The 46,130-nt window shown below is 45.9% G+C and carries 45 protein-coding genes (2 of these 45 cut by a window edge); 32 read left to right on the forward strand and 13 right to left on the reverse strand.

The window, feature by feature from the left end; all coding sequences use genetic code 11:
• The 4 genes from syd to HYN51_RS03240 form a co-directional block, all read left to right on the forward strand.
• A protein-coding gene (gene syd / locus HYN51_RS03225) for a SecY-interacting protein (RefSeq protein WP_108901524.1) crosses the window boundary here: on the forward strand, positions 1-134 show its 3' end. It extends 424 nt beyond the left edge of the window; only the last 134 of its 558 coding nucleotides appear in the window; the start codon falls outside the window, past its left edge; it ends in the stop codon at positions 132-134.
• 812 nt (positions 135-946) lie between these two features.
• On the forward strand, positions 947-1,276 hold the full coding sequence (locus tag HYN51_RS03230; protein WP_108901525.1) for a YqcC family protein: 330 nt from the start codon (positions 947-949) through the stop codon (positions 1,274-1,276).
• A complete protein-coding gene (gene truC / locus HYN51_RS03235) occupies positions 1,276-2,055 on the forward strand; it encodes a tRNA pseudouridine(65) synthase TruC (protein ID WP_108901526.1) in 780 nt (259 codons plus the stop codon). Before HYN51_RS03230 ends, truC begins: the two co-directional genes overlap by 1 nt.
• 25 nt (positions 2,056-2,080) lie before the next feature.
• Positions 2,081-2,530 (forward strand): flavodoxin, encoded by a 450-nt coding sequence (locus tag HYN51_RS03240; protein ID WP_108901527.1) that lies wholly within the window; start codon positions 2,081-2,083, stop codon positions 2,528-2,530.
• 116 nt (positions 2,531-2,646) lie between these two features.
• Here the strand turns inward: HYN51_RS03240 and HYN51_RS03245 are convergent, their stop codons facing one another.
• Positions 2,647-3,048: a DUF3461 family protein gene (locus HYN51_RS03245; protein WP_108901528.1), complete on the reverse strand. Its 402-nt coding sequence runs from the start codon at positions 3,046-3,048 to the stop codon at positions 2,647-2,649.
• Between the two features lie 192 nt (positions 3,049-3,240).
• Between HYN51_RS03245 and HYN51_RS03250 the strand changes: the two genes are divergently transcribed.
• On the forward strand, positions 3,241-3,810 hold the full coding sequence (locus tag HYN51_RS03250; RefSeq protein WP_108901529.1) for an SMI1/KNR4 family protein: 570 nt from the start codon (positions 3,241-3,243) through the stop codon (positions 3,808-3,810).
• 70 nt (positions 3,811-3,880) lie between these two features.
• On the opposite strand, the gene dapD is transcribed toward HYN51_RS03250, so the two are convergent.
• The 3 genes from dapD to map form a co-directional block, all read right to left on the reverse strand.
• Positions 3,881-4,705, reverse strand: coding sequence for a 2,3,4,5-tetrahydropyridine-2,6-dicarboxylate N-succinyltransferase (gene dapD / locus HYN51_RS03255; RefSeq protein ID WP_108901530.1), 825 nt, complete (start codon positions 4,703-4,705; stop codon positions 3,881-3,883).
• 33 nt (positions 4,706-4,738) lie between these two features.
• On the reverse strand, positions 4,739-7,414 hold the full coding sequence (glnD, locus tag HYN51_RS03260) for a bifunctional uridylyltransferase/uridylyl-removing protein GlnD (protein ID WP_108901531.1): 2,676 nt from the start codon (positions 7,412-7,414) through the stop codon (positions 4,739-4,741).
• Positions 7,415-7,819: 405 nt separating this feature from the next.
• Positions 7,820-8,614, reverse strand: a complete 795-nt coding sequence (map, locus tag HYN51_RS03265) for a type I methionyl aminopeptidase (protein WP_108901532.1) — start codon at positions 8,612-8,614, stop codon at positions 7,820-7,822.
• Between the two features lie 427 nt (positions 8,615-9,041).
• Here map and HYN51_RS03270 point away from each other — a divergent pair, with 427 nt between their 5' ends.
• The 19 genes from HYN51_RS03270 (at position 9,042) to accA (ending at position 31,178) form a co-directional block, all read left to right on the forward strand.
• Positions 9,042-9,965 (forward strand): aspartate carbamoyltransferase catalytic subunit, encoded by a 924-nt coding sequence (locus HYN51_RS03270; protein ID WP_108901533.1) that lies wholly within the window; start codon positions 9,042-9,044, stop codon positions 9,963-9,965.
• Complete coding sequence (locus HYN51_RS03275; RefSeq protein WP_108901534.1) at positions 9,965-11,266, forward strand: dihydroorotase; 1,302 nt, start codon at positions 9,965-9,967, stop codon at positions 11,264-11,266. Before HYN51_RS03270 ends, HYN51_RS03275 begins: the two co-directional genes overlap by 1 nt.
• Before the next feature lie 330 nt (positions 11,267-11,596).
• Positions 11,597-12,322 carry a 30S ribosomal protein S2 gene (rpsB, locus tag HYN51_RS03280; RefSeq protein WP_108901535.1) on the forward strand — a complete coding sequence of 242 codons (726 nt, stop codon included), beginning with the start codon at positions 11,597-11,599 and terminating at the stop codon, positions 12,320-12,322.
• A 133-nt stretch (positions 12,323-12,455) separates the two neighbouring features.
• Positions 12,456-13,310, forward strand: a complete 855-nt coding sequence (gene tsf, locus HYN51_RS03285; protein WP_108901536.1) for a translation elongation factor Ts — start codon at positions 12,456-12,458, stop codon at positions 13,308-13,310.
• Positions 13,311-13,405: 95 nt separating this feature from the next.
• Complete coding sequence (pyrH, locus tag HYN51_RS03290) at positions 13,406-14,140, forward strand: UMP kinase (RefSeq protein ID WP_108901537.1); 735 nt, start codon at positions 13,406-13,408, stop codon at positions 14,138-14,140.
• 145 nt (positions 14,141-14,285) lie between these two features.
• Positions 14,286-14,843, forward strand: a complete 558-nt coding sequence (gene frr / locus HYN51_RS03295) for a ribosome recycling factor (protein WP_108901538.1) — start codon at positions 14,286-14,288, stop codon at positions 14,841-14,843.
• A gap of 200 nt (positions 14,844-15,043) precedes the next feature.
• Positions 15,044-16,240: a 1-deoxy-D-xylulose-5-phosphate reductoisomerase gene (gene ispC / locus HYN51_RS03300; RefSeq protein WP_108901539.1), complete on the forward strand. Its 1,197-nt coding sequence runs from the start codon at positions 15,044-15,046 to the stop codon at positions 16,238-16,240.
• 206 nt (positions 16,241-16,446) lie between these two features.
• Positions 16,447-17,205, forward strand: coding sequence for a (2E,6E)-farnesyl-diphosphate-specific ditrans,polycis-undecaprenyl-diphosphate synthase (gene ispU, locus HYN51_RS03310; protein ID WP_108901541.1), 759 nt, complete (start codon positions 16,447-16,449; stop codon positions 17,203-17,205).
• Between the two features lie 9 nt (positions 17,206-17,214).
• Positions 17,215-18,072, forward strand: coding sequence for a phosphatidate cytidylyltransferase (gene cdsA, locus HYN51_RS03315; RefSeq protein ID WP_108901542.1), 858 nt, complete (start codon positions 17,215-17,217; stop codon positions 18,070-18,072).
• An 18-nt stretch (positions 18,073-18,090) separates the two neighbouring features.
• Entirely contained in the window at positions 18,091-19,449 is a 1,359-nt protein-coding gene (gene rseP, locus HYN51_RS03320; protein WP_108901543.1) for a sigma E protease regulator RseP, read from the forward strand.
• Between the two features lie 31 nt (positions 19,450-19,480).
• Positions 19,481-21,889 (forward strand): outer membrane protein assembly factor BamA, encoded by a 2,409-nt coding sequence (gene bamA / locus HYN51_RS03325; RefSeq protein WP_108901544.1) that lies wholly within the window; start codon positions 19,481-19,483, stop codon positions 21,887-21,889.
• Between the two features lie 67 nt (positions 21,890-21,956).
• Positions 21,957-22,442: an OmpH family outer membrane protein gene (locus HYN51_RS03330; RefSeq protein ID WP_192878444.1), complete on the forward strand. Its 486-nt coding sequence runs from the start codon at positions 21,957-21,959 to the stop codon at positions 22,440-22,442.
• Positions 22,443-22,445: 3 nt separating this feature from the next.
• Complete coding sequence (gene lpxD / locus HYN51_RS03335; protein ID WP_108901545.1) at positions 22,446-23,471, forward strand: UDP-3-O-(3-hydroxymyristoyl)glucosamine N-acyltransferase; 1,026 nt, start codon at positions 22,446-22,448, stop codon at positions 23,469-23,471.
• 130 nt (positions 23,472-23,601) lie between these two features.
• Positions 23,602-24,066, forward strand: a complete 465-nt coding sequence (fabZ, locus tag HYN51_RS03340) for a 3-hydroxyacyl-ACP dehydratase FabZ (protein ID WP_179038269.1) — start codon at positions 23,602-23,604, stop codon at positions 24,064-24,066.
• 4 nt (positions 24,067-24,070) lie between these two features.
• The gene (gene lpxA, locus HYN51_RS03345) at positions 24,071-24,859 is read left to right on the forward strand and encodes an acyl-ACP--UDP-N-acetylglucosamine O-acyltransferase (protein WP_108901546.1); all 789 of its coding nucleotides are present in this window, start codon (positions 24,071-24,073) and stop codon (positions 24,857-24,859) included.
• A gap of 3 nt (positions 24,860-24,862) precedes the next feature.
• Positions 24,863-26,044 (forward strand): lipid-A-disaccharide synthase, encoded by a 1,182-nt coding sequence (lpxB, locus tag HYN51_RS03350; protein WP_108901547.1) that lies wholly within the window; start codon positions 24,863-24,865, stop codon positions 26,042-26,044.
• A gap of 20 nt (positions 26,045-26,064) precedes the next feature.
• Positions 26,065-26,661: a ribonuclease HII gene (gene rnhB / locus HYN51_RS03355; protein WP_108902141.1), complete on the forward strand. Its 597-nt coding sequence runs from the start codon at positions 26,065-26,067 to the stop codon at positions 26,659-26,661.
• 62 nt (positions 26,662-26,723) lie between these two features.
• Positions 26,724-30,206 (forward strand): DNA polymerase III subunit alpha, encoded by a 3,483-nt coding sequence (gene dnaE / locus HYN51_RS03360; protein ID WP_108901548.1) that lies wholly within the window; start codon positions 26,724-26,726, stop codon positions 30,204-30,206.
• 12 nt (positions 30,207-30,218) lie between these two features.
• Positions 30,219-31,178 carry an acetyl-CoA carboxylase carboxyl transferase subunit alpha gene (gene accA, locus HYN51_RS03365; RefSeq protein ID WP_108901549.1) on the forward strand — a complete coding sequence of 320 codons (960 nt, stop codon included), beginning with the start codon at positions 30,219-30,221 and terminating at the stop codon, positions 31,176-31,178.
• 133 nt (positions 31,179-31,311) lie between these two features.
• Here the strand turns inward: accA and HYN51_RS03370 are convergent, their stop codons facing one another.
• Positions 31,312-32,856, reverse strand: a complete 1,545-nt coding sequence (locus tag HYN51_RS03370) for an L-lactate permease (protein WP_108901550.1) — start codon at positions 32,854-32,856, stop codon at positions 31,312-31,314.
• 178 nt (positions 32,857-33,034) lie between these two features.
• Here HYN51_RS03370 and HYN51_RS03375 point away from each other — a divergent pair, with 178 nt between their 5' ends.
• The 3 genes from HYN51_RS03375 (at position 33,035) to HYN51_RS03385 (ending at position 35,216) form a co-directional block, all read left to right on the forward strand.
• Entirely contained in the window at positions 33,035-33,430 is a 396-nt protein-coding gene (locus HYN51_RS03375) for a VOC family protein (protein WP_108901551.1), read from the forward strand.
• Between the two features lie 63 nt (positions 33,431-33,493).
• The gene (tilS, locus tag HYN51_RS03380) at positions 33,494-34,831 is read left to right on the forward strand and encodes a tRNA lysidine(34) synthetase TilS (RefSeq protein ID WP_108901552.1); all 1,338 of its coding nucleotides are present in this window, start codon (positions 33,494-33,496) and stop codon (positions 34,829-34,831) included.
• A gap of 67 nt (positions 34,832-34,898) precedes the next feature.
• Entirely contained in the window at positions 34,899-35,216 is a 318-nt protein-coding gene (locus tag HYN51_RS03385; protein WP_108901553.1) for a c-type cytochrome, read from the forward strand.
• 56 nt (positions 35,217-35,272) lie between these two features.
• On the opposite strand, the gene rof is transcribed toward HYN51_RS03385, so the two are convergent.
• Together rof and HYN51_RS03395 are read right to left on the reverse strand one after the other, a co-directional pair.
• Positions 35,273-35,539 carry a Rho-binding antiterminator gene (gene rof / locus HYN51_RS03390; protein WP_230514010.1) on the reverse strand — a complete coding sequence of 89 codons (267 nt, stop codon included), beginning with the start codon at positions 35,537-35,539 and terminating at the stop codon, positions 35,273-35,275.
• The gene (locus tag HYN51_RS03395; protein ID WP_108901554.1) at positions 35,526-35,726 is read right to left on the reverse strand and encodes a YaeP family protein; all 201 of its coding nucleotides are present in this window, start codon (positions 35,724-35,726) and stop codon (positions 35,526-35,528) included. The genes rof and HYN51_RS03395 overlap by 14 nt, the downstream gene beginning before the upstream one ends.
• A gap of 344 nt (positions 35,727-36,070) precedes the next feature.
• On the opposite strand from HYN51_RS03395, the gene HYN51_RS03400 reads away from it, so the two are divergent.
• Both HYN51_RS03400 and arfB read left to right on the forward strand, forming a co-directional pair.
• Entirely contained in the window at positions 36,071-36,619 is a 549-nt protein-coding gene (locus HYN51_RS03400) for a YaeQ family protein (RefSeq protein WP_108901555.1), read from the forward strand.
• Between the two features lie 3 nt (positions 36,620-36,622).
• Positions 36,623-37,039 (forward strand): alternative ribosome rescue aminoacyl-tRNA hydrolase ArfB, encoded by a 417-nt coding sequence (gene arfB, locus HYN51_RS03405; RefSeq protein WP_108901556.1) that lies wholly within the window; start codon positions 36,623-36,625, stop codon positions 37,037-37,039.
• A gap of 48 nt (positions 37,040-37,087) precedes the next feature.
• On the opposite strand, the gene proS is transcribed toward arfB, so the two are convergent.
• From proS to rcsF, 3 genes are all read right to left on the reverse strand, one after another.
• Positions 37,088-38,812, reverse strand: coding sequence for a proline--tRNA ligase (proS, locus tag HYN51_RS03410; protein ID WP_108901557.1), 1,725 nt, complete (start codon positions 38,810-38,812; stop codon positions 37,088-37,090).
• Positions 38,813-38,974: 162 nt separating this feature from the next.
• A complete protein-coding gene (gene tsaA, locus HYN51_RS03415; RefSeq protein ID WP_108901558.1) occupies positions 38,975-39,682 on the reverse strand; it encodes a tRNA (N6-threonylcarbamoyladenosine(37)-N6)-methyltransferase TrmO in 708 nt (235 codons plus the stop codon).
• Positions 39,683-40,024 (reverse strand): Rcs stress response system protein RcsF, encoded by a 342-nt coding sequence (gene rcsF, locus HYN51_RS03420; RefSeq protein WP_108901559.1) that lies wholly within the window; start codon positions 40,022-40,024, stop codon positions 39,683-39,685.
• Positions 40,025-40,175: 151 nt separating this feature from the next.
• Here rcsF and HYN51_RS03425 point away from each other — a divergent pair, with 151 nt between their 5' ends.
• The 3 genes from HYN51_RS03425 to HYN51_RS03435 all read left to right on the forward strand — a co-directional run bounded on the left by HYN51_RS03425 (position 40,176) and on the right by HYN51_RS03435 (position 43,993).
• A complete protein-coding gene (locus tag HYN51_RS03425) occupies positions 40,176-41,204 on the forward strand; it encodes a LacI family DNA-binding transcriptional regulator (protein WP_108901560.1) in 1,029 nt (342 codons plus the stop codon).
• Positions 41,205-41,318: 114 nt separating this feature from the next.
• Positions 41,319-42,782 carry a Na+/H+ antiporter NhaC gene (gene nhaC, locus HYN51_RS03430; protein WP_108901561.1) on the forward strand — a complete coding sequence of 488 codons (1,464 nt, stop codon included), beginning with the start codon at positions 41,319-41,321 and terminating at the stop codon, positions 42,780-42,782.
• Positions 42,779-43,993: a MalY/PatB family protein gene (locus HYN51_RS03435; protein WP_108901562.1), complete on the forward strand. Its 1,215-nt coding sequence runs from the start codon at positions 42,779-42,781 to the stop codon at positions 43,991-43,993. Before nhaC ends, HYN51_RS03435 begins: the two co-directional genes overlap by 4 nt.
• A 72-nt stretch (positions 43,994-44,065) precedes the next feature.
• On the opposite strand, the gene HYN51_RS03440 is transcribed toward HYN51_RS03435, so the two are convergent.
• The 3 genes in view from HYN51_RS03440 to metN are tightly spaced (at most 60 nt apart) and all read right to left on the reverse strand, a layout consistent with a single transcriptional unit that may run on beyond the window.
• Positions 44,066-44,881, reverse strand: coding sequence for a MetQ/NlpA family lipoprotein (locus HYN51_RS03440; protein ID WP_108901563.1), 816 nt, complete (start codon positions 44,879-44,881; stop codon positions 44,066-44,068).
• A gap of 60 nt (positions 44,882-44,941) precedes the next feature.
• Positions 44,942-45,595: a methionine ABC transporter permease MetI gene (locus HYN51_RS03445; protein ID WP_108901564.1), complete on the reverse strand. Its 654-nt coding sequence runs from the start codon at positions 45,593-45,595 to the stop codon at positions 44,942-44,944.
• A protein-coding gene (gene metN, locus HYN51_RS03450; protein WP_108901565.1) for a methionine ABC transporter ATP-binding protein MetN crosses the window boundary here: on the reverse strand, positions 45,588-46,130 show its 3' portion. It continues 489 nt past the right edge of the window; only the last 543 of its 1,032 coding nucleotides appear in the window; the start codon falls outside the window, past its right edge; the stop codon is at positions 45,588-45,590. Before metN ends, HYN51_RS03445 begins: the two co-directional genes overlap by 8 nt.

Here is a 46,130-nt window from a genome sequence, read left to right on the forward strand (position 1 = left end):
AAATGGTTTCTTTATGTAATCTGTCTGGTGAAGTGTTTCTTGAACATTTTGGCACCGCCAAGCGGGAAACGCTGGCGGAGTCATTAACGGTATTTTTGCAAAAACTTGAGCCTTTGGTGAGTTTTCATAAGTAAATGGGATGCATGTCTTACAATCGAAGCGCGCATCCTTGTGAGATATATCCTACAAGCCTTGTGAGACATATCGTCAATTTTTAAAAATTATCATTTTTAATATTATTAAATATCATTAAGTTAAACTATGATTGGGTTGCTTGCAAGGTGTCTTACAGAATGTAAGTCTCACAGGGTATATTGTGAGACGGAGGAAATTAAGCGATTCTATGTCCATCGGAAGGAAGCTTAGGAATAAGGACTGTATCAGGATGATGCAGCTTTAGGATAAAGCGAGTGGATTTGCTCAGGAAGAGCTTAGGATATCATCAGGAAGATGAAGGATAGTTCAGGATCGAACTAACGGACAATTTCAGGATGAAAATTAATTCTACCAGGAATGTAGAAAGTCAGGAAGACAATCAAGGATTGGCGCTATCAGGACGGTAGCACAGGAAAGTTTAAGGATAAAACTAGCGGACACCTCCAGGATGGAGAATGAGTACCTACCGGAGTGTAGGGGGTCAGGACGACTAGCAAGGAAGAGCATCAGGATGATGCAGGATGACGAGACAAGGACGAAAGTAGGACGTTGCAAAGGATAGCAAGGTTAGGATAACCGATAGGACAATTATTCAAGGATTGAGCAGGGAAGCAATGCGCATAGCCGGATAAGCTATATAAAGCACTAAGGCCCACTGTAGATTACAGTGGGCCTTTCTTCTTTTTGTCATTCAATATTTGGTTTTTTACCCACCATTCTCAAAGTGATATGATGAACATCTTTTTTAGGCTTTTAGACGGGCCTATCGTGTCAATTTCAAGAGAAAATAATGAGTTTAGATAATCAGGTTCGGCAATTGCTGGGAGAAATCGAGCAGTTGATGCAGGAACAGGCATTATGGCGTTCCTGTGCGCCTGAGCTTAGCGCATTTGAGAGTAGTGAACCTTTTTGTATTGATAGCATGTCGCCTGAAGAGTGGCTGCAGTGGGTCTTTATTCCCCGTATGAGAGCGCTGGTCGAAGGGGGGCACCCATTACCCACTCGTATCGCAATGGCCCCTTATTTTGAAGAGGCGTTCAGCCAACGTGCTGAAAATCATCAATCTCTTATTGATGCCCTTCATCGTATCGATCAACTGCTAAATAAAGAAACCTCCTAATGCTGGATATTTTGTATCAAGATGAACATTTGATCGCGGTAAATAAACCTTCTGGATGGTTAGTTCATCGTAGTTGGTTGGATAGACATGAAAAAGTAGTGGTGATGCAAACGGTGCGTGACCAGATTGGTCAGCATGTTTTTACCGTACATCGCCTTGACCGCCCAACGTCGGGAGTGTTGTTGATGGCGCTCTCCAGTGAGGTGGCTCGTCAAATGTCCCAACAGTTTGAACATCATCAGATTAATAAGGTCTATCACGCGGTGGTTCGGGGACACGTTCATGAAGCGGATACTATTGATTATCCTTTAGTGGAACAGCTGGATAAGATCGCCGATAAGTTTGCCAAACAGGATAAAGACGCTCAGCCTGCCATCAGCCATTATCGGGGGCTCTCACAGGTTGAGGTGCCTATTGCCGTTGGGCCTTATGATACCGCGCGTTATAGTCTGGTAGAGTTGACGCCTCAAACGGGTCGTAAGCATCAGCTTCGTCGCCATATGAAACATATTTTCCATCCGATTATTGGCGATAGCGCCTATGGTGATTTACGCCATAATCGTGCGGTAGTCGAACATTTTGGCTGTCAGGGGCTGATGTTACATGCCAGTCATTTAGCGCTTCAACATCCGGTTACTCATCAGCCATTACTTATTTCTGCCCCTTGGGATTCTCGCTGGCAAAACTTAATGACAGAATTTGGATGGAGCTCGCAATGCCCTGAATATAATGGGGTTGAAATTAATTTGGCAATAACTCAGGATAGCTTGGTCAGATAACCCGTTAAAACAGAGAGAAGAAGCGATGGCAAAAATAGGAATTTTTGTTGGTACCGTATACGGTAATGCTCAAATGGTTGCTGAAGAAGCTCAAACCCTGTTACAAGAACAAGGGCACGATGTAGCCGTGTTTGATGAAGGGACGCTGGATGAGTGGCAAAACTATGAGCAAGGGCATGTGCTGGTAGTGACATCAACCACCGGGCAGGGCGATTTGCCAGACTCCATCGAGCCGCTATTTTATGATATTAAAGATTCTTTAGGTCATCAGCCAGGGCTGCGCTATGGCGTAATTGCACTGGGAGACAGCAGCTATGAAAATTTCTGTGGAGCGGGTAAAAAGTTTGATGCACTGCTGCAGGAGCAAGGGGCGACTCGGCTTGGTGATATATTGATTATTGATGCAACCGAAGTTTCTGAACCAGAGGTGTTTGCTGCCGACTGGATTAAACACTGGGGCAGTTTGGCTGGGTAGTTGTTTTTTGCTACAGCCATAGCGTTGCCATAGTAAGAATCCACCTTAGGTAACCGGTGGATTTTTACTTTCTGTTATACCGCGTCAGGATTGAGGATTATCTTGTCAGACGGCGTTTACTTACCGTTCTCTTTTTCCGTTAGTTTTTCCAGATCGGCCTCGATTTCAGCAATCTTATGGGTAACAACCTGTTCGAGATGGCGCAGGTCGGAAAGAATCTTTTTCTTTAAGTCGACCTCAATGCGTTCTCCATGACAAATCTTATCTAGTTCTTCAATAACATGACGAAGATTAGGGCTGATTTCATGGACTTCTTTATAGGATTTTTCTGCACCCGGGTTAGCTAAAACGGTTTTGCGCTGGCGTGGATATTTGAATTTGACGCTCTTGGCAAAAAATTCACCTTTTTCCTTACGAAAATAGATTTTTAAAATATCGTTACTGGCTTCCTGACGCAGACTATAGCGATCGATCTGTTTAGGATTGGTAATGCCGAGACTGGTGAGATTATCGTACATAAGAAAACCTTCCTGATTTATTTTTATGACGGTGTAATAATTATTATAGCAGGGGATATCAATCACTACCCTAATGTTTAAAAAGGAATAAACAGACGGATGAAGTGACGTAAACTCGCGATGTGATAAAAACGGGTATTTGAATATTAATCGTGAAGGGACATTAAACTGGGGGAGGGCTGGTGTGAACTTATGAATATTTCACAGATGACATGGCTGATTAAACGTCTGAAAAAGCGCGGCGTTACTTTTGTTGAAGGTTTAAGCGATGAAGAGCTTGCTGATATTCAGCTCGAGTTTCAGGTCACTTTTCCTCCAGACTTGAAACAGTTTCTTCAGACGGCATTGCCTGTTTCTGACCTGTTCGTAAATTGGCGCGCAGGCCTGCATTCAGCCCAAGAAAAACAACAGATAGAACAACGTATCAATTGGCCGTTGGAAGGGATGTTGTTTGATGTAGAAAACAATAGCTATTGGGAACACTCATGGGGTGAGAGACCCGAGAGTGTTGAGGCGATACAGGTTATCGTCAGCCAACATTTCCACTCTTATCCAAAACTTATTCCAATCTATTCTCATCGCTATATTCCGGCCACGCCCGATGAAACTGGGAATCCAATATTTTCTGTTTATCAGACGGATATCATCTATTACGGTTATGACTTGGCGAGCTATTTTGCACATGAATTTAGCTTTTCATTGCCAGAGCATTTCGAAACGTCAGCAGAGCCAAAATATATCGAGTTTTGGGGTGATTTTTAGGTTGGATTATTCAGCATGAAAACGCGGACATCGTCCGCGTTTTAAATTTGATTCAGGTCAGCGAGAATGATTAATCAATGGTTCGCAGTAACTCATTAATTCCCACTTTACCACGGGTCTTAGCATCGACTTTTTTCACGATAACCGCACAGTACAGGCTGTATTTGCCATCTTTAGACGGCAGGTTGCCTGAAACCACGACAGAGCCAGCCGGAACTCGTCCGTAATGGACTTCGCCGGTTTCGCGATCGTAAATGCGTGTGCTTTGGCCGATGTAAACCCCCATAGAGATCACCGAACCTTCTTCAACGATTACGCCTTCTACGACTTCAGAACGGGCACCGATAAAGCAATTATCTTCGATAATGGTTGGGTTCGCTTGCAGTGGCTCAAGCACACCACCGATACCCACGCCGCCGGATAGGTGAACATTTTTACCGATTTGAGCACAGGAACCGACGGTTGCCCAAGTATCAACCATGGAGCCTTCATCAACATAAGCACCAATGTTGACATAGGATGGCATCAACACGGTGTTACGGGCGATAAAAGCCCCTTGGCGAACGCTGGCTGGTGGAACCACTCGGAAACCTTCCCGCTGAAAACGTGCTGCATCATAGTCGGCGAATTTCATTGGAACTTTATCAAAATAGCGGGTTTCTGCGCCATCCATGACGACATTTTCGTTAATACGGAACGAAAGCAGAACCGCTTTTTTCAGCCACTGATGTGTGACCCACTCACCGTTGATTTTTTCGGCAACGCGTAATTCACCGCTGTCTAATTTAGCAATAGTTTGCTTAACAGCTTCACGAAGAACGGTATCTGCATTCGCCGGAGTAATTTCAGCACGGCGCTCAAAGGCGGTTTCTATAACGGTTTTTAACTGCTGCATCTCTTTTCCTGATGTCGTGTATTTGAGGGAATATTATTGGAGGCCATATTTATCCGTTGGATTCAGGGTTTCTGTCAACCTTTGTTTCAAAAGTTCGCAAATTTCAGAAGATAACGCTGTTCGTTCACTGTTTGTGAGAATGAACAAGTCTTCAACCCGTTCGCCAATAGTGGAGATGCGCGCGCTGTGCAGCGATAGACCTAAATCAGCAAAAACCTCCCCCACTCTGGCTAACAGCCCCGGCTGGTCTAGGGCGACCAGCTCCATATAGGTACGGCGTTCGCTATGGCCTCGTAAGAAAGTCACGTGAGTAGCTACATTAAAGTGGCGAAGTTTAGAAGATAGCATACGTGGACGCGGGCGTTCATACACAGGCTGTGTCAGTGCGTGTTCCAATCCTTCACGAATAGCCTGATGGCGATCGGGTGTTAGAGGCTTGCCGTTAGGTTCCAGAACGATAAAGCTGTCCATTGCCATTTCATCGCGGTTAGTAAAAATTTGGGCATCGTGAACACTCAGGTTTTTTCTGTCCAACTCACCGACGGTTACTGCAAACAAATAGGGGCGGTCGTGGCTATAAATAAAGATTTCGGTTCCCCCCCGGTTAGGACTCGGGCTGATAAGCACCAACGGTTTATCAGATTTATGATTGACCAGATGGCGAGCATGCCAAGCTAACTGACTCGGTGTATGGCGTAGAAAATAGTCGGCCCGGCATCGGCTCCAGAGATTATGCAGTGCCGCTTCATCTATATTATCCCGTCGCAATAGCGCCAGCGCCTGAGCTCGATGGTGTCGAACGCGTTCTCTTAAGTCTGGTCGATATTGCATGCCGCGGCGTAGTTGCTTCTCTGTGGCGAAATAGAGCTCACGTAACAGGCTCTGCTTCCAGCTGTTCCACAAGGGTTCGTTAGTGGCACAGATATCAGCTACGGTCAGGCAGATCAGATAGTGTAATCGCGTTTCCGTCTGTATTTCGGCAGCAAATTGCTGAATGACTTCCGGGTCTTGTATGTCGCGGCGCTGAGCGGTAACTGACATTAGCAGATGCTGTTTAACCAACCAACTGACTAAATCAATTTCGTTAGAGTTGAGATCGTGTAATGCAGCAAAATCTTTAGCGTCTTCCGCACCGAGAGTGGAATGGTCACCGCCACGGCCTTTAGCAATGTCGTGAAACAGTGCCGCCATCAGTAATAACGATTGTTTTGGTAAACGGGGAAAAAGCTCAACGCAGAGAGGGTGAGCCTGACGCGTCTCTTCATCGGCGAAACTTTCCAGCTTTAACAACACCCGAATAGTATGTTCATCAACGGTATAGACATGGAACAGGTCAAACTGCATCTGACCAACAATTTTCCCCCACTGTGGCATATAGGCCGCCAGTACGCTGTGATGATGCATTGGCACAATCGCTCGTTTTACGGCACCGGGGTGGCGTAAAATAGCCATAAATAACTGACGAGCGGCGGGTAACTCGCACAGCGGCTGCTTCAGATGGCGACGAGCATAGCGAAGATGGCGCAGGGTGGTTGAGTAAATGCCTTTAATATCAGGATTGCTCACCAGTCGGTAGAATAGCCCCAGAATAGTTTCCGGTTGCTCAATAAACAAATTAGGATCCCGTAAATCAATCAACTGACCGCGTAGCTGAAAACGTTCATCCAGAATTTGCGGTTTGTCGGTATGGTCAACGGCTAAGATCGCCTCATTAAACAGCTGTAAAAGCATATGATTAAGCTCTGCAATCCGTCGGGTAACGCGATAATAATCTTTCATCATACGTTCTATCGGCTGGTTACGTTCTCCCTGATACCCTAGCAGGGTAGCAACACTGAGTTGTCGATCGAATAACAGACGGTTGTCATAGCGCGGCAGGATCAAATGTAGGGCAAAACGAATGCGCCATAAGAAAGCTTGGCACTCTTCCAGTTCGGTACACTCTGCTGGGGTTAAAAAGCCAAAACTCACCATTTCATCCAGAGAAGTCGCACCAAAATGGCGGCGAGCTACCCACAGCAAAGTGTGAATATCCCGTAAACCTCCGGGGCTGGCTTTAATATCGGGTTCGAGATTATAGCTGGTACCGTGATAGCGCAGATGGCGTTCTTCCTGCTCCTGACACTTAGCGTGAAAGAAGGTATCCGATGGCCAGATCTCCTGTCCGAAAATATGCTTTTGTAATGAGAGAAACAGCGCCACATCACCACAAATTAATCGTGACTCAATCAGATTGGTGGCTACGGTCAGATCGGCAATGCTCTCTTCCAGACACTGTTCCAGCGTACGTACGCTATGGCCCACCTCCAGCTTTAAATCCCACAGCAACGTAATGATTTCACCAACTCGCTGGGATTGCTCTTCGTCTAATGGTTGGTCACTGAGAATTAAAATATCAATATCAGAAAGAGGATGTAGTTCGCTACGGCCATATCCCCCGACAGCAATTAACGCTAACCCACTGCGGTTCGCCAACCCTTTGGCCGTTGGTTTAATGAAACCATGAAACAACCAGAGCCGTTGCAGTAAGTGGTCTATATAGTCAGAACGAACTTTAAGCAATTCATCAACCGCGACGTTTGCTTCAAAAGCGTGCTTCAACCAAGCTTGAAAACGTTCTAACTCTTGCTTCAGATTGGGTAACGTCAATTCACTGTTACTTAAACAGGAAGGATCGCAGGGTTTTTTCAGCAAAACGTGCTCAAACATAGTGACAATAACCTTCTGATAGCGGAGTTAATCACAAAATAATCAATCGTTGCCACGGCGGACAACTCACTACTACTTAAGCTACCTGTAAACCCTAAAATTCGCCAGATGAAAGCGTAGAAAACACAATTATTGAGATAGGAGAATGAAAATAACTAACATTTGGTTAATTATTTTATTCTTTGACGGAATCAAGCTGAGGGAGAGACCACCCTAAGCGGGCTAGGCCCGAAGCACTCTGAGACGGGGTAATGAAGGTCTTCCGACCGAGTATTAAATTGATATGGGTGGAGATTTTTTACGGCTGAAATACCCTCAGAGTTAATTTAAAAAACGTCATCAATAGGCCATAACAAAAATGGCCAACTCGCGTCAGCCATTCAAAAAACAACAACTAAAAAACAGTTAGGCTTCTGGCGTCAAAATCGCCTCAATCGTGTCATCCTTGCGCAGGGTCAGAATTTCACAACCGGTATCAGTAACGGCAATCATATGCTCATACTGTGCAGATAAACTACGATCTTTAGTTTTTACCGTCCAGCCATCGTTCATAGTCCGAATACGGAAATCACCGGCGTTAACCATAGGTTCCACGGTAAAGGTCATGCCTGTCTGTAACACTACGCCGCCGTCATCCGCATCATAATGCAGTACCTGAGGCTCTTCATGAAACCCTTCACCAATGCCATGACCACAGTACTCTCTGACTACCGAGAAGCCTTGACTCTCAACATGTTGTTGAATCGCTTTACCCAAGGTACGCAGGCGAATGCCAGGTTTAACCATTTTTAAAGCCAGATATAAACTTTCCTGAGTTACACGGCACAGGCGTTCACCCAAAATGGTTGGTTTACCAACAAAATACATTTTGGAAGTATCACCATGGAAACCCTCTTTAATTACCGTCACGTCAATATTGACGATATCGCCATCTTTCAGCTTTTTGTCATCGCTGGGAATGCCGTGACACACCACTTCATTGACGGAAATACAGACTGATTTCGGAAAACCGTGATAACCAAGGCAGGCTGAAACAGCGTGCTGAGTGTTGGTAATATAGTCATGGCAAATACGATCCAGTTCGCTGGTTGTTACGCCAGGCTTAACGTACTGCTCAATCATTTCCAATACTTCGGCGGCTAGATGACCAGCCACACGCATTTTTGCAATGTCTTCAGGGGTTTTGATAGATATAGCCATAAAATTGTCCACTAATGATAGGAGTCAGCACGTAACAAAGCGCACAGGACGCAGGGTTAACTGACAACGATAATCAATTCACGATCTGAATATGGTATCAGTCCTGCAAAAGAGAACCAAATTTATCGTATCAATAACCCTTCGATAATAAGGGGTAATGTGTGTTGAAAAATAATAAATGAATGACACTCGCTAATATATATTGACTGGGTCTATATGTCTGGTAAATTAAGAAGGTTTAAGCGTTATCTTTTATCTTTTAGTGGGCGGTAAAAGATTTTTTGAAATCACTTAAAGTAAATTGGGCAAAGCAGGATGAGAGTACACATAGCGAAAAAGGTTGATATCAACCCCTAATCAGATACTGACAAGTATTAGATTAGGGGTTTTTTTTGATTCAAATTTCAACAGAGGAGCGAAAAACATAATGCGAGGCCAACATATTTTAGGGTTGGAACACATGTCGGTTGCTGATATCGAACGTGTGTTGAATACCGCGGATGAAATGAAAAAGGTAACGAAGCAAGACATCAAAAAGTTGTCTACTTTGCGCGGAAAAGCAATCGTTAACGTCTTCTTTGAAAATAGTACTAGAACACGCTCATCCTTTGAGTTAGCCGGCAAATATCTGGGTGCCGATGTCATTAATATTGCCGCTTCAACCTCCAGCGTCGCAAAGGGCGAAAGCCTGAGAGATACTCTGTTAACCGTTCAGGCGATGGGTGTTGATGCCATTGTCATGCGTCATAGCGCGGAAGGGGCAGCTCAATATGCGACACGTTATGTTAAGGCTGTCGTAATTAACGCCGGTGATGGAGCTCATGAACACCCAACTCAGGGGCTGTTGGATTTACTCACCATTCGCCAGCATCATGGCTCAATAGCGGGTAAAAAAGTGGCTATTGTAGGCGATATTTTGCATAGCCGAGTAGCGCGCTCAAATATCTGGGGTTTACTGAAGATGGGCGCGAAAGTTCATCTTGGTGGGCCAAAGACCTTAATTCCTAAAGAAATGTTGGAGATGGGCGTCACCATTCACCACCGTGTAGAAGATGCTATTGCAGATGCAGATGTAGTGAACGTGTTGCGTATTCAGTTAGAACGCCAAAAGAAGGGGTTATTTCCAACGCCGCGTGAATATGCCCGCATTTTTGGTATTAACGACGAACGTCTGAAGTTGGCAAACGAGAATGTATTAGTGATGCACCCGGGTCCAATGAATCGTGGTTTGGAAATTTCACCGGATGTGGCTTACGGTCGCTTCTCGGCCATTGAAGAGCAGGTGAATAACGGTGTGGCAGTCCGAATGGCAGTTCTATCTTTAACTTTAGCGGATGGGGTACAAGCATAATGGCACAGTGGTTAATTAAAAATGGTCACCTGATCGATCCTGCTAATGGTTTAGATGATGTGATGGATATTCGCATTGCGAATGGAAAAGTGGCTGCGGTTGGAAAATCACTGGGTGCCGAAATGGGCGATGACGTGATTGATGCGAGCGGACTGGTTGTCAGCCCCGGTTTTATTGATATTCACTGCCACCTGCGTGAACCAGGGCAAGAGGCAAAAGAAGACCTGTTAACCGGTACGGCATCGGCTGCGGCTGGTGGATTTACCACGATTCTGACCATGGCCAATACTCGCCCAGTTATCGATCAGGCGATTATTGTCGCCGGTATGAAATATAAAATTCAGACTGATGCCTTAGTGCGGGTAGAAATTACCGGTGCGGTGACGAAAGGTTTGGAGGGTAAAGAGCTGTCAGAAATTGGTGACATGGCTCAGGCTGGAGCCAGAGCGTTCTCTGATGACGGTTACTATGTCAATGATGGTCGCCTGATGCGTGCTGCTCTGGAATACGCCAGCATGTTTAATCTGCCCGTGATTTCCCATTCAGAAGATTGCTGTTTGGTAGCGGATGGCGTTATGCATGAGGGTTGTGTTTCTGCCAAGCTGGGCCTGAAAGGTCGTCCTGCGGAAGCGGAAAATATCGCAGTATCTCGTGAAATCATGCTGGCTGAAATGACCGGCGGACATGTACATATTGCCCATGTGAGTAGTAAAGGTGCGGTAGATTTAATTCGTGAAGCTAAAGCCAAGGGGATCAAAGTTACCGCCGAAGTGACTCCGCACCACCTGTGTTTGGTGGATAAAACGATTGAATCTTTCGATTCAGCTTTCAAAGTTAATCCACCGTTGCGTACTAATGAACACATAGTGGCATTAATTGAAGGCCTGAAGGATGGTACTTTAGACGCCATTGCCACCGATCATGCTCCACACGCTTATGAAGAGAAAGACTGCGAGTTTAATGAAGCACCTTGTGGATTCGCCGGATTTGAAACCGCATTTAGCGTGTTGCACAGTTGTCTGGTTAAAACCGAGCAATGGAACTTGCAGGCACTGATTCAGAAAATGACGGCAGGCCCAGCGGCAGCGTTCGATTGGAAAGATCGCGGTCACTTGAGCGTTGGAGGCTTGGCAGATCTGGTGCTTATCGATCCGAAAAAAGAGTGGATTGTTGACCCACACGCGATGTTGACCCGAGGTAAATCTTGTCCGTTTACCGGTATGGAGATGGTTGGTCAGGTAGTCCGTACCATGGTAGATGGTAAGTGGGTGTATCAGGATGGGAAAATCATCCGTAACTAAACTAGACTTAAGGTGAACAGTAGCACTTCACGCTGAGTCAACATGTGTGAGGTGTTACTATTTTTCTTCCACCCATAGTTTTTTCGCTATGACTAATAGTAAGTAGTGGCATTAATTGCCACTTTTATGGTATAAAGCGCGCCGGAAATCCGTACTATTAACATCACTCTGTTGTGTTCTTAGGCAATGAGATATCCACTAACATTAATCAACGTTATAACACACACGTATCGACACATACGGCGGGGTGCTCCGGAATATCATTGTTCAGGGGTCGGCGTTATGGGATACGTGGAGGCATAACCCCAAACTTTACTCATAGAGGTAATAATGGCAACTGTATCAATGCGCGATATGCTTAAGGCTGGCGTACACTTTGGTCACCAGACTCGTTACTGGAACCCGAAAATGAAACCTTTCATCTTCGGTGCTCGTAACAAAGTTCATATCATCAACCTTGAAAAAACTGTACCAATGTTTAATGAAGCTCTGGCTGAGTTAGGCAAGATCGCGTCTCACAAAGGCAAAATCCTGTTTGTTGGTACTAAACGCGCTGCATCCGAGCCAGTAAAAGAAGCTGCAAAGAGCTGCAACCAATTCTACGTTAACCACCGTTGGTTAGGTGGCATGCTGACTAACTGGAAAACCGTTCGTCAGTCAATCAAACGTTTGAAAGAATTAGAAGTCCAGGCACAAGATGGTACTTTCGATAAGCTGACCAAGAAAGAAGCGCTGATGCGTACTCGTGAAATGGAAAAGCTTGAGAACAGCCTGGGTGGTATCAAAGACATGGGCGGCCTGCCTGATGCAATTTTCGTTATCGATGCCGATCACGAACACATTGCTATCAAAGAAGCAAACAATCTGGGTATCCCTGTATTTGCTGTTGTTGATACTAACTCTGATCCGGACGGTGTTAACTTCGTTATCCCTGGTAACGATGATGCTATCCGTGCAGTACAACTGTACCTTGGCGCTGTTGCTGCAACCGTACGTGAAGGTCGTTCAGACCAAGGCGCTCAGGTTGTAGAAGAAAGCTTCATCGAAGCAGAGTAATAAGGTGTGCTCCATTAGAGAGCCCTTATTAACCAGGTATTAGATATGTTGGTTAGGGGGCCTTTGCAGGCTCCCTTTTTGCTTGTTTATACAACAAAGAACATCCGACAAAGAATAACCGAGGATAAAGAGAATGGCTGAAATTACCGCAGCTCTAGTAAAAGAACTTCGCGATCGTACCGCTGCCGGTATGATGGAATGTAAGAAAGCGCTGGTTGAAGCAAATGGCGATATCGAACTGGCTATCGACAACATGCGTAAATCAGGACAGGCTAAAGCGGCTAAGAAAGCTGGTCGTGTAGCTGCTGAAGGCGTTATCCTGACTAAAATTGCTGCTGATGCTAAAGTTGGCGTCATCATGGAAGTTAACTGTGAAACTGACTTCGTTGCTAAAGATGCTGGTTTCCTGGCTTTTGCTAACGCAACAGTTGATGCAGCGCTGGCTGAAAACATCGATGATGTTGAAGTATTAAAAGCAAAATTTGAAGAACAGCGTACTGCGCTGGTAGCGAAGATTGGTGAGAACATCAATATTCGTCGTATTATGTTGGTTAAAGGCGACAGACTGGGTGCTTACATGCACGGTGCTCGTATCGGTGTTCTGGTTTCTGCAACCGGTACTACTGATGATGAGCTGGTTAAGCATGTTGCTATGCACATTGCTGCAAGCAAGCCTGAATTCGTTTCTCCAGACGATGTACCTGCTGAAGTGGTGACTCGTGAGCACGAAATCCAGATCGACATTGCTATGCAATCTGGAAAACCTCGCGAAATCGCTGAGAAAATGGTTGAAGGTCGTATGCGTAAGTTCACCGGTGAGATCTCTCTGACTGGTCAGGCTTTCGTTATGGATCCAAGCAAAACCGTTGGCGATCTGCTGAAAGAGAATAAAGCTGGCGTTGTACAGTTTACCCGCTTCGAAGTGGGTGAAGGTATCGAGAAAGTAGAAGTAGACTTTGCAGCAGAAGTTGCTGCGATGACTAAGTAAACTTAGCTTGATGTATAAAGGCGGATCGATCACCATGTCGGTCCGTTTTTTTAGAATAAACAGACCATTATAACAGCCGACCAGGAAATGAGACTATGGCGACTAACGCGAAACCCGTATATCAAAGAATCCTACTTAAATTAAGTGGCGAAGCCTTACAGGGCTCCGAAGGTTTTGGCATTGATGCCAGTGTGTTAGACCGCATGGCACAAGAAATTAAAGAGCTGGTTGAGCTGGGCATTCAGGTTGGTGTGGTTATTGGTGGCGGCAATCTATTTCGCGGAGCAGGCTTGGCAAAGGCCGGTATGAACCGTGTAGTAGGCGACCACATGGGAATGTTAGCTACCGTAATGAACGGACTGGCTATGCGTGATGCGCTACATCGTGCCTATGTGAACGCTCGTCTGATGTCAGCTATTCCACTTAACGGCGTCTGTGACGACTATAGCTGGGCGGAAGCTATCAGCCTGTTGCGTCATGGTCGCGTGGTGATTTTCTCTGCGGGTACGGGTAATCCATTCTTTACTACCGATTCTGCTGCTTGTTTACGCGGCATCGAAATTGAAGCGGATGTCGTATTGAAGGCGACCAAAGTTGATGGTGTGTTCTCTGACGATCCGGTGAAAAACCCAGAGGCAACGCTGTATGAAACCCTGACCTATCAGGATGTATTAGAGCGTGAACTGAAAGTGATGGACTTAGCCGCATTTACACTGGCTCGTGACCATAATCTACCGATCCGCGTATTTAATATGAATAAGCCTGGAGCCTTGCGTCGTGTAGTCATGGGCGAAGCTGAAGGGACTTTAATTACCAAACCGGCTGAATAATTCAGCGCGGTGGTCAAATAAAAGCTTATAGTATGCTTCTCTTCAGGCTGAAGATGAGTGTTAAAGCAAAGTGGCAAATTTCTTAATTCGCGGGCTGTGCATAAGGCGTGGCCCACCATATTACTAGCATTAAAAGGTTAGCAACGTGATTAACGATATTAGACAAGATGCTCAGGTACGCATGGAAAAGTGCCTGGAAATGTTTAAAACACATATCAGCAAAGTTCGTACTGGCCGTGCTCATCCAAGCATACTTGATGGTATTCAAGTTGACTACTATGGTTCAGCAACCCCTTTACGTCAGTTAGCCAACGTAGTGGTTGAAGACTCACGTACTTTAGCGATTACGCTATTTGACCGTAGCTTAGGCCCGGCGGTTGAAAAGGCGATTATGTCAGCTGATTTAGGCTTAAACCCCTCTTCTGCGGGTACGGTTATTCGTGTTCCTCTTCCTCCGTTAACCGAAGAACGCCGTAAAGATTTAACTAAAGTCGTTCGTAACGAAGCGGAACAAGGTCGAGTTTCTATCCGTAACGTTCGCCGTGATGCTAACGATAAAGTTAAAGTGCTGCTGAAAGATAAAGAGATCAGCGAAGATGATGAGCGTAGATCACAGGATGATATCCAAAAACTGACCGATGTTTATATCAAGAAAGTAGATGAAGCATTAGCAGAGAAAGAAGCGGAACTGATGGCGTTCTGATTCTGTTTTGAACGATGGCCCGGTGGCTGTTATCAGCACCGGGCTTTTTTTTTACAAAACGAGAGATGACGTGCCTCACCTGACTAAGTTAATTAGTGATCTCTTCTCTATGAAAAGAGTAATATGTGCAGCATTCAATTTCGGCAGGGGTATTTTTGCCGAAATACCAGCGTATTTGTCAGTGATAATGAATTAGCCTAATGAAAAAAATAACTATTCTAGGATCGACGGGTTCCATTGGTCACAGTACTTTATCGGTGGTCCGGGAAAATCCACATTTATTCAGTGTGTTTGCATTAGTAGCCGGTAGCAATGTTGAAAAGATGGCGCAGCAGTGTCGGGAGTTTATGCCCCGTTATGCTTCAATGGCAGATGAAATTTCAGCACAACACTTACGTACCATCCTGAAATCTGAAGGGGTGATGACCGAAGTGGTTAGCGGTACTCGGGCTGCTTGCGAATTGGCTGAAGATACCGAAGTTGATCAAGTGATGGCGGCGATTGTGGGCGCCGTTGGCCTATTACCGACATTGGCTGCGATAAGAGCGGGCAAGCAGGTGCTCTTGGCAAATAAAGAATCGCTGGTCACTTGTGGTCGCCTGTTTATGGATGTCGTTGCACAGTCTGGTGCGCAACTCTTACCAATCGATAGTGAGCACAATGCTATTTTTCAGAGCATGCCGGAAGTTATTCAACGAGATCTCGGTTGTGCTTCACTGGAAGAACACGGAATTACCCGTATCGTTTTAACCGGCTCTGGCGGGCCTTTCAGAAGTACGCCTGTGGAACAGTTAAGACATATGACGCCGGATCAGGCCTGCGCTCATCCTAATTGGTCGATGGGACGCAAGATTTCTGTCGATTCAGCAACTATGATGAATAAGGGGCTGGAATACATCGAAGCACGTTGGTTATTTAATGCGTTGCCAGAGCAAATGGAAGTGTTGATTCATCCTCAATCGGTTATTCACTCAATGGTGCGTTATCATGATGGTAGTGTGATTGCACAATTGGGAACGCCAGATATGCGTACGCCAATTGCTCATGCGATGGCTTATCCAAACAGAGTGACATCCGGCGTTAACCATTTGGATTTTTGTAGCATTGGTGCTTTGACCTTTGAACAGCCCGATTTTGACCGCTATCCTTGCCTGAAGTTGGCTATTGAAGCCAGCCATGTCGGTCAGGCAGCAACCACAACGTTGAATGCTGCCAATGAGTGTAGCGTTGGTGCATTTTTACAGGGTAAAATTGCGTTTACGGATATTGCCGCGATTAATCATCAAGTGATGGCGTCGTTGGTTCATGGGGAACCTCACAGTATTGATGAGGTTTTAGCGATAGATTCATGGGCCAGAGCGCAGGCAGAACACATTATTGCATCATGGAATCATTAACAATGGTTGATTTGTTCCAATTCGGGCGAAATGGTATAGTTTGTCTCATTATGCGGTTTAAGCTATCCGAACCATGGATTTGGGCGGTAGAAAAGCGCGTTAACGAACTGTTTTCTTTGCCGTGGAGCGTTCACGGCTTTTTTGCACAAGCAAAACAACAGTCTCTTACGGTTGCTCTAATTTTAGCTAAGGAATTTTAATAAGTTATGTCGCCCGCTAAGCAGCAAGTGAATAACCTGAAAGCCTTTGTTCCTCGTCATGTTGCTATTATTATGGATGGCAATGGGCGTTGGGCTAAGCAACTAGGTAAAATGAGAATTTTTGGTCACCAGGAAGGTGCGAAAGCTGTACGCAGAGCTGTGAGTTTTGCCGTTAATAACGGTATTGAAGCACTAACGCTTTATGCATTCAGTAGCGAGAACTGGAATCGCCCTCCTCAAGAAGTGACTGCCTTAATGGAGCTTTTTATCCGAGCTTTAGACAAAGAGGTAAAGAGCTTACATAAACATAATGTTCGTTTAAAAATTATCGGTGATACGGGGCGTTTTAGTGAACGCTTACAAGAGCGTATTCAGCGCGCAGAGGCGATAACTGAAGCTAATACCGGGCTGACATTAAATATTGCAGCAAATTACGGTGGGCGTTGGGATATTATTCAGGCTGTTCAGCAGATTGCGCAGCAGGTAAAAAACGGCGATATCGAGCCCGATGATATTAGCGAACACATGGTGAGCCAGCACATTAATCTGAGCGATCTGGCTCCGGTAGATTTAGTGATCAGGACTGGTGGTGAGCATCGGATAAGTAACTTCCTGCTGTGGCAGATAGCTTATGCGGAGCTCTATTTTACGGAAGTATTGTGGCCTGATTTTGATGAACTTGTTTTTGAAGGTGCGCTTAATGCATTTGCACAACGCGAACGCCGTTTTGGTGGGACTGAACCCGCGAGTATTAAAGAACTGTAGGAGGTTCTCGTGTTAAAGTCACGCATCATTACCGCGTTGATTCTTATTCCTCTTGTTATTGCAGCATTATTTATGTTGCCGCCGTTGCCTTTCGCCATTATGACTATTGCGATTTGCATATTGGCTGCCTGGGAGTGGGGACAGTTAGCTGGTCTGGGAACACCAATGCAACGCATTACGCTGGCGGTTATCTGTGGGGGTGGTTTGTTTGCGCTATACTGGCCTACCTATACTTCACCATTACCTCTGCTATTACATCCTGTTGTTGAAGGTTTTCTGCTGGCTTCGTTGGGCTGGTGGGTTCTGGCGCTGCTGATGGTTCTGTTTTATCCTGCTTCTGCACAGTTTTGGAAGCATTCCCGTTTGTTACGTTTGATTTTTGGTGTTTTGACCATTGTGCCGTTTTTTTGGGGTATGTTGGCGTTACGCCAGTATGGTTTTGAAGAAAATAGCTATACTGGTGCCTGGTGGTTGCTGTACGTTATGTTCTTGGTCTGGGGTGCTGACTCCGGTGCTTATGCATTTGGTCGACTGTTCGGCAAACATAAACTGGCACCTAAAGTTTCTCCGGGCAAAACGCTGGAAGGGCTAGTCGGCGGATTAGTCTCATCTGCGCTGTTGGCGTGGTTGTTTAGTTTGTATGCACCGCTGTATATCTCTTTTAATACGTTACTCATCAGTTCAGTACTGGCGGTGTTAGCCTCTGTGTTGGGCGATTTGACCGAGAGTATGTTTAAGCGTGAAGCCGGGATAAAGGACAGTGGTCATTTGATTCCTGGTCATGGTGGTGTTCTCGATCGGATCGATAGTCTGACTGCTGCGATTCCGGTTTTTGCCTGTTTGATTTTCCTTGTTTTTAAAGGTTAGACGGAATAGCTATCGCTTATGAATATTGTTGGAACCGTAGCTGCGTTTATTGTCGCTCTGGGCATTTTGGTGACAGTACATGAGTTTGGCCACTTTTGGGTCGCCCGCCGCTGTGGAGTAAAAGTTATTCGTTTCTCTATCGGTTTAGGTAAAGCGATATGGCGACGTACTGACAAGCAGGGCACCGAGTATGTTATCGCGATGATTCCACTCGGTGGTTATGTAAAAATGCTGGACGAACGGGCAGAAGAGGTTGAACCTCAGTATCGTGCTCAGGCATTTAATAATAAGACGGTATGCCAACGAGCCTCGATTATTGCTGCTGGGCCGATAGCTAATTTCTTGTTTGCTGTATTTGCCTACTGGTTGGTGTTTATTATTGGCGTGCCGAGCTTACGCCCGGTAATTGGTGAAGTTGAGCCGCAATCTATTGCTGCACAAGCAAATATTTCTGCGGGAATGGAACTAAAAGCTATTAATGGTATCGAAACGCCTGATTGGGATTCTGTTCGTCTGGCGTTAGTTGGTCAAATAGGTGAAAGCCAAATGGAGCTTACCGTTGCACCATTCGGTACTTCTCTGGATCAGACTAAAACCGTGAATCTTACCGGCTGGAAGTTTGACCCAGAGAAGCAGGATCCTATAAGAAGTTTGGGCTTTGTACCTAAACTTCCTCAAATAGAACCCGTGTTAGATGTGGTTCAATCAGGCTCTGCCTCAGAAAAGGCGGGTTTACAGCCGGGTGATAGACTGGTTAAGATCAACGGTAAAGATTTCGGACAGTGGGCTGAGTTTGTCAAATTGGTCAGCCAAAGCCCAAATGTTCCTATAGAGTTAGTAGTAGAAAGAAATGGCGCGAGCCACTCTTTAGTTCTGACGCCGGAAGCGAAGGTGTCCGAGGACGGAACCAGCAAAGGTTTCGCCGGGATATCGCCAAAGGTGATACCACTGCCGGATGAGTATAAAATAACTCGTCAGTACAGTGTGTTTACTGCTATTTATCAGGCAAGTGATAAAACATGGCAATTGACTAAATTAACAGTCAAAATGCTGGGTAAATTGATAACCGGTGACGTGCAGTTAAAAAATCTGAGCGGCCCGATATCGATAGCCCAGGGTGCTGGAGTATCAGCAGGATATGGTTTGGTTTATTATCTAATGTTTTTAGCGCTTATCAGCGTTAACTTAGGCATAATCAATCTGTTCCCTCTGCCTGTATTAGACGGGGGGCATCTCGTGTTTTTAGCAATAGAAAAGATAACAGGTAAACCGGTATCTGAAAGAGTTCAGGACTACAGTTATCGTGTTGGGGCAATCTTATTGGTACTGTTGATGGGACTTGCACTTTTCAATGACTTCTCACGCTTTTACGGCTAGAGAATTTGGTTAGGGTTAACAGATTATAACGATGGCGATGAAAAAGTTGCTTCTAGCGTCGCTGCTGTTTGGCAGCGCCACCGCATACGGTGCCGATGGGTTTGTCGTAAAAGACATTCGTTTCGAAGGATTACAGCGCGTTGCCACAGGGGCTGCATTGTTAAATATGCCTGTCCGTGTTGGTGATACTATCGATGATAATGACATCGGGAACACTATCCGAGCCTTATTTGCTTCCGGAAACTTTGAGGATGTACGAGTACTGCGTGATGGCAGTACCTTGATTGTTCAGGTGAAAGAGCGTCCAACTATTGCGAGCATCACCTTCTCCGGTAATAAATCGGTTAAGGACGATATGCTTAAACAGAACATGGAATCTTCCGGTGTTCGGGTTGGTGAAGCGCTGGACAGAACTACTCTGAGTTCAATGGAGAAAGGGCTGGAGGATTTTTACTATAGCGTAGGTAAATACAGCGCTTCAGTAAAAGCCGTTGTCACTCCATTACCGCGTAACCGCGTGGACTTAAAATTAGTCTTTACTGAAGGTGCATCAGCCACTATTCAGCAAATCAATATTGTCGGCAACAACGCTTTCTCTACGGAAGAGCTGGTTAGCCGATTCCAATTGCGTGATGAAGTGCCTTGGTGGAACTTCGTTGGCGATCGCAATTACCAGAAACAAAAATTATCGGGTGACCTCGAGGCGTTACGTAGTTTCTATCTGGATCGCGGCTATGCCCGTTTCAATATTGACTCAACTAACGTTAGCCTGACACCCGATAAGAAGAGTATTTATATCACTATCAATGTGACTGAGGGTAAGCAGTACAAACTTTCAGGTGTTGAAGTGAAGGGTAACTTGGCTGGTCGTGGTGCAGAAGTTGAAGAGTTAGCGAAAGTTAATCCAGGTGAACTGTACAACGGCAGTAAAGTCACTCAGGTTGAAGACAGCATTAAGAAAATGTTGGGCCGCTATGGTTATGCCTATCCTCGGGTAACAACCCAACCTGAAATTGATGACAACGCTCAAACCGTTAAATTGCATATCAGCGTTGATGCGGGTAACCGTTTCTACGTTCGTCGTATCCGCTTTGAGGGTAACGACGTCAGTAAAGATTCTGTACTGCGCCGTGAAATGCGTCAGATGGAAGGTGCATGGTTAGGTAACGATCAGGTTGAGCAGGGCAAAGAGCGCTTAAACCGTTTAGGTTATTTTGAAACGGTTGATGTGGAAACCGAGCGCGTTCAGGGTATGCCAGATCAGGTCGATGTGGTGTACAAAGTGAAAGAGCGCAATACCGGTACCTTCAACGTTGGTGTGGGTTACGGTACGGAAAGTGGCGTGAGCTTCCAAGTTGGTTTACAGCAAGACAACTGGATGGGGTCGGGTAAGAGCGTTGGTATCAACGGTACTAAAAACGACTACCGTACTTATGTTGAGTTGTCTGTGACCGAACCTTACTTCACCGTAGACGGTGTAAGCTTGGGCGGACGGATTTTCTACGACAAATTTAACGCTGATGATGCTGATCTTTCTGCCTATAATAAGAGCAGCTATGGTCTTGGTACGACGTTAGGCTTCCCGATTAATGAGAATAACTCATTACGCTTCGGTCTGGACTATGTGCATAACGACCTGACGGATATGCAACCGCAGATTGCTATGTGGCGCTATCTGGAGTCAGTCGGTGAAACACCAAGCCTGAACAGTGATGCTGATTATAAAGCTAATGACTTCTTCTTTACCGCAGGTTGGAGTTATAACAGCCTGAACCGTGGTTACTTCCCTACATCCGGTAGTCGTGCTGGCGTGAATGGTAAAGTGACTATTCCTGGTTCAGATAACGAGTACTACAAAATTACCTTTGATAGTGCCAGTTACTACCCGATCGATAGCAATGATAAGTGGGTACTGTTAGGGCGTTTACGTGCTGGTTACGGCGATGGCTTAGGTGGTAAAGAAATGCCATTCTATGACAACTTCTATGCCGGTGGTTCAAGTACCGTTCGTGGTTTCCGTTCTAATAACATCGGGCCTAAAGCGGTTTATATTCGTGGCTGTTCAACGCCAAATACCAGCGCAGGCTGTTATTTAGAACGTGACAGCGATGCGGTTGGTGGTAACGCAATGGGCGTTGCCAGCGCAGAGTTTATTTTCCCAACGCCGTTTGTTGATGATAAATATGCTAATTCTCTGCGTACCTCTGTATTCTTTGATGCCGGTACCGTTTGGGATACCCACTGGAAAAATACCGATGCAACAAGTGCTGCAGGCATTCCAGACTACAGTGAAGCAGGCAATATACGTACTTCGGCAGGTGTGGCGTTACAGTGGATGTCTCCGCTGGGCCCATTAGTGTTTTCTTATGCTAATCCACTGCAGAAGTATGAGGGAGATAAGTCAGAACAATTCCAGTTCAATATTGGTACCACCTGGTAATCGTTCTGAGTTAGGTAGTAACAAACAGTGAGTTCAACTCGATAGCAATTATAGTAAGGAGTTCAAATTGAAAAAGTGGTTATGTGCTGCAGGTTTAGGTTTAGCTATGGTTGCTTCAGCGGGCGTTCAAGCGGCCGATAAAGTTGCTGTTGTTGATGTGATGAGTATTTTACAAAAGATGCCAGAGCGTGACGCAGTAGCTAAAAAACTGGAAAGCGAGTTCAAATCTCGTGCTACAGCGCTGCAAACTGAAGAGAAAGCTGCTCAGGATAAAGTGAAAAAACTGCAAACTAGCGGTGGTTCAATGAAGCCTGCTGACCGTACTAAGCTGGAAAATGATATTAAGGACTTCCAGCAAAAAGCTGCAGCCTTTACTCAGGACAGCCGTCGTCGTGAAGCTGAAGAAATGAACAAGTTAGTTGCTAAAGTTCAGGACGCAGTAAAAACTGTTGCTGAAAAAGAAGGTTACTCAGTGGTTGTTAAAGCAGATGCTGCATTCTATGTAAATGCTGATAGCAACATTACTGAAAAAGTTTTAGCTCAGGTAAAATAAGTTATGCACTCCATTCGTTTAGCTGATTTAGCAGAACATTTGGGGGCAGAAATACACGGTGATGGCGATATCGTCATCACCGGTGTTGCATCAATGACATCTGCCAAAAAAGGACAGATCACCTTTCTGTCTAATAGCCGTTATCAGGAACAACTTTTGTCCTGTGAGGCCAGTGCAGTGGTGCTGAGCGAAGAAAACCTTCCTTTCTGTTCACATTTGACTGCATTAGTTGTGAAGAATCCTTACCTCAGCTATGCACGTATGGCTCAGTTACTGGATACAACACCATCTCCTGCCCAAGATATCGCGCTAACCGCAGTCATTGCTGAAAGTGCCACATTGGGGAAGAATATTTCCATCGGTGCGAATGCCGTTATTGAAAGTGGTGTGGTGCTGGGTGATGGCGTAGTGATTGGTGCCGGATGTTTTGTCGGTAAAAATGCACGTATAGGCGCAGGTACTCGCCTGTGGGCTAACGTCACTATTTATCATGAAGTGGTGATTGGTTCAGGTGGTTTGGTTCAATCCGGTACCGTTATTGGTGCTGATGGTTTTGGCTATGCCAATGAGCGTGGAAACTGGATTAAGATCCCTCAGTTAGGAACGGTCAGAATTGGTGATAATGTTGAGATTGGTGCTTGCACGACTATCGATCGTGGTGCACTGGATGATACGATTATTGGCAATGGTGTGATCATTGATAACCAATGTCAGATTGCGCATAACGTGATAATTGGCGACAATACCGCAGTTGCCGGTGGCGTGATTATGGCGGGCAGTTTGACGATTGGCAAATACTGCCAGATTGGTGGTGCCAGCGTTATTAATGGTCATATGGAAATCTGTGATAAGGCTGTTGTTACTGGAATGGGAATGGTGATGCGACCTATCACTGAACCGGGAATATACTCTTCCGGTATTCCGCTTCAGAGTAATAAAGAGTGGCGTAAAACAGCAGCGCTGGTGTTAAATATTAATGACATGAGCAAACGCCTGAAAGCCGTTGAACGGAAAGTTGATGGAAAATAGCTGATATAAGTTTAAGAAAACAGTCGTTATCCCATTAATTTTTATAATTTTATTCGCGGCCTGTTTTATAGTCCTCAAGACTAAAAGCAGGCCGCGTTGTTGATATAATCAGTTTAGTTTTGAAGACAGGATGAGCATTTTGACTACTGACAATCGTACTCTGGATATTGAAGAGATACTGAGTTTACTACCTCATCGTTATCCATTCTTGCTCGTGGACCGGGTATTAGATTTTGATAAAGGTAAATTTTTAAGAGCGATTAAAAACGTTTCTGTAAACGAGCCTTTCTTTCAGGGGCATTTCCCCGGTAAGCCGATTTTCCCTGGTGTACTGATTCTGGAAGCGATGGCCCAGGCAACCGGCATTTTGGCGTTTAAGAGCCTTGGTCGCTTAGAGCCAGGGGAACTTTACTATTTTGCTGCTGTTGATAATGCTCGCTTTAAGCGTCCTGTTTTACCTGGGGATCAGTTGGTCCTTGAGGTTGAGTTTATTAAAGAGCGTCGTGGTGTAGCCCGTTTCCGAGGCGTAGCTAAAGTAGATGGCGAAATCGCTTGTGAAGCTGACATGATGTGCGCTCGTCGTCGGGAGTCTTAATACTGTGATTGATAACACCGCCTTTATTCACCCAACTTCAATCGTTGAAGAGGGTGCGGTCATCGGAGCCAATGTTCATATTGGCCCGTTTTGCTGGGTTGGTTCTCAGGTCGAAATTGGACCAGGTACCGTGCTCAAATCTCATGTCGTGGTTAACGGCGTCACAAAAATTGGTGCAGATAACCAGATTTATCAGTTCACTTCCGTTGGTGAAGTGAATCAGGATCTGAAATATGCCGGTGAGCCGACCCGCGTAGAGATTGGCGACCGTAACCGTATCCGTGAAAGCGTGACTATTCATCGGGGTACTGTACAAGGCGGTGGCTTAACTAAAATCGGCAGTGATAACCTATTAATGGTCAACGCCCACGTTGCCCACGATTGTCGAATTGGTAACCGTTGTATTCTGGCGAATAACGCGACACTGGCTGGGCACGTTGAGATTGATGACTTTGCCATTATTGGCGGCATGACGGCTATTCACCAGTTCTGCGTGATTGGTGCCCACGTTATGGTTGGTGGTTGTTCTGGCGTTGCTCAGGATGTTCCTCCTTACGTTATCGCTCAGGGCAACCATGCCACGCCGTTTGGCGTCAATATTGAAGGTTTGAAGCGTCGCGGTTTTGAGAAAGATGCGCTACACGCCATTCGCAATGCTTATAAGTTGCTTTATCGTAGCGGTAAGACGCTGGATGAAGTGAAACCAGAAATTGAAGCGCTGGCAAAACAACAGCCTGCCGTTCAGCTGTTTGTTGATTTCTTTAGCCGCTCTACTCGCGGCCTCATTCGTTAAGTTATGCAGTCGCGTCCTCTTACCATTGGATTAGTCGCCGGGGAAACCTCCGGCGATATTCTTGGTGCAGGTCTGATTCGCGCCTTAAAAGATCAATACCCCGATGCACGCTTTGTTGGTGTTGCTGGCCCATTGATGCAAGCTGAAGGCTGTGAAGCCTGGTTTGAAATGGAAGAGCTGGCGGTAATGGGGGTTGTTGAAGTTCTGGAACGCCTGCCTCGTTTGTTGAAAATCCGCAAAGCGCTAACTCAGCGTTTTAGCGAGCTGAAGCCAGATGTGTTTGTGGGTATTGATGCGCCTGATTTTAATATTACCCTTGAAGGGCGTTTAAAACAGCGCGGTATTAAAACCATTCATTACGTTAGCCCTTCCGTATGGGCCTGGCGTCAGAATAGGGTATTTAAAATCGGCCGTTCAACGAATCTGGTGTTAGCGTTCCTGCCGTTTGAAAAAGCTTTCTACGATCGTTATCAGGTACCGTGCCGTTTTATTGGCCATACTATGGCGGATGCCATGCCATTGGTTTCCGATCGTCACTCAGCGAGAGAACAGCTAGGTATTGCGGATAACGTTCACTGTCTGGCCTTACTGCCGGGTAGCCGCAATGCAGAAGTAGAAATGCTCAGCGCTGATTTCCTCAAAACAGCTATATTGCTGAAAGAGACATATCCTGAATTGGAAGTGTTGGTGCCGTTGGTTAATGCTAAACGGCGCGAGCAGTTCGAGCGAATTAAATCAGAAGTGGCTCCTGACCTGAAGGTGAGGTTACTGGATGGGCAGGCCCGTAGCGCTATGATCGCCAGTGATGCGGCTTTATTGGCTTCCGGTACGGCGGCTCTGGAATGTATGTTAGCCAAATGCCCAATGGTCGTTGGCTACCGTATGAAACCTTTCACCTTTTGGTTGGCAAAACGTCTGATCAAAACGCCGTATGTGTCGCTGCCCAATCTGTTGGCGGGTAGGGAATTGGTAACGGAATTACTGCAAGATGACTGTAGCCCTGAGAAGCTGGCTGCGGCATTGACGCCGTTACTCAACAATGACAATGACCATACCCGAGCGTTGAAGCAAACTTTTACTGAATTACATCAGCGTATTCGTTGTGATGCGGACCGTCAGGCAGCGCAGGCTGTTTTAGAGCTGGCAGGTTATCTTCCAGCTCAGACAAACGGCAAGGAGCAATAATCCTTATGGCAAAAAGTATCATCATCGAACCCTTTGTTTATCCAGCAGCAAATCGAATTGCCGGTGTTGATGAGGTTGGGCGTGGGCCGTTAGTCGGTGCAGTGGTTACTGCTGCTGTCATTCTCGACCCGGCTAATCCAATTGTTGGTTTGGCTGATTCTAAAAAGTTGAGCGAAAAGAAACGTCTGTCTCTGTACGATGAAATTAAAGATAAAGCATTGAGCTGGAGCTTGGGTCGTGCCGAGCCAGAAGAAATTGACCAACTGAATATTTTGCATGCCACTATGTTGGCCATGCAGCGTGCGGTCGCCGGTCTGCATATTCAGCCCGACTTTGTACTGATTGATGGTAACCGTTGCCCTAAACTAACCATGTCTTCACAGGCGGTGGTAAAGGGGGATAGTCGGGTTGCTGAAATCAGCGCTGCATCCATACTGGCTAAAGTGACGCGCGATCGTGAAATGACCGAGTTAGATTTGCGTTTTCCACAGTATGGATTTGCTCAACATAAAGGGTATCCTACTGCCCTGCATTTGGAGAAGTTAGCGGAACATGGCGCGACAGAAGATTATCGTCGCAGCTTTGCTCCGGTCAGACGTGCTTTAGGGCTGGAATAAGTCTGCGATGATTTTTCTGATGTATCCTGACAATGTTTGTAATCTGATAGCTGGTATTTGATATGGCTGATCCTCGTTTTATTCATCTTCGTATTCACAGTGACTATTCCATGATTGATGGATTAGCCAAAGTGGGTCCATTGGTGAAAAAAATGGCTTCTCTGGGCATGCCTGCGATGGCGATTACTGATTTTACTAACCTGTGTGGGTTGGTGAAGTTTTATGGTTCTGCACACGGAGCTGGTATTAAACCGATTATCGGTGCTGATTTTCGGGTTCAAAGCGAAACCTTAGGAGATGAGCTAACCGAGCTCACGGTCTTAGCAGCCAACAATGAAGGCTATCAGAACCTGACGATGCTGATTTCCAAAGCCTATCAGCGCGGCTATGTTCAGGGTGGCCCGGTTATCGATCGTGATTGGTTGATAGAATATAAGCAGGGCTTGATCCTGCTTTCTGGGGCGCGTTTTGGCGATGTCGGGCAGTCGTTATTGCGTGGCAACCAGCAATTGGTTGCTGAGTGCTTACAGTTCTATCATACCCACTTCCCGGACAGCTACTATCTGGAGTTGGTCAGAACCGGGAGAGATGAAGAAGAGGCTTATCTTCACGCAGCAGTAAAGCTGGCTACCCGAGAAGGCATTCCGGTTGTTGCCACTAACGATGTCAAATTTATCGGCGTTTCTGATTTTGATGCTCATGAAATTCGGGTAGCCATTCATGATGGTTTTACGCTGGACGATCCGAAACGACCAAAAAAATACAGTGCTCAGCAATATCTACGCAGTGAAGAGGAGATGTGTGAACTTTTCTCTGATCTACCGGAAGCGTTGATAAATAGCGTTGAGATTGCTAAACGCTGTAATGTGACCATTCGTTTGGGTGAGTATTTTCTGCCTCAGTTTCCAACTGGGGATATGACCACCGAGGATTTTCTGGTTGTCTGCTCCAAAGAGGGGCTGGAAAAACGCCTAGAGTTTTTGTATCCCGATCCTGCTCTCAGAGCAGAGCGACGCCCTGAATACGATGAGCGCTTGGATATTGAGCTACAGGTTATTAACCAAATGGGATTCCCCGGTTACTTCCTGATCGTGATGGAGTTTATTCAGTGGTCAAAAGATAATGACGTGCCCGTTGGGCCTGGTCGTGGTTCTGGTGCGGGTTCTCTGGTGGCCTATGCGTTGGGTATTACCGATCTGGACCCACTGGAGTTTGACCTGCTGTTCGAACGCTTCCTGAACCCGGAGCGGGTCTCTATGCCTGACTTCGACGTTGACTTCTGTATGGAAAAACGTGATAGGGTTATTGATCACGTTTCTGAAATGTATGGTCGAGATGCGGTATCTCAAATTATTACCTTCGGTACCATGGCGGCAAAAGCGGTTATTCGCGATGTAGGCAGGGTTCTGGGGCATCCTTACGGTTTCGTCGATCGCATATCAAAACTAATCCCAATGGACCCAGGCATGACGCTGGAAAAAGCGTTTGCTGCCGAGCCTCAATTACCTGAATTGTACGAAGCGGATGAAGAGGTTAAAGCGCTAATTGACATGGCGCGCCAACTGGAAGGGGTAACCCGTAACGCCGGTAAACATGCCGGTGGTGTGGTTATTTCTCCAACTAAAATCACCGATTTTGCTCCGTTATATTGCGACCCAGAAGGGCAATTTCCGGTTACCCAATTTGATAAAAACGATGTGGAATATGCGGGTCTGGTGAAGTTTGACTTCCTCGGTCTGCGTACCCTGACCATCATTGATTGGGCGCTGGGCATGATCAATGCGCGTCGGGCCAAGGCAGGTCAGGAACCTATCGATATCAGCGCGATTCCACTGGCTGACCAAAAAAGTTTCGATATGCTGCAACGGTCGGAAACTACGGCGGTATTCCAGCTTGAATCCCGCGGTATGAAAGACCTGATTAAGCGCCTGAAACCCGACTGTTTCGAAGATATGATCGCTTTGGTGGCGTTGTTCCGACCTGGGCCGCTGCAATCGGGCATGGTAGATAACTTTATCGACCGTAAGCACGGGCGCGAAGCGATTTCTTATCCTGATATTCAGTGGCAACACGAATCACTGAAACCGGTGCTTGAACCAACCTACGGTATTATCCTGTATCAAGAACAGGTTATGCAGATAGCGCAGGTTCTGGCGGGTTACACCTTGGGTGGCGCGGATATGTTGCGTCGTGCAATGGGTAAGAAACAGCCTGAGGAGATGGCCAAGCAGCGCTCGGTATTTAAAGAAGGCGCAGAGAGGATGGGCATCGACGGCGAATTGTCGATGAAAATCTTTGACTTGGTAGAAAAATTTGCCGGTTATGGTTTTAATAAATCTCACTCAGCGGCTTATGCATTAGTTTCTTATCAGACGTTATGGTTGAAAGCTCACTATCCTGCTGAATTTATGGCAGCGGTAATGACTGCTGATATGGATAACACCGAAAAAGTGGTGGGTCTGGTGGACGAATGCCTGCGTATGGGCTTAAAAGTACTACCACCCGATATCAACAGCGGCCTGTACCATTTCCACGTTAATGATGACGGCGAAATTGTTTACGGTATTGGTGCAATTAAAGGCGTTGGCGAAGGTCCAATAGAAGCTATAATTGAAGCACGTAATCAGGGCGGCTACTTTAAAGAGTTGTTTGACCTGTGCGCTCGCTCTGACACTAAGCGCTTAAACAAACGTGTGTTGGAAAAATTGATAATGGCGGGGGCATTTGACCGGTTAGGTCCACATCGTGCGGCGTTAATGCACTCTTTAATCGAAGCATTGAAAGCAGCGGACCAGCATGCCAAGGCGGAAGCGCTAGGGCAGGCCGATATGTTTGGTGTGTTAGCAGAAGAACCCGAGCATGTTGAGAAAGCCTATGCTAATGTGACGCCGTGGCCGGAACAGGAAATATTAGATGGTGAGCGCGAAACGCTGGGCCTCTATCTTACCGGGCACCCAATCACGCAATATCTGAAAGAATTGGAACGCTATACCGGCGGTATTCGCCTGAAAGATATGCACCCCACAGAGCGTGGTAAAACCATCGTTGCTGTTGGGTTAGTGGTCGCGGCCAGAGTGATGACCACTAAACGTGGTAACAGAATTGGTATTTGTACGTTGGATGATCGTTCCGGTCGCCTTGAAGTCATGCTATTCTCTGAGGCACTTGAAAAGTACCAGCATTTGCTGGAAAAAGATCGAATCCTGATAGCGACCGGACAGGTCAGCTTTGATGATTTTAGCGGCGGGCTTAAAATGATGGTCCGCGAATTAATGGACATCAGTGAAGCGCGAGAAAAATATGCGCGTGGGCTTGCCATCTCATTGATGGACAGGCAAATTGATGACCAGCTTTTAAACCGTCTTCGTGAATCGCTGGAACCCCATCGATCGGGGACGATTCCAGTACATCTGTATTACCAGCGGGAAGATGCCCGGGCACGGCTTAAATTTGGTACAACATGGCGGGTAACGCCAACCGAACGTTTGCTGATAGATCTGAGAGCGCTTGTGGGTAATGCTCAGGTAGAATTGGAATTTGACTAAAATAGGAATGCTATGAGTCTGAATTTTCTGGATTTTGAACAGCCGATTGCTGAGTTAGAAGCGAAAATTGATTCGCTGAAGGCAATCAGTCTTCAAGACGAAAAATTGGATATTAACCTTGATGAAGAGGTTAAGCGTCTGCATGAGAAAAGCCTTGAACTGACTAATAAAATTTTCTCTGAGCTTGGGGCGTGGCAGATTGCACAGCTTGCCCGCCATCCACGTAGACCTTATACCCTGGATTATATTCAGCATATTTTCACTGACTTTGATGAGTTGGCAGGCGATCGAGCTTACGCTGACGACAAAGCTATCGTTGGTGGCATGGCTCGTCTGGAAGGTCGTCCGGTGATGATCATTGGTCATCAAAAAGGCCGAGAAACCAAAGAAAAAATTCGCCGTAACTTTGGTATGCCAGCACCGGAAGGGTATCGCAAAGCGCTGCGCCTGATGGAAATAGCTGAACGTTTCAAGCTGCCAATCATCACCTTTATTGATACACCGGGAGCTTATCCGGGTGTGGGTGCAGAAGAGCGTGGCCAGTCAGAAGCGATTGCTCGTAACCTGCGTGAAATGTCTCGCTTGAAAGTGCCGGTCATTTGTACCGTTATCGGTGAAGGTGGTTCCGGTGGTGCACTGGCTATTGGGGTTGGTGATAAAGTGAATATGCTGCAATACAGCACCTATTCTGTTATTTCACCGGAAGGTTGTGCCTCTATTCTGTGGAAGAGCGCAGATAAAGCACCTCTGGCGGCAGAAGCGATGGGTATCATCGCACCTCGTCTGAAAGAGTTGGGTTTGATTGATGCCGTGGTACCTGAGCCTCTGGGTGGCGCGCATCGTAATCCGGAAGCGATGGCAGCATCACTGAAGGCTAAACTGCTGTCCGATTTGTCTGAACTAGATGAGTTGGATACGGAATCTTTGCAGGATCGCCGTTATCAACGCCTGATGGGTTATGGCTATTGCTGATACCTGATTATTGAATAAAAATAAGAAACCCGCAGATTTCATCATCTGCGGGTTTTTTGTTGTCCTAATATTGCCGCTATACACTGGGATTGGTAGCACCTCGAACGGCTAAATGTGTTTTATGTGATTTGTGTTATGAATAAAACAAATAATACATGGCACTAATCTTCAGGCCGAGAATAATAATATACATCGCACAATACTTAAGGGTCCCTGACATGATGGCACCGCTTTGACCATCCATTCGGGTTGCCGAAACGGCAATGGCAATACTCTGAGGAGAGATCATTTTGCCACCGGTTGCCCCGGAGGTGTTCGCGGCCGCCAGCAGGATTGGATCAATGCCTAATTGAGCAGCTGCGCTGGTCTGTAGCTTGCCGAACAGTATGTTGGAGTTGGTATCACTGCCGGTAACGAAGGTACCTAGTGCGCCAATCATCGGTGCGATAAAGATATAGCCGATGCCGGTAACGTTGACCAACGTATTGGCGATATCGTTGATCATGCCGCTGATATCCATCACTGTTGCCATGGCGACGATGGCAGTAATAGCAATGATGGAGTTTTTCAGTTGAACTACTGTGCCCCAGAGCACGGAAAACATTGTTGATATTCTTGCGCCCTGAATCATTCCGCCAATAAAAGTAGCAATAATAATCAGTACACCGGGGGTGCTTAACCATTCAACTTTCAGCTTCAGAACCTGATTATCACTGAGGGTATAAGGAATAATACTGGAGAGTTGGCCTACACTGCTTTTAATGGATGGGAATAGCGGCGAACACAGCAGAATAAATAGGAAAGTCAGCAGATAGATAGCGCTGGCTTGTATCAGGGCCGGGTGAGAATAGTGTTGCTTTTCATTTTCTGGCTGTTCGGCTTGCTCTTTCTGTGAGGCCTTGTGACGTTTTGCTAGGAAAATGGTCACTAGCATGCTTACCAAGCTGCCAGCAAAAGCGGGTAGTTCAGCCCCAAGGTAGGTGGCGACTAAGTATTGAGGAATTAAGGTGCTTACACCACACATCAAGGTAATAAAGAACACGCCTTTAATGGTTTTGATACTATTACCAGTAATAGCGACAATCACGAAAGGAAGTAAGATATTGAACAACGATAATTGTACAATAATCATGCTGCCAAGTTCTTGCACCGGTAGTCCAGTTTGTTCTGCCAGAATAGAAACGGGAATACCAACCGCACCAAAGGCGGTTGGTACCGTATTGACTATCAGAGAAGCGATCGCTGCTTTTAACGGATTAAAGCCTAAGGCAATCAGGATACCAATGGGAATAGCTACTGCCGTTCCATAACCTGCAGCGGCTTCCAAAAAGCCACCGAAACACCAAGAAATCAGCAGTATCTGGATGCGTTTATCATCACTTATATTGGCCAGAACATTTTTTATTACATCCATGCTGCCGGTTTTTAGCATGAGGTTATAGCTATAAATAGCGCCAAGAATAACAATGATAATTGGCCACAGACCTTTGGATGCACCATAAAGTGTCAACATGGAGAGGCTCTGTACTGGCATTTTCCAGAAGAAACCGGCAAGAACCAAAGTAACCATTAGCGAAATGATAACTGCATAATGTATAGGGGTTTTTATCTTCAAAATCATTACAATTAACGCGACTAAAGGAATAACACCTAATATGAAGGAGAGATATTCAGACATGGTTATACCTTATGTTGTGTCTATCGTTTTGATTTAGCCGCGAATTCTAGTAGTTATGGTTTTAGTATTCAGTGAGCTGAATCTCGTTAATAGGAAAAACAATACAGGTTGATTTTTGCATGATGATATTTAATGTGTTGATTTAATTGGTTATAATTTTAATTCTTGGAGTGATTTAATGCTTGAAATTGAAAAAATACACCATGTAGCGGTCATTTGCGCGGATTATGAGCGTAGTAAGCAGTTTTATTGTCATACATTAGGTTTTAAACTGGTAGCTGAATACTATCGTGCAGATCGCCAATCGTGGAAAGCCGACCTAGCAATTAATGGTGACTATCAGATAGAGCTTTTTTCTTTCCCACAACCACCTGCCAGACCAACTCAGCCGGAAGCCTGTGGTTTAAGGCATTTGGCTTTTCGCGTACAGGATCTGGATTTCTCTGTGACCCAATTGACCGCGGCAGGGGTGAAGTACGAGGCAGTCCGTGTCGATCCCTATACTGGAAAACGTTTTACTTTCTTTAACGATCCTGATGGATTGCCGTTGGAACTTTATGAAGAGCGTGCGTAAGTTGCTCGTTATACTATGGTATTTTGATTAACATACGGCATCTCTTTTTATAGGTACCCCTACATGTCTGATGAAGCACTGTGCGATGAAGTTATACAACAGATTGATGCCACTCTGGAAAATGATAGCCGTATTTTAGTGGCATTCAGCGGTGGTATTGACTCGACAGTATTACTGCATGCGTTGATGACAATAAAAGGGGATCTGAGGCCAGCGCTAATGTTACGGGCAGTATATGTGCATCACGGTCTTAGCCAGCACGCGGAGGAATGGGCTGAGCATTGCCGACGGCAGTGTGAGCAGTGGAACATCCCATTACATGTTGCTTATGTTAGCGTAGATCCTTCCCAAGTAGGTATTGAAGCGGCAGCCAGAGCAGTTCGGTATCAAGCACTTAATGATTTATTATCCGATAATGAAGTTCTGGTGACGGCGCAGCATAGAGACGATCAGTGTGAAACATTTTTACTGGCGCTAAAACGGGGGAGCGGGCCGGCGGGGTTATCGGCCATGCCGGAAAGAATAGCATTTGGTGATTATCAGCAGGTGAGGCCACTACTTGATGTTTCCCGTCGACAAATTGAAGATTATGCCAGAATTCAAAAGCTCCATTGGGTTGATGACGACAGCAATCAGGACGCTCGCTTCGATCGTAACTTTTTGCGTTTGGACGTGCTGCCAGTCTTAGAGCAACGTTGGCCTCAGTTCTCCCGCATGGTGTCTCGCAGTGCCAGTTTATGTGCAGAACAAGAGCAATTACTGGACGAGCTCCTTGCACCGATCTTGACCCAACAGGTTGATTCTGATGGTGCAATTGCTATTGATGGGTTGCTGTCCGTATCTGATAGCCAGCGTCGGGCACTGTTACGCCGTTGGTTAAGTCAGCGTGGTGTTATGATGCCGTCACTGGAGCAGTTAGAAAAGCTGTGGTGGGAAGTGGCGCTTAGCCAACAGGATGCGGAACCGATACTGAAATTGGGTGAACATCATGTTCGTCGCTACCGGCAGCGGCTATATCTGCTACCTGTGATGCAGCCTGTTGATGAAATTCAGTTAGTGTGGGATGGGCAATCAAAACTGTTACTCCCTGATTCATTAGGCGCACTAGTCATTGATGAGTCGGGTGAGGTGGTTCGTAGCCCACAAGACGATGAATTGGTTACCGTGCGTTTTTCAGCACCAGGAAATTTGAACATTCATATGGTGGGCCGAACTCATTCCCGCAGTCTGAAAAAGCTTTGGCAGGAGCTGGGTGTGCCCGTTTGGCGGCGTCAAAGAACACCACTGTTGTTTTACGGCGATACTCTGATTGCCGCATTAGGCGTTTTTGTTACGGTTGAAGGTCAGCGGCAGGGAGAAGATGCGGGCTGGAATATCGTGTATCGGAAAAAATTATATTAACGGCCCGGTACTCAATTCATCTACACTATTTTATTGATAATCAATGTAGTTTACAGAGGCGAATATAATGAAAAAGACGTTATTGTTACTATCTAGTGCATTACTGCTGAGTTTCTCTGTACAGGCTGGCGGTGATGTTGCGGCAGGTAAAACTAAATCGACAAGATGTGCCAGTTGTCATGGTGCTGATGGCAAAATTTCAATCCCAACCTATCCGAACCTCGCCGGGCAAAATGAAGTTTATCTGAGCAATGCATTGAATGCTTATAAGAACGGGGAGAGAACCGGAGGTATGGCGGTGGTCATGGTTGGATATGTACGCAGTCTTTCCGATCAGGATATTGCCGACTTGGCAGCTTATTACGCCAGTTTAGGCGAGAAGTAGTTGATATTCAGGTGAGAATTAAACGGGCAGTGATAACACCGCCCGTTTTTAATGAATCAGTCTGCTAGACTGATCTCTATTTTACCAATTGTAGGATGGCTAAAATAAACAATGTAATCGAGTCTCAGCTCTCTTTGCTGACCATCGACTTCAACAATCAGATACTCAACCTTTTTGCGCAATAATAAATCGCAGGCTTTCGCCTCCAATTTCTCACCATCTTCTAACTTAATCTCGAGGACTAAATGGTGCTGACAGGCGAGCTCTAAATTATCATAGTCATCACAGTTTATGGGTTGGTATTCTTTTTTAGTCATCACCATAATCACTCACCAGTAAATTAGCGGCAGCATAAGCCGCTTGTTCCCTAACGGCAGACGATAGCGTTTCATCAGCTGCTATATCGTCTAATGTTTTTAATACACATCCTAACGCATCAGATACGTATCCAAGATCGCCGCTGGCTATTTGCGCATATTTACGACGAACGGGTTCGCTGTATTTCTGCATAATCCTTCCTCCTTTGCAGCTAATCTTTGTGTTACAGGCGCTATTATATAACGCTAAATCAATATCAGAGCTTGCTGATCATTAATTATGATGCTGACTATAGCATAGTTGTGATTCTTTATATCAGCTACTTGCTGGTGGTTTAGTGAATAAATTTGTCAAGACTCGCTGACAAAAGAGATGATGTCGTTATTTGGCTAACATGGTGATGTTTTAAGAAAAACAGAAAGGTTAACGGCTATTTGGACTTGTGGATACTCTCTATCGATTGGATTAACGATGTGTTCCCTTAGCGAATTGGTTACACTAGCGGCCATTCAATTTATTTACACTGGCATTTCTTCATGGCATTAAAAGCAACTATCTACAAAGCGACCGTTAATATTGCGGACATGGATCGTCAGGTTTATTCCGACACAGTGTTAACACTGGCACAGCATCCGTCGGAAACTGAGCAAAGAATGATGTTACGGCTGCTGGCCTGGATATGTCATGCGAACGAGCGTTTATCCTTTACTAAAGGATTATGCGCAGATGATGAGCCAGAAATCTGGTTGCATAACGATCATAACGGTATTGTTCTATGGATTGAGTTGGGGCTACCGGAAGAAAAAAGATTAAGAAAAGCCTGCCATCAGTCAGAGCAGGTTGTGCTGTATGCATACAGTGAACGAGCGGCAAAAGTATGGTGGCAGCAGAATCAAAGTAAGCTGGCTTCCCACAGTAATTTATTGGTGCGTTTTCTGGATGATGGTCAACTAAAACAGCTGACTTCAATGTGTGCTCGTAATATGCAATTACAGGCGACCATTCAGGATGGAGCTATCTGGCTGTCAGACAATCAGAATAATGTTGAGCTAACGTTTGATACATGGAAAACACTGGGTGAATAACTAATGGGTTTGGTTATTTCGGCTGGCGTAACGATCCCTGATGATGAGATGGTCTTGACGGCAATCCGAGCGCAGGGTGCGGGTGGGCAGCATGTAAATAAAACTTCAACCGCGATTCATCTGAAATTTGATATTCATGCTTCCAGTTTGCCGGAGTTTTATAAACAGCGTTTGCTGGCCTTGCATAGTCACCTAGTAACCAGTGAAGGTGTGGTGATTATTAAGGCGCAAGAGTACCGCAGTCAGGAACAAAATCGTGAAGCTGCATTAGCCCGGTTAACCGCATTGATTCAGGAAGCCACGCGATTCCAAAAAGCGCGCAGAGCAACCACGCCGAGCAAAAATGCTAAACGTAAACGGCTGGAGAGTAAAGTTCGTCGGGGTGAAACAAAAAACCTGCGTGGAAAAGTGGATTACTGATAATCAAACATCCCGCCGTAGCGGGATGTTTTGAATAACCGATGTTGATTAAGCCGGTTGTATCTGTGACAGCAGGAATGACACAATTTCATCACTGTTAATCATTTGCTTATCAGCAGCACGACGATGTTTATATTCAACTTCGTTATTGTCCAGATTACGATCGCCGATAACCACGGTGTGCGGCACACCAATCAGTTCCATATCGGCAAACATCACGCCTGGACGCTCTTTACGATCATCCAGCAGTACATCAACACCTTTGGCTCGCAGCGTTGCATACAGTTGTTCTGCCACTTCTTGAACGCGGAAAGATTTATGCATGTTCATTGGCACAATAACTACAGAGAACGGTGCAATAGCATCAGGCCAGATAATACCGCGTTCGTCATGATTCTGCTCTATAGAGGCAGACACGACACGAGTTACTCCGATACCATAACAGCCCATAGTCATGGTCAGATTACGCCCATCTTCACCCTGAACTGTCGCTTTCATGGCTTCAGAATATTTAGTGCCAAGCTGGAAGATATGGCCCACTTCGATACCGCGTTTGATCAGTAAAGTCCCTTTGCCGTCTGGGCTCGGGTCACCAATCACTACGTTACGGATATCGGCTACCGTAGCAGGCAGAGGCAGATCCCGCTCCCAGTTAATACCAAAGTAGTGTTTATGGTCGATATTGGCACCTGCGCCAAAATCGCTCATGACTGCGACAGAACGATCAACGATCATCGGTACTGGCATTTTGATCGGGCCTAAAGAACCAGGACCAGCGCTAATAGCCGCGCGAATCTCTTCTTCTGAAGCAAATGTCAGCGGACTGGCAACCAGCGGCTGGTTTTGTGCTTTCACTTCGTTCAGTTCATGATCGCCACGAACTAACAGCGCGATTAGTTTATGACCACTCTCTTCTGCAGCATGAACCAGCAGAGTTTTGACCGTTTTCTCGATCGGTAAATTAAACTGTTCGACCAACTCATTAATGGTTTTAGCATTAGGTGTCTCTACCAGACGCAGCTCTTCTGCCGGTGCTGCGCGTCCTGCTGATGGCGCGAGGGCTTCCGCCAGTTCCATATTGGCGGCGTAGTCTGAATCAGTGGAGAAAACGACATCATCTTCGCCGCTACCCGCCAGTACCTGAAACTCATGAGAAGAACTACCGCCAATAGAGCCGGTATCAGCCAGCACGGGACGGAAATCCAGCCCCATACGGCTAAAGCTCTTACTGTAGGCTTCGTACATCTTGTCATACGTCAATTGCAAAGATTCTTGAGTGGTATGGAATGAATACGCGTCTTTCATAATAAATTCCCGGGAACGCATCACACCAAAGCGTGGACGAACTTCATCACGGAATTTAGTTTGAATCTGGAAAAAATTCAGCGGTAATTGCTTATAGGAACTGATTTCATTACGCACCAAGTCGGTGATGACTTCTTCGTGGGTTGGTCCTAACACAAATGGACGATCGCCCCTGTCGACAAGACGTAACAGTTCCGGACCATATTGCTCCCAGCGACCACTCTCTTGCCATAAGTCGGCGGGTTGAACAACCGGCATAGAGATCTCAATGGCACCGGCGTTGTTCATCTCTTCACGAATGATGGTTTCAACTTTTCTCAGAACGCGCAGACCGGTAGGCAACCAGATATAAAGACCAGAAGCCAGTTTACGGATCATCCCGGCGCGGAGCATTAGCTGATGGCTAATGACTTCCGCGTCAGCAGGTGTCTCTTTTAGAGTAGAGAGCAAATATTGACTAGTACGCATGTTGTAGTGCTTCCATTTAATCTTCAGATAATGGCAATTTCTCAGCGTTGCTTATCAGTGAAGCAGAGTCTGACAAAGCAAACGCAGAATAAGCCTGATAAATAAAAAAGTGACTTAGTGTATCAGTGACTATCATCTCTCAAAAGAGAGGAACAGGAATTTCTAGCGTTTATCGATGGCAATAACGGTCGCTTGCCCATTTTCCACTCGCCAGCGAACGTTAAACACCATTAAGTGTACGGCAAATTCTCTGGCTTGCTGTTCGTTTTTTCGATAGGCAGGGCGAGGATCCTGAGCTAACACTTGAGTTATAAAGCGGCGCAGATAGGGCAGATCTCGGCTCTCTTTTTGCAGAACATGTTCTGCCTCAGCAGAAAAACTGACGGGCATGTTGGCATCAGGTGCTAACTGGGCAAACCCAGCCTGAGCATCGGGAACACTCTCAGCAAAAGGCAAATAGGGTTTGATATCGACAATGGGGGTTCCGTCAACCAAATCCAAGCTGCCAAGTTGCAGAATAATATCTGCACCTTCCTGACGTATGCCTTTTAGTTCAATCAGTGACATCCCGATAGGATTGGGGCGAAACGTAGAACGAGTAGCAAAAACCCCCATCCGGGTATTTCCGCCTAAACGAGGAGGACGCACCGTTGGTCGCCAGCCGCCATCCTGAGTTTGATGAAAGATGAACAATAGCCAAATATGACTGAATTGCTCTAATCCACGTACTGCTTCTGCCTGATTGTAGGGCGGCAGCAATAATAATTCGCCCCCCCCATCCTGCACTAACCCTGGCTGACGGGGAACGGCAAATTTTTCTTTGTAAGGCGAACGAATAACGCCTATAGGCTCGATATGCAGTGCGGTCATTTAAAAATTGATATGCAGTGCAGTGCCTTCACAAACCGCAACCTGATAGCAACCCGGGGCTGAAGACATCATCTCACAGTGATGTAATAACACCGCATTGGCTTCTTTGTAAGCCGCTCTTTTCTGCATGCTCAGCATCGCAGAAGTAATACTTGGCGGGCTGTCCTGAGCAGTAAACTGACATGAATCTCCCGAAACTAATCCCATCTCTTTAAATGAGGCTCCAGAAAGTTCAGCTTCAGTTTTATAAAGTTTTACTGGTTCTAATTCTGGCGCTGAAGGTCCAGATTGGGCACAGCCGCCCAGAAAAAGCGCAAACAGGCAAAGCGTGAGGATTCGCATTCTGTATCCTTGATAAAGTGTGTTGATTCGGAGAGTACCCGATTTCATGGAGAATAATAATGGTAAATCAGTAAAAAACAATGCGGCAGATTAACCTTGAGCCAGTAATAATAGCACGTATGTCAATGTGTCCGTTGAAGGTGCTGGCTTCATGGCAACAATTAAAGATGTAGCAAAACTTGCGGGGGTCTCGACGGCCACCGTCTCCAGAGTGATAAATCAAACCACTTACGTAGAACCAGTTACCCGGGAACGGGTTGAGAAGGCGATGCGTGAGTTAAATTATCACCGCAATGCAGCGGCTTTAGCTTTGGCTAAACGAAGCGGTAATATGCTGGGGTTAATCACAGGTAATCTTGCGGACCCCTTTTTCGCCCGTTTGGCGCGAGGCGTTGAAGAGATTGCTCGTCAAAACGAATTTCGCCTGATGGTATGCAGCGGTGGCCATCAGGCTGAGTTAGAAAAATCTGGGCTCGATTTCCTTATTAACCAAGGATGCGAAGCTATAGTGGTACATAGTACGCGTTTGTCAGATCAAGAATTGATTCGTTATGCGGCCCACTCTCCCTCAATGGTGATCATCAATCGCCATATTCCGTCATTAGCCCATCGCTGCGTCTGGCTGGATAACGAAAAAGGTGCAACTCAGGCGGTGCGTTACTTATTAGAACAAGGGCACCGGTATATTGCCTGTGTCACATCTGATCTGCCAATCGCCGATCGTCAACAGCGATTGACCGGGTACCAAGCAGCACTGGCTGAATATGGCATTCAATATGCTAAAGAGTGGGTCATCAGCGTTCCTTTCAATGAGGAAGGCGGAGAAAGAGCGGCACAGCGATTGCTGGAGAGTGGTATTCCGTTTACAGCAGCATTTACCTTTAACGACGTGATGGCGGCAGGCATGATGCGTGCGCTGCATCAACGACAGATCAAGTTACCACAAAATCTCTCTTTAATCGGGTTTGATGATGTTGTCTTGGCTCGCTATCTATACCCGGCACTAACTACCATGCATTACCCAATAGAGCGAATGGCGTGGCGAGCCGCAGGTCTGGCTATTCAGCTTTTTAACCAACAAACGCCTCTGCCCAGAGCGAATCGTTTTGAAGCAGAACTCATTATTCGAGATTCTGTGTGGCGAAAAGATCCATCGTCAAGGGCTCCATCTGTGAAGTAAATCTCATTTTATTATCTCATGTAACCGATTACATGGGAGGCTATGACGGTTCACGTTTAGGAGGATGGCTAACGATTATACTGTGTCAACTCTTCCTATTTTTGGAGCTTTACCATGCATGATAAAAGAATGCTCTCCTTTGGGAGCTCGCTCCTGCCGATCATCGCCATGTTGACTTTATTAATAGTTGGCTATGGTGTTATGGGATTACGCATAGAGCCTCTGCTGTTATGTTCCGCCGCAGTGACTGCAGTATTAGCCTATTGGCAAGGTTATAACTGGGATGAAATGATCCACGCTATTGTCAATAAACTGGCGAAAGCTATGCCGGTTATGATGATTCTGATTTGCGTGGGAGGCCTTATTGGTACCTGGATGTTTAGCGGTACTATCCCTTATATGGTTTATTGGGGATTAAAACTCATCAATCCTCAATATATTCTGATCGCCGCTTTTCTGATAACCAGCCTTATTTCTGTTTGTACGGGAACATCCTGGGGCTCTGCGGGTACGGTGGGTGTAGCTTTGATGGGGGTTGCCAGCGGTCTTGATGTGCCTATCGCTGCAGCCGCAGGGGCTGTTGTATCGGGTGCTTATTTTGGCGATAAGATTTCACCGTTATCAGACTCTACCAATTTTGCAGCTATCGTTTCTGATACAACCCTTTATGTTCACATCAGACATTTAATGTACACCACTATTCCCAGCTTTTTGCTGGCCGGTGTAGTTTATCTGATTGCAGGCCACAGTGGTTTGATGGGTGAGGTTGCGACTCCGGCCCGAGTCATTGAAATTATAACGGCTCTTGAATCTTTATATCACTTCAATGTGGTATTGCTTTTGCCTCCAGCGCTTGTCCTGTGGGGAGCGATTGCCAAGAAACCGGTGATACCACTAATGTTGTCCGCCTGTCTATTAGCGATTGTACTTGGGGTTGCTTTGCAAGGACTGAATATTAGGCAGGGTTTAGATGCATTTATGGATGGTTTTCATCTCTCAATGTTTAATGCTCAGGGGGTAACAACCGATGGAATCATGGCTGATGTTCCCCGCTTACTCAATCGTGGTGGTCTTTTCTCGATGATGAGCACCATCCTGCTGGTGTTTTGTGCTTTCTCTTTTGCCGGTATTTTGTCTTTAACGGGAGCGCTTGAAGTCATTATCAATCGCCTGCTCACCATTGTTCACTCTACCGGACAGTTAATCGCTGCCACTATTGGTACTACGATTTTGGTTACCGGAGCGACCAGCGACGGGAAATTAGCGTTATTGATTCCGGCGGAATTGTTTAAAGGCGCTTATTTACGTATGGGCTTGGATACAAAAAACCTCGCCAGAACCATCGAAGATGCGGGGACCGTCATTGAACCGCTTATTCCATGGACTGCAGCCGGCGTTTATATGGCAAGTACCCTTGGTGTCAGTACGTTAGAATTATTACCTTGGGCTATTCAGTGTTATGCCGCTATCTTCTTTGCATTAATTTATGGCTTCACCGGATTTGGGATTGCTAAAGTAACACCATCGACAGAGCCTGCCGTGGAAACACTCTCTGGTAATGAGGAGTTCACGCAATGACCGTTAATTTCGACCAAATTATCGATCGTCATCAGACAGGATCGGTGAAATGGGATTTCATCGAGCGCTATCTTGATATGCCAGAAAAAAAGTTATTGCCGATGTGGGTGTCTGACTATGACTTTGCCTGTCCTCCTCCGGTGGTTTCTGCATTACAACAGCGCGTTACCCACGGTGTTTTTGGCTATAGCGAGCGAGATGAACACTATTATTCATCAGTAGTGAACTGGTTTAGTCAACGGCATCAGCTCAATTTGCAGCAGGAATGGATATGCAGTGTAGAGGGGGTTATTCCCGGTTTATCATTGTTGGTTCAAATGCTCAGTAAACCCGGGGATGGGGTTGTGGTTCAGGGGCCTTATTATGGTTCTTTTGCAAAAATCATAACCCTTAATGAAAGACGTTTGCTGGAGAATCCATTAATTCATGATGAAGCATTGGGCTATTGCATGGATTATCTGCATCTTGAGCAACTTTTTAGTCAGGAAAAACCTGCGCTGTTTATTTTATGTAATCCGCATAACCCCAGCGGAAGGTGTTGGTCAAAAGAAGAGCTATCTGACTTGCTCATGCTATGCGAACGTCATAACGTGAAAGTACTTTCTGATGAAATATGGGCGGATTTACTGCTGCCGGGCGAGCGTTTTACTTCAGTATTACATTTAGATAAACACTGGCATTCACGTTTGATTGTTGCCTGCTCTGCCAGTAAAACATTTGGACTTTCTTCTTTGCGTATTTCTAACTTTATCTTACCGGATAACACGTTGCGTGAACGTTTTAATCAACGGTTAAATGCTCACGGGTTAGATGTATTTAATGCTTTGTCGCTTACTGCGGCGACGGCCGCCTATCAATATGGGGCATCATGGCTGGATCAGCTACTGGAGTATCTGGCAAAAAACAGAGCGTGGTTTGCTGAGCAAATTCAACAACAGATTCCTTGGGCACGGCTTCAACCCGCACAAGGAACCTATCTGGCCTGGCTTGATTGCCGCAGCTTGGGAGTTGATGACAGTGAGTTGAAACGCTATATGACGCAAATTGCACATATCGCGCCATCAATGGGGGAGGGGTTTGGCCCTCAAGGAAAAGGATTTGTGAGACTGAATCTGGGATGTCCAAGGCGCTATCTGGAGTTGGCTATTGAAGGGCTAAAACGGATAGGGGATCATCATCAGAGAACTAAGTGTGTTGATAGCGCAACCTAATTTTTTGAACCGTTGAAAATAAAACAGACCGCATTTGTGCGGTCTGTTTTGGCTTCTACCGTTAGGGAAGGATTACCAACCCTTAATTGCGCCGCCTTTAAACTCTTTATCTGCTGCGTTAAATACTTCGTCAGACTGGAAAGCCTTAACAAACTTCTTCACGTTTTCAGAGTCTTTATTATCTTCACGAGAAACGATGATGTTCACGTAAGGAGATTCTTTATCTTCAACGAAGATGCCGTCTTTGGTTGGTGTTAAGCCAATTTGGCTGGAGTAAGCGGTATTGATAATAGCCAGCGTTACCTGATTGTCATCCAGAGAGCGTGGTAATTGTGGTGCTTCCAGCTCAATGATTTTCAGATGTTTTGGATTATCAACCACGTCCAGTACGGTCGGCATTAGGCCAACACCCTCTTTCAGTTTAATCAGACCCTGCTTTTGCAATAGCAGCAGAGAACGACCAAGGTTGGTTGGATCATTTGGTACTGCGATTTGTGCGCCATCCTGAAGTTCATCGATAGATTTAATCTTCTTAGAGTAAGCTGCAATCGGATAAACAAACGTTGTACCGACAACTGATAATTTATAGCCACGCTCTTTCATTTGCTGATCTAAATATGGCTTATGTTGGAAAGCGTTCAGGTCAATATCACCTTTGCTTAACGCTTCGTTTGGTAGCACATAGTCATTAAATGACACCAGTTCTACTTCCAGACCATATTTGTCTTTTGCCACTTGTTTAGCGACTTCGGCAACCTTTAGTTCCGCACCAACAATAACGCCAACTTTGATGTGATTAGGGTTCTTTTCTTCTTGCCCGCATCCCGCCAGCGCGAGAGATCCAATAAGAGCACCAACAGCGGCAAAGGTTTTAAACTTAAATAGCATATTATTTCTCTCTATTATCAATACGCTGCAAGCAGCACAATTTACTTTTTGTCAGTACCATTATTTATGACTAACGGCTTTGACAAGACGGTCACCACAGAATTGGATGATATAAACCAATATAACTAACAGAATAAGAACAGTATTCATCACGGTTGCATCATATCTGACATAACCATATTGATAGCCTAGTTGACCTAAGCCTCCGGCCCCCACGGCTCCACCCATGGCTGAATATCCCAGCAGGGTAATAAGTGTAATAGTGGCACTGTTAATTAATCCGGGTAATGCTTCAGGAAGCAAAACTTTACGGATAATTTGTAGTGGGGTTGCGCCCATTGCACGTGCGGCTTCTACCAAGCCGCTAGGAATTTCCAACAGGGTATTTTCCACCATACGGGCAATAAACGGAGCGGCCCCGATACTCAGTGGAACCAGTGCGGCTTTTAAGCCGATAAAGGTTCCGACAACAAGGGTAGTAAACGGAATAATCCAGACGATCAGAATAATAAACGGAATGGAGCGAAACACGTTGATTACCGCTGATAGTCCACGATGAAGCGTTGGATTCTCAAGAATCTGCCCCGGTCTGGTGATATAGAGTAGCACACCGGCCGGAAGCCCAATGACAAAGCCAAAAAAACCAGATGTAAAAGTCATGACGATGGTTTCCCAAGTGGCTTTACCCATCATCCACATCATTGCCTCAGACATAACCTAACACCTCAACTTTTACATGGTGATCTTGAAGAAACTGGATTGCGGCTGCGGCCTCTTCCGGCGTACCGTGAATCTCAGTCAGCATGACACCAAATTTAACGCCACCGGCATAATCCATCTGGGCACTGATAATATTGTTATTGATGTTGTAGCGACGAGCGACTTCTGAGAGCAAAGGTGCATCCACCGATTGACCGGTAAACTCCAGACGTAATAATGGATGGGTATTCTCTTTTTGTTCAGGGCTCAGGCGCTCAGAGTAATCATCCGGAATGTCCAGATGCAGCGTTGACTGAATAAATTGTTGAGCCAGCGGCGTTTTAGGGTGAGAGAACATAGCACTAACGCTGTCTTGTTCAATCAATTTACCGTCGCTAATAACTGCAACCTGATCGCAAATACGCTTCACTACATCCATTTCATGGGTAATTAACAGAATCGTTAATCCCAGACGGCGGTTAATATCTTTTAACAGTTCAAGAATCGAACGCGTGGTTGCTGGATCCAACGCACTGGTCGCTTCGTCACA

It is taken from the genome of Limnobaculum parvum, from assembly GCF_003096015.2.
Lineage (GTDB): Bacteria > Pseudomonadota > Gammaproteobacteria > Enterobacterales > Enterobacteriaceae > Limnobaculum > Limnobaculum parvum.

What these genes read in the sequence shown, in the direction of transcription:
- HYN51_RS03230 (WP_108901525.1), top strand. Translation starts at nt 947, where the DNA reads ATGAGTTTAGATAATCAGGTTCGGCAATTGCTGGGAGAAATCGAGCAG.
- truC (WP_108901526.1), top strand. Translation starts at nt 1,276, where the DNA reads ATGCTGGATATTTTGTATCAAGATGAACATTTGATCGCGGTAAATAAA.
- HYN51_RS03240 (WP_108901527.1), top strand. Translation starts at nt 2,081, where the DNA reads ATGGCAAAAATAGGAATTTTTGTTGGTACCGTATACGGTAATGCTCAA.
- HYN51_RS03245 (WP_108901528.1), bottom strand. Translation starts at nt 3,048, where the DNA reads ATGTACGATAATCTCACCAGTCTCGGCATTACCAATCCTAAACAGATC.
- HYN51_RS03250 (WP_108901529.1), top strand. Translation starts at nt 3,241, where the DNA reads ATGAATATTTCACAGATGACATGGCTGATTAAACGTCTGAAAAAGCGC.
- dapD (WP_108901530.1), bottom strand. Translation starts at nt 4,705, where the DNA reads ATGCAGCAGTTAAAAACCGTTATAGAAACCGCCTTTGAGCGCCGTGCT.
- glnD (WP_108901531.1), bottom strand. Translation starts at nt 7,414, where the DNA reads ATGTTTGAGCACGTTTTGCTGAAAAAACCCTGCGATCCTTCCTGTTTA.
- map (WP_108901532.1), bottom strand. Translation starts at nt 8,614, where the DNA reads ATGGCTATATCTATCAAAACCCCTGAAGACATTGCAAAAATGCGTGTG.
- HYN51_RS03270 (WP_108901533.1), top strand. Translation starts at nt 9,042, where the DNA reads ATGCGAGGCCAACATATTTTAGGGTTGGAACACATGTCGGTTGCTGAT.
- HYN51_RS03275 (WP_108901534.1), top strand. Translation starts at nt 9,965, where the DNA reads ATGGCACAGTGGTTAATTAAAAATGGTCACCTGATCGATCCTGCTAAT.
- rpsB (WP_108901535.1), top strand. Translation starts at nt 11,597, where the DNA reads ATGGCAACTGTATCAATGCGCGATATGCTTAAGGCTGGCGTACACTTT.
- tsf (WP_108901536.1), top strand. Translation starts at nt 12,456, where the DNA reads ATGGCTGAAATTACCGCAGCTCTAGTAAAAGAACTTCGCGATCGTACC.
- pyrH (WP_108901537.1), top strand. Translation starts at nt 13,406, where the DNA reads ATGGCGACTAACGCGAAACCCGTATATCAAAGAATCCTACTTAAATTA.
- ispC (WP_108901539.1), top strand. Translation starts at nt 15,044, where the DNA reads ATGAAAAAAATAACTATTCTAGGATCGACGGGTTCCATTGGTCACAGT.
- ispU (WP_108901541.1), top strand. Translation starts at nt 16,447, where the DNA reads ATGTCGCCCGCTAAGCAGCAAGTGAATAACCTGAAAGCCTTTGTTCCT.
- rseP (WP_108901543.1), top strand. Translation starts at nt 18,091, where the DNA reads ATGAATATTGTTGGAACCGTAGCTGCGTTTATTGTCGCTCTGGGCATT.
- bamA (WP_108901544.1), top strand. Translation starts at nt 19,481, where the DNA reads ATGGCGATGAAAAAGTTGCTTCTAGCGTCGCTGCTGTTTGGCAGCGCC.
- lpxD (WP_108901545.1), top strand. Translation starts at nt 22,446, where the DNA reads ATGCACTCCATTCGTTTAGCTGATTTAGCAGAACATTTGGGGGCAGAA.
- fabZ (WP_179038269.1), top strand. Translation starts at nt 23,602, where the DNA reads ATGAGCATTTTGACTACTGACAATCGTACTCTGGATATTGAAGAGATA.
- lpxB (WP_108901547.1), top strand. Translation starts at nt 24,863, where the DNA reads ATGCAGTCGCGTCCTCTTACCATTGGATTAGTCGCCGGGGAAACCTCC.
- dnaE (WP_108901548.1), top strand. Translation starts at nt 26,724, where the DNA reads ATGGCTGATCCTCGTTTTATTCATCTTCGTATTCACAGTGACTATTCC.
- accA (WP_108901549.1), top strand. Translation starts at nt 30,219, where the DNA reads ATGAGTCTGAATTTTCTGGATTTTGAACAGCCGATTGCTGAGTTAGAA.
- HYN51_RS03370 (WP_108901550.1), bottom strand. Translation starts at nt 32,856, where the DNA reads ATGTCTGAATATCTCTCCTTCATATTAGGTGTTATTCCTTTAGTCGCG.
- HYN51_RS03375 (WP_108901551.1), top strand. Translation starts at nt 33,035, where the DNA reads ATGCTTGAAATTGAAAAAATACACCATGTAGCGGTCATTTGCGCGGAT.
- tilS (WP_108901552.1), top strand. Translation starts at nt 33,494, where the DNA reads ATGTCTGATGAAGCACTGTGCGATGAAGTTATACAACAGATTGATGCC.
- HYN51_RS03385 (WP_108901553.1), top strand. Translation starts at nt 34,899, where the DNA reads ATGAAAAAGACGTTATTGTTACTATCTAGTGCATTACTGCTGAGTTTC.
- rof (WP_230514010.1), bottom strand. Translation starts at nt 35,539, where the DNA reads ATGGTGATGACTAAAAAAGAATACCAACCCATAAACTGTGATGACTAT.
- HYN51_RS03395 (WP_108901554.1), bottom strand. Translation starts at nt 35,726, where the DNA reads ATGCAGAAATACAGCGAACCCGTTCGTCGTAAATATGCGCAAATAGCC.
- HYN51_RS03400 (WP_108901555.1), top strand. Translation starts at nt 36,071, where the DNA reads ATGGCATTAAAAGCAACTATCTACAAAGCGACCGTTAATATTGCGGAC.
- arfB (WP_108901556.1), top strand. Translation starts at nt 36,623, where the DNA reads ATGGGTTTGGTTATTTCGGCTGGCGTAACGATCCCTGATGATGAGATG.
- proS (WP_108901557.1), bottom strand. Translation starts at nt 38,812, where the DNA reads ATGCGTACTAGTCAATATTTGCTCTCTACTCTAAAAGAGACACCTGCT.
- tsaA (WP_108901558.1), bottom strand. Translation starts at nt 39,682, where the DNA reads ATGACCGCACTGCATATCGAGCCTATAGGCGTTATTCGTTCGCCTTAC.
- rcsF (WP_108901559.1), bottom strand. Translation starts at nt 40,024, where the DNA reads ATGCGAATCCTCACGCTTTGCCTGTTTGCGCTTTTTCTGGGCGGCTGT.
- HYN51_RS03425 (WP_108901560.1), top strand. Translation starts at nt 40,176, where the DNA reads ATGGCAACAATTAAAGATGTAGCAAAACTTGCGGGGGTCTCGACGGCC.
- nhaC (WP_108901561.1), top strand. Translation starts at nt 41,319, where the DNA reads ATGCATGATAAAAGAATGCTCTCCTTTGGGAGCTCGCTCCTGCCGATC.
- HYN51_RS03435 (WP_108901562.1), top strand. Translation starts at nt 42,779, where the DNA reads ATGACCGTTAATTTCGACCAAATTATCGATCGTCATCAGACAGGATCG.
- HYN51_RS03440 (WP_108901563.1), bottom strand. Translation starts at nt 44,881, where the DNA reads ATGCTATTTAAGTTTAAAACCTTTGCCGCTGTTGGTGCTCTTATTGGA.
- HYN51_RS03445 (WP_108901564.1), bottom strand. Translation starts at nt 45,595, where the DNA reads ATGTCTGAGGCAATGATGTGGATGATGGGTAAAGCCACTTGGGAAACC.